This window comes from Neorhizobium turbinariae, assembly GCF_023223505.1.
Lineage (GTDB): Bacteria > Pseudomonadota > Alphaproteobacteria > Rhizobiales > Rhizobiaceae > Neorhizobium > Neorhizobium turbinariae.
This window is the reverse complement of the sequence record NZ_JALPRY010000008.1, coordinates 56126-113796: the sequence shown is the minus strand read 5'-3', so window position 1 is coordinate 113796 and position 57671 is coordinate 56126. Positions and strand designations below refer to the sequence as shown.

The following is a 57671-nucleotide window of genomic DNA, read 5'->3' as shown; positions in this document are numbered from 1 at the left end:
CTGATGGCCGTATTCGCAATAGCTGACCGGCGGTTAGCTTTTCGCGGGCCTCTCCAGACGAATGACGTTCACAGGCTCAGCAATCGCTGCCTTTGCAGCGCCTAGCGCGCTCGCCAGGTCTTCGATCTTGAACGGTTTGCCCACGACCGGACGTGCGATCTCCGCGCCAGCTTCCAGCTTATCGCTATAGCCCGTCATCAACACGATCGGCAGCCGACGGTGTCGTCTGCTCGCCTCGTCCGCCAACTCGATACCGGACATGCCGGGCATCATGATATCGCTGACCAAGGCCTCGATGCCCGGCTGGTGCTCCAGAATATCGAGCGCCTCCCGCCCGCTGGAGGCGGTAATAACATTAGCGCCAAGCTCCTCGAGCGCCAGGCGCACGGATTCCAGCGAGGAGGGGGTATCGTCAACGACGAGGATCGTCTGCGGTAAATCAAGAGACTGCCGGGTGTCGTCAGTCGACATCCGTTGCTCGTTCGACTTAGGGAGAAGCAAGGTAAACGCACTGCCATGGCCAACGACGCTGGTGACCTTCACCGCGCCGCCGCTGCCCTGCGCAAAACTATGAACCTGGGTGAGCCCCAGACCCGTGCCGTTGTTGTTCTTGGTCGAGAAGAACGGTTCAAACACGCGGCCGAGATCGTCTGGTGCGATGCCGCGCCCCGTGTCGGAGACGGTGAGCGCGACAAACGATCCGTGAAGCGTCGGCACTTCCGCCTTGCCGTCCAGCACGTTGCGCGCCGAAATGGTGACGTGGCCGCCGGACCCCAGCGCATCGCGGGCGTTGGTCAGCAGGTTGATCAGTGTAATCTCCAGACCCGCCGGATCCACATGGATTGGCCAGATATCGTCCGGCAACTTGATGTCCATCACCACAGTATCATTAACCGCCTGTCTCAACAGAGGCGCGAGTTCGGCGAGTTTCAGGTCCAACTCAACCGTGGTTGCGCCTTGGTTGGACCGGCGCGAAAATGAAAGAAGTCGCTGGGTAATCGCCTTGCCGCGCGTTACGCCTTCGCTCATGTGCGACAGCATCTGGTTGACGCGTTGCTCGTCATGGCGTCGCCGCTTGATGCCCTCGACGCCCGATTGGAACACCATCAGCAGGTTGTTGAAGTCGTGCGCCGCCTGGCCCGTCAGCTTGCCCAGCGCATCCATCCGCTGCCAGTTTGCCATACTTTCGCGTTCTCGGTTTCGAGCGCGAACCTCGCGCTGGAATAGGAAGGCGGCAGAACCGAACAGCAAAATCGTGCAGAGGCTCGCCAAAGTGATCAGGATGGTGGCGTTGCGAGCGAGACGTTCATACTCGGCAAGGGGGAGGCCGATCCGCACGCGCCAGGGAATGGTATCGAGCCGAACCTCTGCCATCTGCAGCATTGCGCCCGATGTTGTGGTCGCGGACCCGAAGGAGCCGCCGCTGAAGGTCGCGAATTCCGTCGCGGGTTCGCCGGCAAGCGCTGGTGATCCCGTGGAGGCCACCAGCCGATCCTGTCCGTCGACCACATATGCCGTCCAAGTTTCTGGCAAGCCGCTGGAGTAGAGAAGGTTAGTCACGACGGTCGGGCGCATCACAACCGAAAGGATCGCGCGCGTCTTGTCCTTGCGGATCACCGGAACGCGGATCGGGAAGGCGGCCTGATCGCGCGGGCCCATCGCCACGTTGCCGATCACAGGCGCGGCAGTGCGAACGGCCGTTTCGTGGCTTTCCATCTCGACAACGCGCTTGCTGCCCTGCACCGGCGGCACCGCGAGCACGACCGTACCCTCAAGATCCGAGACTCTGATCTGCTCCCATTCCGGCACGCGCTCGCGAAGACGCCGCGCCAGCTCGGAAAATGCGGAGCGGACGATCGGCGGATCAAGGCGCGGGGATTCTGCGACGATCGCCAGCAATTGCATCTGGCTGTTTAGTTCGCGCTGCAGGACACCGGCCAAGGTTGCCGCTCTCCCGCGTACTGAATCATCAAGGTTCTTCTGCTGTTCGCGAATAAAGAACCACCCCATAACGGCAGCCAGGATGATGACCGGAATGAGCGATGCAGTGACGAGGAGGAGCGCAGGGCGCGTTCTGTTCAAAAGGCCCTCCGAGGCCGTGAATCTCCGTGTTAGAATAAGACTCGAGCGGAAAGTTACAATGGGACGACCGGCGACTTGCGCAATGGCTGGGACTTACGCGTTTTCGGGAAAAGCCTGCGCATCCCACCGGTGAGTTCGTGTACGGGTGCAAACGAAGATGCGGGAGCCACCCAGGCGTGAGCAGCTCCCGCTGTGTCCCGATTGGCGGCGGGACGAGGCGGCCTTGTATGAGCTGAAGCTTGTGCGGCCAAGGATGAGCATTCGCTAATCAACCGCATCGGGGAAATGAGACCGGTCCGTGTCACTGGTACGACGGTTCGAAGACCTTCATGTTTCTTGGCGCCAATCCGGCACGGCCCTCGCAGCGGCACGAGGCAAACTCGATGGCGCTGATGAGATCCAGGTCTCTGACAGGCTTGGAGATCACCCCGAGCGTGCCTTCTATGCCATTTGCCACCGATTCCGGATTAGCGGTCATGAAGATCACGCAGCAGCCTTTTGCTGCCAAATCTCGACCAATCAGTGGTCCGGTCGGTCCATCGAGAAGATTGACATCCACGAAGGCGATATCGGCTTCCTCATCCAGTCGTTCGACATCCCTGCGGCTGGCGGCGATGCCTGAGACATGATGCCCGAGTTCGAGAACAGCGTCCTCGATCGCCATTGCGATCAGAAACTGGTCTTCCACGATCAGGATGCGCTTGTTCATCCGGTTCCCCTTCGTCCGGCACCCTAACGGGGCGGCCGGCGAATCGTTCCGAACAAATAGATGAACGTTCTAAACTGGTCGTGCGGGAAGGTCGCGACGCCGAAGCCTGTATCGGACCTGACGCTTTGATGTCGCTTAAGATTTTCCCCAGTTGACGGACGGTTCTTTCATTGAAAATGTGGGTGCGAGTGGCGGCAGCAGGGAGGTGTTGCGCGCCAGCTTAATCTCTGGAGGAGGATGAAATGATCAGAAGGACTTTTTTGGGCGCTGCCTGCTTGGCGCTGAGCGGGCTGGCGGCAATGCCGGCTGTTGCCCAGGAGGCCGTCAAGGTGGGTCTGATCCTGCCGATGACCGGGCCCTTTGCGTCAACCGGACGCCAGGTTGAAGCCGGTATCAAGGCGTATATGGCGCTGAATGGTGATACCGTTGCCGGCAAGAAGATCGAGGTCGTGCTACGCGATGACGCTGGCGTTGCGGACCAGACGCGCCGTATCGCCCAGGAGCTCGTCGTCAATGATGGCGTGAAGATGCTGATGGGCTTCGGCCTGACGCCACTTGCCATGTCCGTTGCACCCGTCCTCAATCAGGCGAAGATCCCGGCCATCATCACCTCGGCCACGACCTCGGCGATCATGGCGCAGTCGCAGTACTACGTGCGAACCTCCATGGCTGGACCCCAATCGGCAGTCCCGGTCGCAACCTGGGCCGTGCAGAACAACATGAAGAAGGTCGTGACGCTGGTCTCCGACTATGGCCCGGGCATCGACATCGAGCAGGGTTTCACCAACCAGTTCGAGAAGGAAGGCGGTACGATCGTCGAGGCGATACGCGTTCCGCTCGCCAACCCTGACTTCGCCCCGTTCCTCCAGCGCGTCCGCGACGCAAAGCCGGACGCCGTGTTCGCCTTCGTCCCATCGGGCGTCGGTTCGCTGTTCATGAAGCAGTTCATCGATCGTGGCCTTGCCGAAGCCGGCATCAAGCTGATTGGCACAGGCGACATCACCGACGACGACCTGCTGAATGGCATCGGTCCGGCCGCCAAGGGCGTCATCACCGGGCATTTCTATTCGGCGCTGCACGACAGCCCGGAGAACAAGGCATTTGTCGCCGAAGTACGGAAAGCCAACAACAACATGCGGCCGAACTTTATGGCCGTCGGCGGCTATGACGCGATCAGCCTTGCCTACGAAGCGCTGAAGAAGACCAATGGTGACACTGACGGCACCAAGCTTGTCGAAGCGATGAAGGGCATGTCGTGGACGAGTCCGCGCGGGCCGATTACCATCGATCCGGCGACACGCGACATCGTGCAGGACATCTACATGCGCGAAGTGAAGGAAGTCGACGGCGAACTCTATAACGTCGAGTTTGCTACCTTCCCGAAGATCAAGGACCCGAACGCGAAGTAGCGTTTCGCCGTCGGATGCGGCAGCCTCAGTCTGCCGCATCCCTCTAAACGAACCTTGTCTGCTGACCTCCGCTGCCAAGCTGCAGCCACACGTCCATTCTTCTGCCTTTGACTTTTCAGCCGCGAGCCGATAGGACCGCGACACGATCGTGCTGCGTGTGTTGCAGCGCTGGCGCGTCTGCGCACTGAAACTCCGGAAGACAAGAAGATGACAGAATATGACAACGCCGTGCCGGCGATTGCCAAGGCATTGGCGAAGCGCGGTTACGAGACGCTGACGCCCGTACAGCAATCCATGCTCGACCCTGCGCTCGTTGATGCCGATGCGCTGGTTTCGGCGCAGACGGGGTCAGGTAAGACTGTCGCCTTCGGCATCGCCATGGCGCCGACGCTATTGAAGGGCGCTGAACGTTTCTCGCAGGCCGGAAGCCCGCTTGGCCTGGTCATCGCGCCGACGCGCGAGCTCGCCATGCAGGTCAAGCGCGAGCTCGACTGGCTTTACGAGATGACCGGCGCGACGATCACGAGCTGTGTCGGCGGCATGGATATACGGACCGAACGCCGTGCACTTGAACGCGGCGCGCACATCGTGGTCGGCACGCCTGGCCGCCTGTGCGACCATATTCGGCGTGGCGCGCTGGATATCTCCTCACTTCAGGTGGCGGTACTCGACGAAGCGGATGAGATGCTTGATCTCGGCTTTCGCGAAGACCTCGAGTTTATTCTTGAGTCCGCGCCAGCGGAACGCCGCACGTTGATGTTCTCGGCAACCGTTCCCGCGGCGATTGCCAAGCTCGCCAAGAGCTACCAGCGCAACGCCGTCCGAATAGCAACGGCTGCCGAAGAAAAGCAGCATGTCGATATTGAATACCGGGCGCTGATGGTCGCCCCTTCGGATCGCGAGAATGCGATCATCAACGTACTTCGCTACTATGACGCCACGAACGCCATCGTCTTCTGTTCGACGCGCGCTGCGGTCAATCATCTGACTGCACGTTTCCATAACCGGAACTTCGACGTTGTCGCCCTTTCCGGCGAACTGACGCAGAATGAACGTACGCACGCCCTGCAGGCGATGCGCGATGGCCGCGCGCGCGTTTGTATCGCAACCGATGTCGCAGCGCGCGGGATTGATCTCCCTGGCCTCGACCTCGTCATCCATGCCGACCTACCGACCAACTCGGAGACACTGCTTCATCGGAGCGGACGCACGGGACGTGCTGGTCGCAAGGGCATCAGCGCCTTGATCGTTCCGATAAACGCTCGCCGCAAGGCCGAGCGCCTGCTAGGTGGCGCCGGCATCACGCCGACCTGGGCACGTCCACCCTCTGCCGACGAAGTCGCGGCGCGCGACGACGAGCGGCTGTTGTCGGACTCAATTTTTGATGATGCACCGCGCGAAGACGAGCAGGAACTGATCGAAAAGCTTGTTTCGAGCCACGGCGCAGAGAAGCTCGCCGCAGCCTTCATCGCACTCTACCGCTCGAAATATTCAGCGCCGGAAGAAATCGCGGAAGTCTCGCTTGAAGCGCGAAAGCCTCGCGATGCTGGCGATCCGGCTTCGCGGCCGTTGACGCCGCGTGGTGATTTCGGCCCAGCCGTGTGGTTCTCCCTGTCAGTTGGCCGCAAGCAGCGCGCCGAGCCGCGGTGGCTCATTCCCACCCTTTGCCGCGCTGGTGGGTTCACCAAGAACGAGATCGGCGCGATCAAGATGCAGCCTGACGAGACCTTCGTCGAGATTGCAGCTGCCCAGGCGGATGCGTTTCTGAAGAAGCTCGGCAAGGACGGCATGATGGAACGGGGTATCAAGGCAACCCGTCTCGCCGGCGCACCGGATTTCAACAGCTTCACCCGTGGCGAGGATGGACCGGTTCGCGACGGCCCCCGCATGGACAAGCCGTGGAAGGATAGGCCGCGCAAGGACAAACCGTGGAAGGACACCCCGCGGCGCGACCAGGAACAGAAGGAGCGCCCGGCCAAGGCAAGAGCCGCCGGATCCGGACCGCGTGACGAACGCCGTATGGACGACGAAGTCTGGGGCCCGGCGCCGAAATCGAAGAGCTTCGCGGGCCGGAAGCCCTCAGCCGGCAAATCATCTGATGCACGGGGACCAAAGCCGTTCGACAAGGGCAAGCCTAAGGCCAAGAGCGGCGGGAACGACCGCCGCAAGTGATCTCATTGCGTCGGCGTCATCGATCCTCGGTGCCGTAGAACCTACGGACGTCCGCGGCGAATGAACGTCTAGAGTCTGCCTTTGTGTAGAACATGTGGCCGCCGCGGTAGACCTTGAGATCCACCCGCCCTTTCGACAACTCGGGGGGCAGGTGGTCCAGCACGTAGCGGCTGGCGCCATAGGGCGTCAGCGCATCGCTATATCCATGCGCGATCATCAGCTTGAAGGACGGGATCACCGAGAGCAGGTCGCGGATGTCGGTCGAGGCGCTGGCGAGCGCCCGGCTATCACCGCCACGGCTGCCATTCCACTCCCAACGACGGTTGATGTCCTCGTTGAGCAGCGAGTAGGTCATCTCGCTGGCAAAGCCGAGTTCATTGCGCGCATAGCTGTTAAAGGCTGCACCGTAAGCGCGCGTGTAACCTTCCAGGATGGGATCGTCATTGCGGGTGTACGGATCTTCGGGATAGGCGTCCGGAACCGCATAGGCTGCGTCATAGGGGCTGACGACCTTGCCCGCGCCCGCCATTTGCTTTGCGTAGATATCGCCGACAAAGCCTCTTGCCCGCTCCACGGCCTCGCGCGGAATGCCTGTCCAGGTCGAGACGCGCTCATAGAAAGCGTCCGCGTCTGGTCCGTGAGGCGGCGCGCCGGCGAGGGCCACCAGATAATCCGTCATTGCGAAGCGCTCAGCCTCAGAAAGCTTCTCGGCTGTAAAATCCTGCCTCCGTTCCAGTTCGGCCGCCGCGAGCGACGGGAACTGCAGTGCGGCGGAGAGCGGATCGTCTGAGTTTGCTAGGAACTTGCCCTCGATCAACGGTGACAACATGATGATGCCGGCTGGCAGGATGCCTTGCGTGTTCTTCAGCGCCAGCGCCACCTTCGCCGCCCTAAAGCCCCCGTAGCTTTCGCCCAGCAGATATTTTGGCGACTGCAGCCGATTGTTCTTCTGCACGTAAAGCGAAATGACCTTGGCGAGACTCTCTGCGTCCTGACGCACGCCGTAGAAGCCTTTCGCAGCGTCATCATTTGCAGCGCGGCTCCAGCCCGTCCCGACAGGATCGATCAGCACCAGATCGGTGAAAGCGAGCCAGGACTGCGGGTTGTCTTGCAGGACCGGTCTCGTGCCATCGTCGCCACTCGTACCAAACTCCAGGATCTTCGGCCCGACGAGGCCAAGGTGAAGGTAAGCTGATGCCGCTCCGGGACCGCCATTAAAGGCGAAAGTCAGCGGCCGGTCCGCGCCGCCGTTCTTGGCGGAATAAGCGGCGTAGAAGACCTTGGCGGTCCGCTTACCGTCCTGTCCGAAGAGATCGAGCCTGCCCGCCGTCGCCGTATAGGGGACATCGCCGGCCGGCGACTTGAAGACATGCTCGGTGGTTGAATCCGTTGGAATGAGGCTGAAGATGCCGCTCGCCTCGCTCTGTTCGGTTCGCGGCCCGCGCTCCCGTTCGCCGGACTCTTGAGCCACGACAGAGCCAAACAAGTTTGTGACGATGATGAAAGAGGTGATGATCGTTCGGCGCAGCACGCAGTTTCTCCAGTTCATTGCCGGTCTATCTAGCGCACCGATGTGAAGTGGGAACGCACGATCTCTCACGGTCGCTTGAAGCACCACTCGACGCAATATGTAGCAATGCAGGAAATCCGTCGCGAAACGAGACGAGGCCCACCATCTGCGAACGAGCCGCAGCGTGAGCCTCTAACCACCATCATGGTGGCTAGGCCAAGCTAAGGACCTATCCTGTTGTCTCGTCAAGGGTGAATGAGCCGCCATCAAATACATTAGCGTTTGGCATTGCGGCAGTGCAGATCTTTGCGAGCGAGAACAGTCGACTACAACCCTGAAACTATCGCAAGCGGTGGACGTTGTCCTGCCAGATTGACGACCTCTGGAGGCTCATCTTGGACATCATTCGCATTCTTCTTGCCTTCCTCCTGCCGCCTCTTGGCGTCTTCCTGCAGGTGGGCCTCGGGCTGCACTTCTGGCTGAACATCCTCCTCACGCTCTTCGGCTGGCTGCCCGGCATCGTGCACGCCTTGTGGGTGATCCTGAAGAAATAGCGGCACGTCAGTGAGGCTCCCAAAAACTGAACCACAAGAATTTATGCCCATTGATTTCGTGGCATTTTTGCCTCTGAGCCGAGTGGTAGCTCTGAAAAGCTATTGTGATGGTTGTGACTGCGCTAGTCTCAGGTCTGCGAATGAGTCGCATACGGGCGCGAATGATTAGCGGGGGGCTAGTTTGGACGGACGGACACATTCCACTCACGACGAGCTTGAACATTGGGCGGTGACGCGCGCCCATCATATCGTCGTACATCAAGGCATGAGCCTGATCCGGGCAGCACAATGCCTGGATCATAAACGCACAAACGCCAAGACCTACGCGTTGCGGCAGGCGATCGCTGATTGCCTCGTTGAAGCCCTGCAGCATCAGCCCCCGGCCATCGCTGCCACGTCGGAGCCTGCCATCACCGAAAGTTGAAGCGACCGCGGCCGCGGCCAGTCGCGCATCCCTTCGCCTGTGTTAGAGTTTGCTACCGAACGCAGTGGATGGGTTGCTCATGCTTAATACACTCGCGATGCTCCTCAGCTTGACTGCAGCGCCATTGCCCATGGTTGCACAACAAGCTAGCGGTGAAGTGGACGTCGAACTCGTCCTGGCAGTCGATACCTCCCGTTCCATGGATTATGAAGAAGCGCGCATCCAGAGGCAGGGTTATCTCGACGCGCTGCGGCATAAAGAGTTCATCGAGGCGGTCAGAGGTGGCCTCGTCGGGCGCATCGCGATCAGCTATTTCGAATGGGCAGGCGACATCGTACCGGGATCGGTCGTCGACTGGACGGTGATCGAAACGGAGCAGGACGCAGCGGCCTTCGCTGCAAGGCTGGAGGCGCGGCCGATCGATACGCAACGCCGCACATCAATCTCCGCCGCAATCGCACAAGGCGCAACCATGATCGTGTCGAGCCCCTACAGGGGCATGCGCCAGGTGATCGACGTGTCGGGCGACGGCCCGAACAACGCCGGCAATCCCGTGGTCCCCGCGCGTGACAAGGCCGTTGAAGCAGGCATCGTCATCAATGGTCTGGCGCTGATGCTGCGCCCGTCCGGAGCAACAGGTGGGCTGGACAAGTACTACGCCGACTGCGTGACAGGCGGCCCGGGATCATTCGTGCTCCCGGTGCACAAGATCGAGGACTTCGCCACTGCGGTGCGGCGCAAACTGGTGCTGGAGATCAGCGGAGTCAGCCCAACCCCGCTCATCCGGAAGGTCGCAAACCAGCCGACCTCGGATTGCATGATTGGCGAAAAACAGTGGCAAGACCTATTCGATCGATAGGGAACAACTATACGCTTGGGAACATTTTGGCCAGTTGGGAGTTGGCCTCCGCTTATGGGCGGAGACCATCTTGGGGACTGCAGCCAAATTCGGACAAAGGACGGATGATCCTCGTCAATTCATAGTTGGACTGGCACGCGGCGCAGCTGGAGCGCTGCTGTTTGGTGTTCCCATGTTGATGACGATGGAACTCTGGCAGATGGGCTTCTACATCGATAGAAGCCGGCTTCTGCTTCTTCTGCTCGTCAACATTCCGCTTCTCATCCTTCTCGCCCGGCGGATCGGCTTCGAGAAAACCACCGGCTGGCTCCAGGCACTGCGTGATGCCGTGACCGCCTACGCGCTGGCGATCTTCATCAGCGCAGCCGTCCTGCTTCTTTTTGCCGATCTCAGACCTGAGCTGTCTCTATCAGCCGTGGTGGGGAAGGTTGCCATTCAGGCTGTTCCGGCCAGTATCGGAGCGTTGCTCGGCCGCGCCCAACTGCAAGGCGGGGGCGATAGCGGCAGCGATGATGAGGAGGAGGACGAGGGAGGCGAGGCCGACTCCGGAACGTTGTCGTCCAGCTACAGTCATGAACTGTTCCTCATGGCGGTCGGCGCACTGTTCCTCAACCTCAACGTCGCGCCGACGGAAGAGATCATCCTGATCGCCTACAAGATGTCGGGTTTCCACGCGCTCGCTTGCGTGGTGGTCTCGATCCTCATCATGCATGGCTTTGTTTATGCCGTAGCGTTCAAGGGTTCACACGAGCTGCCGCCGGATACGCCGTGGTGGCACGCGCTGATCCGCTTCACGCTTCCTGGCTATGTCGTCGCGATGGTGATCAGCCTCTATGTCCTGTGGACCTTTGGGAGGCTCGATGACACCGCCATGATGCAGGTGCTGATGGCGACGATCGTGTTGTCATTCCCCGGCGCGATCGGCGCCGCGGCTGCCCGTCTTATTCTGTAGCGAGTTGTTCATGTCCAAGAGACCCGAACCAAATATCGAAACGCAAGAACCACACTGGATCGAATGGGCGACCGGGGTGGTTTCCGCTCTTCTTGTACTGGGACTGATCGGCTCGGTCGGGTATGACGCGGTTACCAAGGAACAGGCGCCGCCGGATTTCACGATCGAGGCCAAGCCGGCGGAGCGGACGAGCGCCGGCTATCGCATCCGCTTCGACATTACCAACACCTCGACGAAAACCGCAGCTGCCGTCAATGTACGCGGAGAGGCGAGGAATGCAGACGGGACCGTGGAAGGTGCCGAGACGACTTTCGATTATGTGCCAGCTGGCTCGAGCGCGTCGGGTGCACTCATCTTCTCGCAAGATCCCACGGGCCTGGAGGTCCACATACGGGCGGCCGGCTACAGCGACCCGTGATGCGTCTAACGGGAAGGTCGCGAAACCAGGGCTCCGCGACCTCGCGCTTCTTATCGGGTTAGTCCCCAGATGTAGCCAATCAGTGCTGCAATGCCCACGGCTGCCAGCGGGCGCTTTCGAACCCGGTCCCGAACATCATCCAGCACGACCTCCGCTTCAGACTGCGCCACCCGCACGGAAGCATAACCGATTTCCGCAGCGCTTTCGCGGAGGCGGGCGACTTCGCGGCGAAGAGCCTGCACTTCCTCGGATGCTTCGGTGGCTGAGCCTTCATAAGAACTAGTATCACCAGAGGCGGCCAACGCTTCGGCGACACGTGGGCTTTCATCAATGTTCGATTCTGCAGGGCCTGCGCCCGTCGGAATGGAAGTGCGTGTGGTTGAAACCGGGTCGGATGCGGGGAAGGTGTCCTTCAAGCCCTTGTCGAGCTCGGCATCCGCCGGCAGGCGGTTTTGCGCGGCCTGTTCCTGTTCAAGTGCTACAACTGCGGGGCTTTTCTGCGGCGCCATGTGTTATCCTCCAGATCTGGCTTAGAAACACATGAGCAACCCCGAGGTTCCGCTTGGAACACGATGCAGTCGTGGAAGGCGAGCGCCCACTGAAGACGCTCGCCCACAAGCATTAGGCGGCAGTGCGCTTCCCATCTTTATCAAAGAGATGGAAGCGGCTTGGATCGGCCGTCAGTGTCATCTTCTCGCCGATCTGGATGCCGGAGCGCCCGGCAACGCGAAAGACGATCGGGCTGCCATCCGCGATGTTCGCATGGACGTAGCTTTCGGCCCCCACCAGTTCGACGGCGACAACCTGAACCTCTGCGGCAAGCTGTCCCGCCATATCTCCCGAGGCGACGATAAGGTCTTCTGGGCGGATGCCGATCGTCACGGCCTGCTGCGGCAGGCCTGCTCCTGCCGGAATATTCCAGCCGGAGCCATTGCCAAGCTTCATCAGGTTCATGGACGGCGAACCAATGAAGGTAGCAACGAAGGTGGTTGCCGGCTTTTCGTAAAGTTCAATGGGCGTTCCGACCTGCTCGATCCGCCCCGCGTTCAGCACGACAAGCCTATCCGCCAGCGTCATCGCTTCCATCTGGTCGTGCGTGACGTAAATCGAGGTCGTTGCAAGCGAACGCTGCAGGCGGCGAATTTCCACCCGCATCTGGACGCGCAGCTTCGCGTCGAGGTTCGACAAAGGTTCGTCGAACAGGAAGGCTGCGGGCTTGCGCACGATCGCACGTCCCATCGCGACGCGCTGACGCTGGCCGCCCGAGAGTTGGCGCGGCTTGCGCTCAAGGAAAGGCTCGATCTCCAGCGCACGTGCGGCTTCCGTGATGCGTCGGTCGATCTCGTCCTTCGACGTGTTGCGGTTCTTCAAGCCGTAAGCAAGGTTCTGCCGCACTGTCATATGCGGGTACAGGGCGTAGTTCTGGAACACCATCGCAATGTCACGCTCAGCGGGTTCCAAGTCGTTGACGCGCTTGCCCGCGATCGTTACCTCGCCAGACGAGATGCTCTCCAGTCCGGCAACCATGCGCAGCAGCGTCGACTTCCCGCAGCCCGATGGGCCGACGAGAACGATCATTTCGCCATCTTCGATGTCCAGCGAGACGCCTTTGATCGCCTCGACGCCGCCGGCATAGACTTTGCGGACATCCTTGAGTTCGATAGTTGCCATTACTTTTCAGTCTCCACTAATCCTTTGACGAACCAGCGCTGCATCAACACCACCACGATGACGGGGGGGATGATCGCCAGGATCGCAGTCACCATGACGTAATTCCAGGGGGTCGACGCGTCTGCAAAGTCGACCATGCGGCGCAAGCCGATGATGATCGTGTTCATCTCTGCCCTGTCGGTCACGAGCAGCGGCCAAAGATACTGTGTCCAGCCATAGATGAAGAGGATCACGAACAGCGCCGCGATATTGGTGGTCGAGAGCGGCAGCAGGATATCCCGCATGAAGCGGAATGGTCCTGCATTGTCGATCCGGGCGGCCTCGACCATTTCACCAGGAATGGTGAGGAAGAACTGCCGAAACAGGAAGGTCGCCGTTGCCGAAGCCATTAGCGGCAGCGTCAAACCGGCATAGGTGTTCAGGAGACCAAGATCCACGATGACCTTGTAGGTCGGCAGGATGCGCACCTCGACCGGCAGCATCAGCGTCACGAAGATCATCCAGAAGAAGATCATGCGGAACGGGAAGCGGAAGAAGACGATCGCAAAGGCGGACAGGAAGGAGATGATGATCTTGCCAATCGCAATCGCCATGGCGACGACGAAGCTGTTGAACAGCAGGCGCTCGAGGCTGACGCCGACAACGCGCTCGACGCCGCCGGAGATCGACTCCTTGTAGTTCTCCATCATATGGCCGCCCGGCACCAACGCCAGCGGTGGGCGGATGATATCCGTCGACGTCGCCGTGGAGGCGATGAAGGTATAGTAGATCGGGAAGGCGACGATGATGATGCCGATGATCAGCATCATATGTGCCGTGAAGGTCGCCAGTGGCCGGTTTTCAATCATTGTTCCACCTCAACCGTAATGAACGCGCCGCTCGACAAAGCGGAACTGGAAGGCGGTCAGGGCGATGACGATCACCATCAGCACGACGGACTGGGCAGCCGAGGAGCCGAGGTTCAGGTTCACGAAACCGTCGTTATAGACCTTGTAGACAAGCGTTTCCGTCGCCTTGGCCGGGCCGCCGCCTGTCACGGCGTGAATGATGCCGAAAGTGTCGAAGAAGGCGTAGACGGTGTTGACGACGAGCAGGAAGAAGGTCGTGGGCGCCAAAAGCGGGAAAACGATCGTCCAGAAACGCCGCATGCCACGCGCGCCATCAATTGCCGCTGCCTCGAGCAGTGACTTCGGAATGGCCTGCAAGCCGGCGACGAAGAAGAGGAAATTGTAGCTGATCTGCTTCCAGGCTGCGGCAACAACCACAAGGGTCATGGCCTGATCACCGTTCAGAAGCGGATCCCATGCGATGCCATTGCGCCTCAGGAGATAGGCAAGGGTGCCCATGGCCGGGTTGAACATGAAGAGCCAGAGCATGCCGGCGACCGCGGGCGCGACAGCATAGGGGATAATCATCATGGTGCGGTAGAAGCCCTTGCCGCGAACAACAAGGTCTGCCGCGGTGGCCAGCAGCAAGGCCACGCCCATGGAAAGCAACGCAGTCGCGAGGCTGAAGACAACCGTCACCTGAAGCGAATGCAGATAGTTTTGATCTGCGAATATGGCGGAGAAGTTCGCCAGTCCCACAAAGGCGCTCTGCAGACCGAAAGGATCTTCCCGCATCGTCGACTGATATAGGGCCTGGCTTGCGGGCCAGAAGAAAAACACGACGGTCAGGATGATTTGCGGGGCAACGAGAAAATAGGGAAGTATTTTGTTGGGAAAGACGACTGTTTGCACGGGCAGGCTCCGTTGGAATGCGGGTGGATCACCCGCGCCAGAGACGCGGGTGATCCAAGGCGATTACCTTCCGATCGCCTGCTGGATGGCAGCGTTGCCTCGTTCGACAGCCTTGTCCAAGGCGGCCTTCGCGTCCTGCTTGCCAGCAAGCATGGCTTCGAATTCCTCGTTCAAGATGTCGCGCACCTGTGGCAGGTTGACCAGACGTACACCCTTGGAATTTTCCGTCGGTGCCTTGCCCATCATCTGCGAGATCGGAGTCTCGCGGCCCGGGTTCTTTTCATAGAAGCCGGACTTCTTGGTTTCCTCGTAGGCAGCGAGCGTGACCGGGAGATAACCCGACACCTGGTGCAGGCGAGCCTGGATCTCGGTCTGCGAGAGGAAGTTGAAGAACTCAGCGGTGCCCTTGTATTCGGCATCGCTCTTGCCAGCAAAAACCCAGAGGCTGGCGCCGCCCGGGGTGGTGTTCTGCGGACGGCCTTCGCCTTCGTAATAAGGAAGCTGGCCGATACCGTAGTTCATGCCGCTCTTGACGATGTCCCCGAGACCGCCGGAGGATTCCGTCAGGATAGCGCATTCGCCGGAGGTGAAAAGCTGCTTGGCTTCCGACGTGCGGCCGCCGTAGCGGAACGTGCCGTCCTTGGCGAGGGCAGCGATCGACTCGAAGTGCTTCACGAAGATATCGGAGTTGAAGGCGAGCTTCACATCCGTGCCGGCCAGACCGTTCTCGTTGCTACCGTAGGACACGTTGTTCCAGGCGGCAAAGTTTTCGGTCTGGATCCAGGTGAGCCAGGTGGAGGTCATGCCACACTGTGCAGCACCGCTGGTCTTGATCTTCTTGGCTGCTTCAAAAACTTCCGGCCAGGTCTTCGGCGGGTTTTCTGCATCAAGGCCAGCCTTCTGGAAGACGTCCTTGTTGTAGTACATGATCGGCGAAGACGAGTTGTACGGGAAGGACAGCATGGTGCCATCCGGCTTCGAATAATAAGCAACGATGCCCGGCAGGTACTGTGACTTGTCGAACTTGAAGCCGCCCTGTGTCAGGACGTCTGCAACCGGAACGATGGCGCCTTCAGCGCCCATCATGACGCCGGTGCCCACGTCGAAGACCTGGATGATCGTCGGCGGCTGCTTTGCACGGAATGCAGCAATGCCGGCGTTCAGCGTTTCAGGATAGCTGCCCTTGAAGACCGGAACGATCTTGTAGTCCTTGTGAGCTTCGTTGAACTCCTTGGCAAGCTGCTCGACCACTTCGTTGTTGGCGCCGGTCATAGCGTGCCACCACTGGATTTCGGTCACAGCCATGGCGCTGGACGCCATCAGCAGGGACGTGGCGGCAGTGATTGCCGAGGCTAAGGCTATTTTCATGGACGTTTTCCTCCCTTTTCCATGATGACAGAGGTATTCAAAATCCCTCTGTAGCGGTCGCGCGTTTCGACGAACGTCACGACCGAATGCGAATTATGCGGCTGCAACGTCCTTCGACGTGAGCCCTGCAATACGTTTGATGTCCTCCACCGCGCCGGGTCCGGCTGCGAGCACGGGCGCTCCCTTGGTCAGCCGCTCCCCTTCAACCGGGAATGGCAGGTGCCATCCTCCGGCCTCCTGTACGATGCAGTATCCGCCGAGGCAATCCCAAGCGTGCATATAAGGTTCGTAATACCCAACAAGGCGACCGGCTGCGACGTAAGCGAGCATTAGCGCTCCCGAACCAAGCCGCAGGAAGTTTCCGCCGCTCTCCATAAGATCGGAAATAATTTTGCCAACAACCTCCGGAGAGACGTGGTGATTGGCTCCTATCCCGGTTGGCGTGTTGCGAATCGTCTTGTGGGCGGCAATCGAAAGAGCGACCCCGTTGAGGCGCGCGCCTTGCCCTTCGGCGGCCGAATAAAGCTCATCCGCACAAGGAACATGGATGACGCCGACAACCGGCTTCTGCTCATGCAGTACCGCAATCGACACACACCAGTTCGGCATCCCATTGACGAACGGGCTTGTCCCGTCGATCGGATCGACCACCCAGGTGTAACCGGAACTTCCCGCCGCAAGACCGTATTCCTCACCAAGGAAACCATCTTCCGGAAATGCGCTCAGCACGCGCTCGCGAATGATATTCTCCACGTCCCGATCCGCGATCGAAACGACGTCCTGAGGGTCCGCCTTTGTCTCAATAACGAGCGATTCACGTTTCTGGAAATAATCGAAGGCGACCGCGCCTGCTTCGCGTGCGGTCTTCTCTGCCAGAGCATGCCGCTCCAGAATCTGCGTGGACGTTGATGAGGTCATGTCAGTTCTTCCTGATGGGGCGTTCAGTCAAGGATCAACGCGATGCCGCGTGTCTTGAGACCAATGGAAACGCGTGTTCCCGGCGATAGCGGCCGATCCACCATGGGATCGACGACAAAAAGCGTCCCGCCGCTTGTTTCCGCTTCGTACTCGATGTGGTCGCCGAGATAGGCCGCGTGGCTGATGCGGCCCGCGAAGGCTGCATCATCAGCGGGTTCAAGGGTGATGGCGCTCGGCCGCACTGCAAGCTTGCCGCGACCTGCCCGTGCACCGCGCGCGGGCACAACATGCTGGAGTCCTTCAATAGAGACGGTCGCCTGAGCGCCCGAAACATCGATGATTTCGCAGGGCAGGACATTTGCCTCGCCGATGAAGTCCGCGATGAAGGAGGAAGCCGGCGCCTCGTACAGATCCCGTGGGCTCCCTTCCTGGGCGATCTCACCGTCTTTCATCACCACGATCTTGTCAGACACGGCGAGCGCCTCGTCCTGGTCGTGCGTCACATAGACCGCAGTGAACTGCAGCCGTTGCTGCAAGTCGCGGATCTCGGTGCGCACACGCCGGCGCAGCCGCGCGTCGAGGTTGGAGAGCGGTTCGTCGAGAAGCAGGACCTGCGGTTCGAGCACAAGGGCGCGGGCAACGGCGACACGCTGCTGCTGGCCACCTGAAAGCTCAGCCGGAAGGCGGTTGCCAAGACCAGCAAGGCCAACAAGTTCCAGCCCATGCTCTGCCTTCTGCCGCGCCTCCTTCTTGTTCATACCCGACGACTGCAGGCCGTAGGCGACGTTTTCCAGCGAGTTCATGTGCGGAAACAGCGCGTAGGACTGAAACACCATCGAGACATCGCGCTCGTTCGCCGGCAGCATAGTGACATCTTTGCCGCCAATGATGATGCGCCCTGCTGTTGGGTGTTCTAGACCGGCCAGCATCCGCAAAGTCGTCGTCTTGCCACAGCCGGATGGCCCGAGCAGCGTCACGAGCGTGCCCGGATCGACCGTCAGCGTCAGGTCATGGATCGCCGTGAACGCCCCGAAGGTCTTGCGCACGTTCTGGAATACGACGGAGCCCGAACTGGGATTCATGCGGTCTTCTCCTGTGAAAACGCGGGCACTTCAGGTTTCGCGAGGCCGGCAACACGGTTCTCGCGGCGCAGCCTTCGTTCGCCGACAAGCAACTGGAAGGCCAGGATGACGACGACCATCACCACGATCAGCATTGAAGAATAGGCGATCGCTACGCCGTATTCGCCGTTCTCGACGAGGCCGACGATGTAGGAGGTGGCCATGTTGTATTCCGCGCTGACGAGGAAGATTACCGCGCTGATGGAAGTAATTGCCCGGACGAACGAATAAACGAGGGCCGCGGTAATGGCCGGTCGCAACAGCGGAAGGATCACCTTGGTAATGGTGCGGAAGCTGTTTGCGCGAAGCGTGATGGACGCTTCGTCGAGGCTCTTGTCGAGCTGGCTCATGGCAGCAACGCCGCCGCGAACGCCCACCGGCATGTTCCGGAACACGAAGCAGGCGATGAGGATCAAGGCCGTGCCGGTCATTTCCAGCGGCGGCAGATTGAAGGCCATGATGTAGCTGATGCCGATAACCGTGCCGGGGATGGCAAAGCTCATCATCAGCGCGAACTCAAACAGATTCCGGCCCACGAACTTCTGGCGCACGATGACATAAGCAGTCGCCAGACCGACGATTGCGGTGAGAGGTGCCGAGATCAGCGCAATCTCCATCGTCGTCCAGAAGGAGTTCCAGGCGACACCCGTCCAGGCAATCGAGCCGTCGCGGATGGTAACGGAGAACGCCTTGGCGTAGTGGGTCAGCGTCAGTGTATTGTCGAGGCCCCAGGTTTTGACGAAGCCGCCGAAGATGATCATGCCGTAGACCACGAGCGTGAAGATCATCCACGGAATAACGACCATGTGCACGGCGATCGAGAGCGGGCGTGGCAGCGAGATGTGCTGGCCGCTGTCACCCTTGCCGGTGACGGTCGCGAAGTTCTTGCCGGCAAGCCACAGCCGCTGCACGAGGAAGGCCGAAAGCGTGAAGCAGAGCAGGATCATGGCGAGGACCGCGGCGCGCGCCGGGTCGTTCTGCGAGCCAACGACTGCGAAGAAGATTTCCGTCGACAGCACTCCGTGGCTGCCGCCAAGCACCAGCGGGTTGCCGAAGTCCGCCATGCTTTCGATGAAGCCGATCAGGAACGCGTTGGCGATACCGGGCTTCATAAGAGGAAGCGACACCCGCCAGAAGGTGCGCCAGCGGTTTGCATGCAGCGTCTGCGATGCTTCTTCCATCGAGGGGCTGACGCCTTCAACGACGCCGATCAGAACGAGGAAGGAGATCGGCGTAAATGACAGCACCTGCGCGATCCAGATGCCGGTCAGGCCATACAGCCAGCGGCTGGGCTCGACGCCAAAGAGAGAGGAAAGGCCTTGGGTGACCACACCCGCACGACCGAACAACAACGTCAGGGCAAGGCCGATCACAAAGGGCGGGGTGATGATCGGCAAGACGGTAAGGAGGCGCAAGCCCTTCTTGAACGGGAAGCGGGTGCGCGTGGCAACAAGTGCGAAAGCCAGCCCCAGCGCCGTTGACCCAGCGGCTGTCATGATGGCAAGAAAGAAGGTTCTCCAGGCGACACCGCAGCGCTGCCCGCCGACCACGCAGTCAAGGCTCCAGATCGAGGGATCGGTGATGCTGCGTGTGAAGCCGTCGAAGTTCACCGAGCCGTCGAAGTCCTGGAAGGCGCCGACGAACATGCTGCCGATCGGGTAGAAGACAAAGATCGCGACCAGGAAGATCAGCAGCGCGATGATCGACACGACGAAAGCATCACCGCGCATTACGCCTTGCTCGGCAAGGCCAAAGGAAAAGATGAGGATGAAGGCGAATGCCGTGACGACCGCGCCGGCGCCCATGGAAGGCTGCCCGTTCGCAAGTTGGCCGAACAGGGTCTCGCTGATTGTCCAGGTCCAGCCGGTCGCGCCGATCGCCAATCCCTGAAGGGCAAGCAGGAAGATCCCGATTCCCCCCGCCCAAGCGAGCAGGCGTCCACGCCGCATCGGTTCAGTGACAAACCGTGCAGCAAATGCCCCGGCAAGCGCCGCGAATACCGCAAGGAGCCACCAGCGGCCATGCAGGAAAAGCTGCAGAATACCGGGCGCAGTCGCATCCGTTTGCGGGAAGTCCCCCAGCCACGAGAAGGAGTAGAAACCTCGTTCGATCCGGTACCATGGCAGCAGGATCGCAGCTGCCACGGCTATCGCCAGCACGAGGTTCAGTCTTCGGTTGCGATTGTTCATGGTGTTCGGGGCTTTCGGGCGCAGAAACGATCAGTACCGCGCCACCACCGAATGGCGGCGCGGTACCCATGAAACAACGTTAGTTGGCGTTTGCGCCGATCTCCCGGTCCCAACGCTCCAGCAGCCTCTTGCGGGTTGCGGGATCACCGTAGGTGGCGAAGTCGTAGTCAATCAGCTTGATCTCTTCAAACTTCGGAGCTTCCTTCGGAACCTCGGCCTTGGAGTTCGACGGGAGCTGGAACGACTTGGCGTCCTTCATGTGCGACTGAACCTCTGCCTTCAGAGCCCAGTCGTACCATTTCTTGGCATTCTCCAGGTTACGGGCGCCCTTGACGATCGACATGGAGCCGATTTCGTAACCGGTGCCCTCGCACGGTGCGACAGACTTGACGGGGAAGCCTTCAACCACCTGCGAAACAGCATCGTGCATGAAGACGACACCCACAGCCGTTTCGCCGCGCGCTGCTGCCTTCACCGGTGCCGAACCAGACTTGGTGTACTGGGAAATGTTGTCGTTGAGCTTCTTCAGATATTCGTAGGCCTTTTCCTCGCCCATGATCTGAACAAGCGTTGCAAGCGCCGTGTAGGCCGTGCCCGAAGAATTCGGGTTTGCCATCTGGATTTCGCCCTTCAGCGATGGATCCAAGAGGTCAGCCCAGCACTTCGGCTCCTTGAAGTTCTTCTGCTTGAAGATGTCGGTGTTGTAGCCCCAGCCAAGCGCGCCGGCATAAACGCCGACCGTCTTGAAGCCGGAGGCTTCCGCCTGCTTCTGCGCCCAATCCTGAAGTTCCGGAAGCATGGGCGACTTGTATTCCAAAGTCAGGTTTTCGGATGCTGCCTGCAGATGCGGGTCGCCCGTGCCGCCCCACCAGACGTCAGTCTTCGGGTTGCGAGCTTCGGCGCGGATCTTCGCGTAGGTTTCACCAGAAGAAAGTCGCACCATGTTGACCTGGATGCTGGTTTCCTTCTGGAACATCTGCTGAAGCATCTCGCAGATGACGACGTCGGCAGAGCAAATAAGATTGAGTTCCTCGGCTGCGCGGGATGCCGGTGCATTCATCACCAAACCCGACGCAAACGCAGTTGCTGCCATGAGTGCAAGACGCATGTGTTCTCCTCCCTGTTGTTGGTGACGCCTCCACATCACCCGCTTTGCAAGCGTGTGCAATCGTTCCATGTGATGGCTCTGGTTGTCAACATGATTCAATCGACCGTTGTTAACGGCCGCGGTTAATCTCTGTGTTGCACTCGCTTGCAAAAGGCGGCATGAACAGGCGGGGAGGTGGCGATGAGCCGCAAGATCTACGTCAGCGCGAAGGAAGTTGCGGAGCGAGCCGGTGTCTCGAGATCGGCTGTTTCAAGGACTTTTACGCCGGGTGCCAGCGTTTCCGCGGAGACGCGGCGGCGCGTGACGGAGGCTGCCCACGAGCTCGGATACCATGTCAATCATCTCGCCCGCGGCTTGATGCGCAACGAGAGCGGCATCGTCTGCCTCATCGTGTCAGAGATGGATACGCCGTATCGCGCCAGCCTGGTGCGGGCGCTCACCCGTCGGCTGCAGAGCCAGTCGAAAGTCGCGATGCTGATCAACACCGATCGTTCCGACAGCAGCGTCGACCAGGCCCTGAAGCAAGCCATCAGCTACCGTGCCGATGCCTCGATCATCCTCTCCGGCATGCCGGATCGCTCAATAACAGACCTCTGCCTGCGCAGCGGCCAGCGCCTGGTGTTGATCAACCGCGATGAGGATCGGGATGGCGCCCTGATGATCAATCTCGATGATCAAGAGGCTGCACGTCGCGCCTTGTCGGCCTTTCTGGAGGCTGGCTGCCGCAGCTTTGCCTTTGCCAATTCCGAAGTGATGACGCCGAGCCTGATGGCCCGCGAGGTGGGATTTCAAGCCGCTGCGCGCGAGCAGGGGCTGGAGGTGACGGTCGAACGCTATGGATCAACGACCTACCAGAGCGGCGTGGTTCTAGCCGAGCGCCTGCTGGAGCGGGAACACACGCCGGACGCCATCTTCTGCGCCAACGACCTGATTGCCTGCGGCGTGATGGATGTCGCGCGCCACCGCTACAAGTTGGCTGTACCGGAAGACCTCTGCGTCATCGGTTTCGACAACATCGAGCAGGCAGCATGGTCATCCTACCAGCTGACGACCTTTGCGCAGCCGGTAGAAGAGATCGCCGTGCGGGCGGTGGAGTGGCTGAGCGACCACGGGCCGGTCGAGATCCACTCGCACCGGCTCGGGACGCAGTTGATCTGGCGCGGCTCCGTCCGCGAGGCGAAATCCTAGTAGGAGACGCGTACCGCTACGCCTTCCTTGGCGGCGCGAAGCGCTGCATCCGCCAAGGCCAAGGCAACCACACCATCCTCGGCAGAGGGTGACGCAGCGGTTCCGCTCGTAACGCAGTCTATGAAGGCAGCGATCTCCGCAGCATAGGCCGCCGTGTAGCGCGTCATGAAGAAATCATGCAGCGGCGGGCGCGTGTAGCCGTCCTTGTTGGCAATCTCGATCGAGACCGGCCGCTGGTTTTCGGCGGCTACGGAACCGAGCGATCCATGCACCTCGATGCGCTGGTCGTAGCCATAGCTCGCGCGCCGCGAGTTGGAGATGATGGCCTGCTTGCCGCTCTTCGTGGTCAGGATCAGGCTTGCGCTGTCATAATCGCCGAGTTCGCCGATTTTCGGGTCGACGAGGTTGGAACCCGAGGCCATGACCGTCTCGATCTCCTCGCCAAGCAGGAAGCGCGCCATGTCGAAGTCGTGGATGGTCATGTCGCGGAAGATGCCGCCCGACACCTTGATATATTCAGCCGGTGGCGGACCCGGATCGCGACTGGTGATCGTCACCATCTCCACCGTGCCAATCTTGCCGTCATCGATCGCCCTGCGCACTGCTTGGAAATGCGGATCAAAACGTCGGTTGAAGCCGAGCATGATCTTGGCGCCGGTCTCGCGGACGACTTCCACGCAAGCCTTGGCACGCGCGACGTCGAGATCGATCGGCTTTTCACAGAAGACGGCCTTGCCGGCTTTGGCGAAGCGCTCGATGAGGTCGGCATGGGTGTTGGTCGGGGTACAGATGATCACGGCGTCGATGTCACCATCAGCTTCGACAGCCTCGATTGTGCTGACCTTGCAGCCGGTGCTGTCGGCAATCGCTTGCGCCGCGTCTGCCATGGCGTCAACAACCGCGACAAGTTTCGCGCGCTTGTCTTCCGCAATCGCGCGCGCATGCACCTTGCCGATCCGGCCTGCGCCAAGAAGCGCCAATCTTACAACCATGATTTCCTCCCTGCCCAAACTGAAGTTTGGAATAGAAATTCCATTCTGCTAGATTGCAGCCTTATCTGTGTCAAGGCGGCGGGAGTAGGGGAATGCAGGAGAGGGCGCCAGACAGCATCGCGCAGTTCGATGAGCGGCTGATGGATGTGGCCGAAAGCCTGCCGAAGCGGCTGAGGCAATGCGCGGAATATGTCGCAGCGAACAAGGACCGCATCGCGATCTCCACGGTAGCCGAACTGGCGGATGGGGCGGGTGTGCAGCCGTCGGCCTTCATGCGCTTTTGCCGCATCCTCGGGTTCTCCGGCTTCTCGGAGATGCAGCGGTTATTCCGGGAATCCTACACCGCCGGCTGGCCGGATTATTCCACCAGGCTGAAGAACCTGCGGGAAAAGGCAGAAGGCAGCCCTGCGGCGCTGCTTGCCGAATTCGTGGATGTCAGTCGCGTTTCGCTGGAGAACCTCCTGAAGACAGTGGACTCGAAGGCGCTGGAGGTAGCGGTGGCGGCGCTTGCGAAGGCGGAGATGATCCACATCATCGGCCTCAGGCGCTCTTATCCAGTGGCAAGTTATATCGCTTACGCGTTCGAGAAGATGAACGTGCCAGCGATGCTGCATTCCGGAGTGGGTGGGCTCGACAACCGCAACGCCCTCCGCCCGAATGATGTGCTGCTTGCGGTGACCTTCTCCCCTTATGCGGCCGAAACCATCGAGATGGTGGAGGCAGTTGGAAGGCGTGGCATCCCGGTCGTTGCCATGACCGATACGATCGTCAGTCCGCTGAGGCGGTTCGATGCGATCACCCTTTCCGTTTCCGAGGTGGATTTCGGCGCCTTCCGCTCCCTATCGGCAACCTTGTGCCTCGCCATCACACTCTCAGTTGCGGTCGGCACGGCGCGATCACGGTGAACGTTTGTGTTGCGAACGTAAAAAATGGAATTTATGATCCATTTGTGAAGCGACTGGGGAGGTTCGGTCGCTTGCATCCGGCGGCATCATCCGCCGCAGGGAGGATATGTTGGCGTCACTTGATCTCATCACCATCGGCCGTTCATCCGTGGATCTCTATGGCGTGCAGGTGGGCGGGCGCCTGGAGGACATGTCTTCCTTCAACAAGTATATCGGCGGCTCCCCCACCAATATCGCGGCCGGCGCGGCGCGGCTTGGGCTTAAATCGGCGTTGATCACCCGGGTCGGCGCAGAACACATGGGTCGTTTCATCCGCGAACAGCTTGTGCGCGAGGGTGTCGACGTTCGCGGCGTCAAGACTGATCCTGAGCGTCTGACGGCGCTCGTGCTGCTCGGGATCCGCGACCAGCACCAATTCCCGTTGATCTTCTATCGCGAGAACTGTGCTGACATGGCGCTTTGCGAGGATGATATCGATCCCGCCTATATCGCAGAAGCGCGATGCGTTTGCGCCACTGGCACTCATCTGTCGCATCCAAAAACCGAAGCGGCCGTGATGAAGGCACTGCGGCTTGCCCGCGAAAACGGTGCTCGCACTGCGTTAGACATCGACTACCGTCCCAATCTCTGGGGGCTTGCGGGGCACGAGGCGGGTGAAAGCCGCTTCATCGAGTCCGGCAAGGTAACCGCCAAGCTGCAATCGACGCTGCATCTGTTCGACCTCATCGTTGGCACGGAGGAAGAATTTCATATTGCGGGCGGCACGACCGATACGCTCGAAGCGTTGAACGCCGTGCGCAAGATTTCCGGGGCGACGTTGGTCTGCAAGCGTGGACCAATGGGTGCGGTGGTCTTCGAAGGCGAAATCCCGGACAGCCTCGACAAGGGCCAGACCGGCCAGGGCTTCCCGATCGAGGTCTTCAATGTGCTGGGCGCCGGCGACGGATTTATGGCTGGCCTCCTGAAGGGCTGGCTGACGGGCGAAGACTGGCCAACGGCTCTGAAGTATGCAAACGCCTGTGGTGCCTTCGCCGTATCGCGGCATGGCTGCACCCCGGCCTATCCGAGTTGGGAGGAACTGCAGTATTTCTTCCGCACCGGCATCCGCGACAAGGCACTCCGCAAGGATGCAGCGCTTGAACAGGTGCACTGGTCGACCAATCGGACGGGTGATTGGCCGGAGCTGCGGGTCTTCGCCTTCGACCACCGCATGCAGTTGGAAGCCATCGCCGACGAGGCAGGACAGACCTCGGAGCGGATCGATGCCTTCAAGTCGCTATGCCTGAAGGCTGCCCTCGATGTTGCCGATGGCAAGCAGGGTTTCGGCATTCTCTGCGACGGTCGACTTGGGCGCGAGACGCTCTACAAGGCGACCGGCACGGGCCTGTGGATCGGCCGGCCGACCGAGTGGCCAGGTTCACGGCCGCTGACGCTGGAACCGGAACTCGGGGTCGATCTCGGTGGCATTACCGAATGGCCGGTGGACAATGTCGCCAAGGTCCTGTGTTTCTATCATCCGGAAGACCCGCCCGAGATGCGGGAGCAACAGGAAGAGGTTGTGCAGCGGTTGTTCGCCGCCACCCGCCGCAATCGGCTGGAAATGCTGCTGGAGGTGATCCCGTCCAAGGTAGGGCCGACCGATGACCGCACGGTTGCGGACATCATCGAGCGTTTCTACCAGATCGGCGTCTATCCGGACTGGTGGAAGCTGGAGCCGATGAAAAGCGAGGCTGCCTGGGCGAACGCCTGTGCGGCGATCGCAAAACATGATCCGAATACCCGTGGGATCGTCGTACTTGGGCTCGATGCGCCGATGTCGGAGCTTGAGGAAAGTTTTGCCACCGCGGCCCGTTTTGATCTCGTGAAGGGCTTTGCCGTTGGCCGGACGATCTTCGGCGATGCAGCGCGGCAATGGTTTGCCGGCATGATCAGCGACGACCAGGCGGTGGACGAGATGGCACGCAAGTATCGCGAGCTCTGTAGGGTCTGGGACAAGGCGCGGGCGGCGGCAAAGAGCGGAGGAAACGGCTGATGAAGACGGTAAGACTGACCGCCGCGCAGGCGATGGTGCGTTACCTGGCGAACCAGATGACGGAGGAGGGCGTGCCATACTTCGCAGGCGTTTGGGCCATCTTCGGGCATGGCAACGTCGCCGGCATGGGCGAGGCATTGGCCGGCATCCGCGACCAGCTGCCGACCTATCGCGGCCAGAATGAACAGTCGATGGCGCATGCCGCGATCGCCTATGCAAAGCAGTTGCGTCGCAAGCGAGCCATGGCCGTCACCTCGTCGATCGGGCCAGGCGCGGTTAACATGGTGACGGCGGCGGCGCTGGCACACGTGAACCGCCTGCCGGTTCTTCTCATTCCGGGCGATGTCTTTTCCAATCGTGGGCCGGACCCGGTGCTGCAGCAGATCGAGGATTTTGGAGATGGACTTGCGACCGTCAACGATTGCTTCCGCCCCGTCAGCCGTTACTTCGACCGTATCAGCCGCCCGGAACATCTCCTTACCGCTTTGCCTCGCGCCATCCGGACGCTCATGGATCCGGCTGATTGCGGGCCGGTGACGCTTGCCTTCTGCCAGGACACGCAGGCGGAAGCCTTTGACTACCCCGAAAGCTTCTTCGAGCCGAAGACCTGGTACTGGCGCCGGCCCCGGCCAGACGAGAATGAACTGAAACGGGCGGTTGAGGCGATCCTTGCGGCGAAGAATCCGGTCATCGTCGCCGGCGGTGGCGTGCATTTTTCCGATGCGACGGAGACCCTCACAGCCTTCGCCACCAAGCACAACATACCGGTGGTCGAAACGCAGGCTGGAAAGTCGGCGCTGCCCTGGGATCATGAAACAAACTTCGGACCCGTCGGCGTGACGGGTGCTGCCAGCGCCAACGCAATCTGCGAGAACGCTGATCTGGTGATCGGCGTCGGCACCCGCTTCCAGGATTTCACCACAGGCTCCTGGGCGCTTTTCAAGAACCCGGACCGCCGTATCCTGTCGCTCAACGTCCAGCCTTATGACAGCACAAAACACGATGCTATCCCGCTCGTGTCCGATGCCAAGGTCGGGCTGGAACTGATCAGCGCGGCCCTCGGCGACCACCGATTCCCCGCCATCGATCAGGCGCTGAAACAGGATTGGTTCGCCAAGGCGGATGCGGTGACCGCTGCACCGGCGGACGGCAACCTGCTGCCGACAGACATGCAGGTGATCGGCGCCGTCCAGCGCGCGTCTCGCGACAGCACGGTCGTCATGTGTGCCGCGGGCACGATGCCAGGCGAGTTGCATCAACTGTGGAAGGCCGGAAAGCCGCTCTCCTACCATATGGAATATGGCTTCTCCTGCATGGGATACGAGATTGCCGGCGGGCTTGGCATCAAGATGGCCGAACCCGATCGCGACGTGATCGTGATGGTCGGCGACGGCTCCTACATGATGATGAACTCGGAACTCGCGACCGCGGTTGCGATGGGCATCAAGATCACCGTCGTGATCACCGACAATCGCGGCTACGGCTGCATCAACCGGTTGCAGATGGCGACCGGCGGTGCCGAGTTCAACAATCTCTATGAGCACACCAACCAGGCAAATCCGATGCAGATCGACTTTGCTGCGCACGCCGCCGCCATGGGTGCGGACGCCCTCAAGGTATCGACGATCGCGGATCTTGAGGCCGCGCTGAATGGCGCCCGCGAGGCGAAGGTGCCAACGGTGATCGTTATTGATACCGATCCATATCCAACCCCGGAAGGTGGCGGGCACTGGTGGGATGTCGCCGTGCCGGAAGTCTCGACCCGCGCTGAAGTTGCTCAAGCGCGCGCCGCCTACGAAGCCGCCCTTAAGGAAAGACGTTGACATGATCCTCTACGGCACCAATCCCATTGCCTGGTCGAATGACGACGACCGAACGCTCGGCGCGCATATCAGTCTTGACCAATGCCTCGATGAAACCGCGAAGATCGGCTTCGACGGCATCGAGAAGGGCCATAAGTTTCCACAGGAGCCGAATGCGCTGAAGGCCGTGCTGGAGCCACGCGGGCTACGTTATGTGTCCGGCTGGCACTCGCTGAACCTGCTCGTGAACTCTATCGAGGACGAGAAGGCGGCGATGCAGCCGGCACTCGATCTCCTGAAGGCGATGGGGTCCAAAGTCATCATCGTCTGCGAGACATCCAACGCCATCCATGGCGATGACGGCAAGGCCGTCAACGATCGGCCGAGGCTGACGGACGCTGACTGGAAGACGTTTGGCGTTGGCGTCGAGGCGCTGGCCGAGTTTGCGGCAGGGCACGGCATCAGCCTCGTCTACCATCACCACATGGGCACGATTGTCGAAAGCGAGGACGAGATCGATCGGCTGATGGAGAACACCGGCCCGCACACCAAGCTGCTGCTCGATACTGGCCATACCCTGTTCGGTGGCGGCGACCCGGAACGGGTGGCGAAGAAGCACATGGCGCGCGTGGGACATATCCACGCGAAAAACGTCCGGCCGGAGATTGCCGCGCAGGTGCGCAACGAAGGGCTTTCCTTCCTGGAAGGCGTGCGGCGCGGCGTGTTCACTGTTCCAGGTGACAAGGAAGGCGGCGTAAGTTTCCCGCCGGTACTGAAGATTGCCGCCGAGCATGGTTATGACGGTTGGCTGGTGATCGAGGCGGAGCAGGATCCGGAGGTCCGCAACCCGTTCGACTACCAGAGCATGGGCTTGGCTTCACTGAAAGCGATGGCACTCGCGGCCGGACTCGACAAGGGAAGGGGACACGCATGACAAACCTGCTTCGCAAGCCGAACGGCACGTCCGGAAAGGTGCATGACATCAGGCCGAAGGATGCCGGCTGGGGTTATGTCGGGTTCGGTCTCTATCGTCTCAAAGCTGGCGAGAGCGCCACGGAACCAACGGGCGAGACTGAGGTCATCCTCGTGCTGGTCGAGGGCAAGGCGGACGTTTCCGGAGGCGGCAAGACCTTTGGCGAGCTTGGCGACCGGATGAACGTGTTCGAGCGCAAGCCGCCGCATTGTGTCTACATCCCCGCCGGTTCCAATTGGAACGCGACCGCCACGACAGACTGCATCCTTGCCGTCTGCACCGCACCTGCCAAGCCGGGGCGCGAGGCGGCGTTGATCGGACCGGACGGCCTGTCGCTCAATACGCGCGGCAAGGACGCGAACACCCGCTACATCTACCCGATCGCCATGGAAGAGCGAGATGTGGCCGACAGCCTTCTGGTGACGGAAGTTTTCACGCCGGCGGGCAACTGGTCTTCTTATCCGCCGCATCGGCATGACGAAGACAACTTTCCGGACATGACCTATCTGGAGGAGACCTATTACCACCGGCTCAACCCGGCGCAGGGCTTCGGTTTCCAGCGTGTCTTCACGGAAGACGGCTCGCTGGATCAGACCATGGCGGTTGCAGACCACGATCTGGTTCTGGTGCCGAAAGGACATCATCCCTGCGGCGCACCCTACGGCTACGAAATGTATTACCTGAACGTGATGGCAGGGCCGATGCGCAAGTGGCGATTCAAGAACCATCCGGACCATGACTGGATTTTCGAGCGCGACAATCCTTGAACCAGTTGCTCCGATTGCGGTTTGAAGCGACGAAACACCTAGGGTCGGGGCCTAGTCGGTCGCGGCCTTTTTCGTTGCGGGACGAGATTGCCGGACGGACATCTCACAACCTGTTGCTGCAGGGAGGTCTTGAGACTGTCAACGCGAACACCAGATATTAGACGATTCCAAAATACTTAAATCCAAAATGTCAGTTGCTGGCCGTAGTCAGCAACAACAAGAAAGGAGCAATCATGGGATTCGCGGCCAAGGCGTTCGAGGACATGGACCTCGACGAACGCCACCTCATGTTCGACACTGTTGCGACTGCGCTTGAGCAGGCGGCGAGTGACGCCGAGGATGAGGGTGACGTGACCGCCGGGCAGAACACCATGGCTGTTGCCGGGACGCTGCGGGGCCTGTCGATGAACCTTGCCGATTGCGATGTCCACGCAGCGGAACTCCTGCTTGAGCAGGGCGTCATGCTTCTCCACGAACTGTCCTCCCGACACGCAGGCCCAGAACATCTTCAGTAGCATTGGACGCTACAGCTTCATCCCTTTCGCTAAGAGGCTACCGATGCCATAGCCGGTAACCTAGACCGTCACGAAAGGCCGCGGGCAGGGGGACTGGCATGCTCAAGCGATGCAGGATCTGAGCAGGGATCCGATTTGGGCTAAATGGAACCATATCCATGACATTCGGGTTGATTGTCCGGTTGCTGCCAGCAAGCAGCTTGATCGCTAAGCGCATCGGAGAATCCCATGACCGAACGAGATCTCAATCAGGACGGTGGCAGAGCCAATCCCTCCAGCTACCCAGCCTATCACGAAAATCGAACATCCTTAAATCAGGGCACTCCTTCCTCCAATCTGGGCGCCTCGTCGCAGTCGGCTGACGCTTCGGGCGGCGCGATGAAACAGCGCCTTGCGGAAGATTTGCAGTCGGTCAAGGAAACGGCGAAGAGCCAGCTCGACGAAGCGACACATGCTGCCGAACAGATGGCGGTGGAGCATAAGAATGTCATCGCCAACAAGCTGAGCGGCATAGCCAGCGCGGTCGAAAAGGTCGCAAATGAGCTCGAGCAGGGAGACCAGCGGGACATCGGCCGGATCGCCCGCAGCATCGGCTCAAGCGTCCGTGGCTTTTCAGACGACATCAAGGATCGTGATCTCAGCCAGGTCGCACGCATCGCCGAAGACTTTGGTCGCAAGCAGCCGCTCGCATTCCTCGGTCTTGCCGCCATGGCGGGTCTTGCCGCGAGCCGCTTCCTGAAGGCATCGGCAGACACGGCCACGACTTCGTCTACGGAGCCGATGGCGTCGCAGGCTGTTTATCCCCCGTCCACAACCACAACCCCGCTCGGCATGCAGCCCTCTTCCAGCCCAAGCTTCAACCAAACCTCGGAGGATCACTTCAATGGCTAGTTCACTCGACAACCGGCCACTTTCGGAACTCGTATCCGGATTGGTGGCGGACATTTCCAGTCTGTTCCGCAAGGAGATCAACCTCGCCAAGACCGAAGCGTCCGAGAAGATGTCGCATGCGTTGACCGGCGTTGAGGCATTTGCCGCCGGTCTCGTGATCGCGATCGGCGCAGTCGGTGTTCTGCTGGCCGCCCTCGTGAAGGGCCTGACGGCATTCCTGGTCGCCCAGGGGATGACCGAGCCGAACGCGGACGCGCTTTCGTCCGTAATCGTCGGCGTTGTCGTGGCCATCATCGCCTGGGTCATGATCTCGCGCGGTCTCTCCGCCCTGCGTGGCGAGAACCTGAAGCTCGATCGCACCTCCGCTTCGCTGCGGCGTGATGCGCAACTCATCAAGGAGAGAACGTGATGGCCTACAGCAGTGAGAACACGAATTCCGCCGCGATCGAACGTGACATCGAAGCCGATCGCCGCCGGATCGAAGAAAAGATCGACGCCATCCAGCAGCGCATGTCGCCGGGCCAGATGGTCGATGAGGTGCTCGCTTACACGAAATCCTCCGGCGGCGGGGAATATCTCGCCAACCTCGGGACTGCGTTCAAGAACAATCCGATCCCGCTTGCCATGATGGGCGTAAGCCTCGCATGGCTGATGGCTGGGCCGAAGACGAACATCGCCTCCTACGCTCGGGAAGATGATTATTCTTCCTACGATACCGACGATGACTACGTTGAATATCCGCTCGCGACCATCGAAGGCGAAGTTCGCCGCACAGGCCCGGTTCAGTCTGACGGCACCAGCCGCTACAGCCATTTCGTCGATGGCGCCGGCAAGCGCTTCAAGGCACTGACTGACAGCACCGGACGGCGCGCGGGCCACTTCATGGACGAAAGCGGGCAGACCTTCCGCGGCTTCGTCAATGCGTCCGGCGAGCAGGTGAGCAGCATCCGTGACGAAGCAGGCAAGCTGCTGGACCAGGCATCGGGCTGGGCGTCGCATACCTGGCGGCAGATGACGGCCTCAACGGGCAAGATCGGCTCAGCTTTTGCTGATGCTGGCCGCAGCACCATGGATGCCGGATCCGTAATGAATGACAGCATCGTCAAGCACTTCAAGGATCAGCCTCTGATCGGCGGCGCCCTTGCGTTTGCCGTTGGTGCTGCAATCGGCGCGGCGCTGCCAACGACCCGGCAGGAAAACGAGGCCATCGGCGAAGCAGCCGATAGCGTCAAATCCAAGCTCTCGGCTGAAGCTTCCAACGCTGTCGACAAGGCGCAGCATGTCGCCTCGGACGTTTATGCCGCAGCGGCTTCCGTTGCGAGCGAAGTGCATGACGTCGCGCGCGACCGCATTGTTGAGGAGGCAAGCAGCCTCAAGGGCAGTGAAAACCGCGGGCAGTCGACCTCTACCAACGTGCCGCATTGATTTGACAGAGGCTGATGTCCTCCCAAGGCGACATCAGCCTCTTCTCTTGCGTATTAAGCCAAGCCTCCACTCGTGCCGCCACCTGCTTGGCGTGCTATAGCTCCCCCAGCATTAAATACTCGAAGAACCTCAGATGCTCGATGTCATCATCGTCGGCGCAGGCTTTGCAGGACTCTCTGCCGCCCTGGATCTGGCCAATGCGGGGCTGAAGATCTGTCTGCTGGAGGCGCAAGACCGTGTCGGGGGGAAGGTCGAAAGTGCCGTCCTCTCCGGTGGCCAACGCATCGATACAGGCGGCCAGTTCTTTTCCCGCGACATGATAAATCTGATGAACCTGATCCAGGGGACGGGAAGAGAGGTCGCGACAACCCATTACACTGGGAATACAGCCTACCAACCAGCGATCTCAGCCGAAGCGGGCGAGGCACAATGGAAAGGCGTGAGCGCCTTGCGTCGCCGCATGGCCGGCACGGACACAGCGAATCCTGAACTTGCCGGACTGTCCGTCTCGGATTGGGTTGCCCGGCAACATGACATGCCGCCGGAGGCCACGGAAGGTTTTCTGCGAATGGTGAAGGGGCTGTGGTGCAAGGATCCGGCGGAGGTGCAGTTCCTTTACCTTGCCGACAACGACCGACGCATCACCGGCAGCCACTCCGAGATGGAGATGTTCCTGCCCGGCACAGTGCACGCTCTCGCGGAAGAGATGGCCGCACGGCTGGGAACCGATCTGAAGTTCAACACCCCCGTACGCCGAATAATCTACGAGGCAGACAGGGTCTCGGTTGAAGCTGAAGGTTCGCGCCTGCAGGCAAAGCGGCTCGTGCTGGCTCTGCCGCCGACGGTTGCGGGCAGGCTTGAATATTCGCCACCACTGCTGCCGTCATTGCAGAAGGCCTTGGCAGCCTGGTCTCCCGGCGAGGCCATCAAAATCCGGGTCACCTTCGATCGGCCGTTCTGGCGAGACCACGGCTTGAGCGGTGAGATCATGTGGTCGATGCCGCAGGGTCTTTACGCCTGCGACGCAAGCGACAACAGGCATGCAGGTCTCGCCGTCTTCATCGGCGGGCCAGAAGCAAAACAGTGGCACCGTCGCCCGAAGCGAGAGCTCAAGGCCTTTATCAGTTCGCAGCTTCGCGAGATTTTTGGGACTGCGGCAACGGACATCCGCGACATCCACATCCGTGACTGGGTCGATGACCGATGGAGTGGCGGTGCTTATAGCGACGTGATCGTCATACCGGATGCAACGGACGCCGAGGATATCCTGCGTCGCGGACATAAACCGATATATTTTGCTTCCTCGGAACTTGCCCTGTCATTTCCCGGCTACATGGAAGGCGCGATGGTCGCGGGAAGAACGGTTGCTAAGGATGTCCTGGGGGACCTGCCTGCGTCAGACTATCACACCCGCGCAGCATTTCGTTGACCCTCTTGGGGATCCGTCATTCAATCGTGAAGAAGATTGGCTGGTAAAATTTGCCGAGTTAGGGCAAGACCGCGGCACAACAGACTTCGTGATGAAATGATGAGATGCTGGCCGTCATGGCTGGCTGGGATGTTTGAACGATGAGTGGAACGGAGACGGCACAAAAAGGCGCGATCGGAGCGACCGAGGCTGACATCCGCAAGGCGGAAGCCGTAAACGAACTCCTGGTGCGTCCGATCGGGGTGCTTCCACAGCGTCCCGGCGATCCAGTTCGCCCTTTCGCCATCGGCCTCTTTGACGAGATCCGCGGCCTCCTGAAGCCGGGCGCTGGCGTTACCGTTCTGCGGCGCGCTGTCAGCGCCTTCGTGCATGGCAAGCGATACTACATGGCAAGCGCACAGCCAGGCGCGATGCGGCATGATATCGATGGCAATCCGGTGGAGCCGCTTTCGGATGAAGACCGCTCGGTGGCGCAGCGCCGCCTGATCTCGCTCAAGAGTGCCAAGGGAGAAAAGCAAAAACCTGCCCCTGCACCCGTGCCGGCGCCTCCTCCACCGCCTGCTCTCAGCAAGGCCGAGCTTATCCGCGCAAGTCTTCTAAGTCGTCGCAGGGAAACCACAAGCGCTCCTCGCTAAGCGCTGGCCAGCCGAGGTTCGGCGCCGGAGTTCAGCCGCGCCTTCTCCCGGCGTCGCCAGGCGCCTGGCGTTTCTCCCGTATGTTTGGAAAAGAAGCGGGAGAAATAGGCGGGGTCTTCGAAACCGAGCCGCATTGCGATCTCACGCGTCGTCGCCATCGAGAAGGTGAGCTCGCGCTTTGACTGGTCGAGCAGTTTCGCGGTGATGAGATCATGCGGCGTCTGTCCCGTCGCACTGCGCACAAGACGATTGAGATGCGTCAGCGAAACGCCAAGCTGACCTGCGTAGAACGATAGCGGCCGGTGCTCCCTGTGGTGCTGCTGGATGAGCGTGTTGAGCAAGGCCAGTCTTTCATCGCGACCGTCAGCCGGCGCAGAGGCGTCACCTACCGCAGTGCGCGCCGCCAGCCGCACCGCAAGCGCCACATAATCCCGCAGCAGTTCGTCGTCGCCGCTGTCACCGCGCCAGTTTTCCTTCGCAATCCGCTGCAGCGTATCCATCAGGTAGGCGTGGTCCGGTTCCTCGGGCTCGAGTGTCGCGGCATGTGGCGCCGAAAGCCATTGCGCGAAACGACCGCGCTCTCGCGTCATTTCTCCCAGTTGCGAACGCTCGATGGTGATGACCAGACCTTCGATATCCTTGGAAAATCGGAAACCGTGGCTGACGCCCGGCGGAAGCGTGAGAATCGTCGGCGGCAGAAGCACGCGCGTTTCATCACCCACGATCGCATCGCAAGATCCGGCAGCAATATACAAGATCTGGAACAAGCGTTCGTGCCGGTGCAGGCGGATTTCCCACCGGTGACGGCTGCTGCGAGACTTGATGGTCTCGCAATGGATCCAGAAACGTGGCTCCTCATCAAGTTTCTCTCCATAGAGGTGGAAGCTTGGAATAGTCGCCATGAGATCAAGAACGCCCTAAGTTTAGAAAGTGCAATTTTCCGTGCCAAATGTCCATTGTGACCGCTTCCTAAGTCAAGCACATTTCACCAGCTTAACGCTCAGGGAGGTCTGCGTTGCGTACAAAGGTCGCCATCATTGGCTCAGGTCCGTCAGGGCTCCTGCTTGGCCAACTCCTCACCAAGGCTGGCATCGACAACGTCATCCTCGACCGTGTGAGCAAGGACTACATTCTCGGACGCGTGCGGGCGGGCGTGCTGGAGGAGGGGACGGTCGGTCTTCTCGACAAGGCGGGTTGCGGCGCACGCATGCATGAGGAAGGCCTGCCACATGACGGCTTTTCGCTCGCCTTCGATGGACGCGACCACCGGATCGACCTCCTTGGACTGACCGGCGGCAAACGCGTCATGGTCTATGGCCAGACTGAGGTGACGCGGGATCTGATGGAGCAGCGGGAGCGGGATGGCAGCGTGACCATCTACGAAGCGTCTGATGTCGAGCCGCATGATTTCGACACGACGACGCCTTATGTCACCTACCGCACGGACGGGATCTCTCATCGCATCGACTGCGACTTCATTGCCGGCTGCGACGGTTTCCATGGCCCAAGCCGCAAGGCGGTTCCGGAGCGTGCCATCCGGGTTTTCGAGAAGGTCTATCCGTTCGGGTGGCTCGGGATCCTCGCAGAGGTTGCTCCGGTCAATCACGAACTCATCTATGCGAACCATCCGAGTGGTTTTGCGCTGTGTTCAATGCGGTCGCCGACGCGCAGCCGCTATTATGTCCAATGTACCCTTGAGGAGAAGATCGAGGACTGGAGCGACGACCGCTTCTGGGATGAGCTGCGCCGGCGGCTTCCGGCTCACCATGCCGAAGCCCTCGTCACCGCGCCTTCCTTCGAAAAATCGATCGCGCCGCTACGCTCGTTCGTGGCCGAACCGATGCGCTTCGGCACCATGTTCCTTGTTGGTGATGCTGCCCACATCGTCCCTCCCACGGGCGCAAAGGGGCTGAACCTGGCCGCAAGCGACGTGTACTACCTCTTTGAGGGCTTGCAGCAGTTTTATGGCGAACGCTCGTCCGCAGGCATCGACGCCTATTCCGGAAAGGCGCTCGCGCGTGTCTGGAAGGCGGTGCGGTTCTCCTGGTGGATGACCACCATGATGCACCGCTTCCCCGATACTGACGAGTTTGACCAGAAGATCCAGGAAGCCGAACTGGATTACCTGACGCATTCCCGCGCAGCCTCGACCGCGCTCGCCGAGAACTACGTCGGCTTACCCTACTGACGCCAGGCTTGGCTGAGACGGCTCAGCGACCAGATGCGACTGGGCGGATTGGCGGATGACGTCGGCGATCTGCTGAAGCTGGATGGCCAAGGGGGCGGAGTTGCGCCAGACAATCCCGATACGGCGCGATGGCTGGGGCGGCGGAAACCGCGCAATGGACACCAGCGCCGAGCGCGTTTCCACGGGAACTGCCATTTCCGGGATCAGCGTGACGCCGATGCCGGCGCCGACCATCTGTACCAGCGTCGAAAGCGAACTGCCTTCCATGATCTCCTTCGGTCGCATTGGCCCGGCCTTGCAGAAGGAAAGTGCCTGGTCGCGGAAACAATGGCCTTCCTCAAGCAGGAGCAGTCGCATCTCACGTAGCGCCTCGCGCTCCGGCACGGGCTTTGCCTCGTCCTCGCGTCGCCGCACCAACACGAACTGTTCTTCGAGCAGCGTCATCTCCTTGAGCGCTGGCTCGGATACGGGCAGAGCGACGATCGCCATGTCCAACCCACCCTGAATGACCTCTTGAACGAGCTTCGTCGTCAGCGTCTCGCGGACGTCGATCTCGATGCCGCTGAAGGTGCGGTTCAGGTCATTGATGATGACCGGCAGCAGGTAAGGCGCCACGGTCGGAATCACGCCGATGCGCAGGCGCTTCAGGAAGTGGTTTCGCGAGGTGCGGGCAAAGTCCCCGAGTTCATCGACGGCCCGCAGGATGTCGCGAACGCGCAAGGCAAACAGCTTGCCAAATTCTGTGAGTTTCACCTCCCTTGCGTTTCGTTCGAACAGTGCGCTGCCTAGCTCCTGCTCCAGTTCCTTGATCTGCATGGAAAGCGCTGGCTGTGAGATGGCGCAGGCTTCCGCAGCAATCCGAAACCTGCCGTCGCGAGCAAGCGCCTCAAAATACCGAAGTTGCTTCAGGGTCACGTTCTTCATAAGCTGATCTTATCGCAGCAATCAGCAAATCCTACTTAAATTTATCGTGGAGCTGGGCTAAGAGACCTCCGGGGAAGCGGGGACGGTTGCTACGTCTCCCTCGCTTGCACCGGACGGGAACCATGCGCGATCGGTCGATCAGCGCGGGTCAAGGGAAACTAGGAGAACAGTCATGGATGCTCAGTCCAAGGAAAACGCTGGCAAATGCCCGGTTGCACACACGCCGCGCGGCAGAACGAACAAGGAGTGGTGGCCGAGCCAGCTGGACGTGCAGATTCTCCACGCCAATTCTGGCCTCGGTGATCCGCTTGGGCAGTCCTTCAATTATGCTGAAGAGTTCAAGAAGCTCGACCTCGAGGCCGTAAAGAACGATCTTCGCGCCCTCATGACGGATTCGCAGGACTGGTGGCCGGCCGACTTCGGTCATTACGGTGGCCTCTTCATCCGCATGGCATGGCACAGCGCAGGCACCTATCGCATCACCGATGGCCGTGGCGGCGCAGGTGGCGGACAGCAGCGTTTCGCGCCGCTCAACAGCTGGCCGGACAACGCCAACCTCGACAAGGCCCGTCGCCTGATCTGGCCGATCAAGCAGAAGTACGGCAACAAGATCTCCTGGGCGGACCTGATGATCCTGACGGGCAACGTCGCCCTCGAATCGATGGGCTTCAAGACCTTCGGTTTTGCCGGTGGCCGCGCCGACACCTGGGAGCCGGAAGAACTGTTCTGGGGTCCGGAAGGCAGCTGGCTGGGCGACGAGCGCTACAGCGGCGAGCGCCAGCTGTCCGAACCGCTTGGCGCCGTGCAGATGGGCCTCATCTACGTCAATCCGGAAGGTCCGAACGGCAACCCTGATCCGGTCGCAGCAGCGCGCGATATCCGCGAAACCTTCCGCCGCATGGCCATGAATGACGAAGAAACCGTGGCGCTGATCGCCGGCGGCCATACCTTCGGCAAGACCCATGGCGCAGGCGATCCGTCCTTCATCGGTGCTGAGCCGGAAGGTGGCGCCCTGGAGGAGCAGGGCCTCGGCTGGAAGAGCAAGTTCGGTACCGGCCACGGCGCCGACGCCATTACCGGAGGTCCGGAGGTTATCTGGTCGCAGACGCCGACCCAGTGGAGCAACTACTTCTTCGAAAACCTGTTCAACTTCGAATGGGAACTCGAAAAGAGCCCGGCCGGCGCCTACCAGTGGCGTGCAAAGGGTGCCGAGGCTTCCGTGCCGGATCCGTTCGATCCGTCCAAGAAGCGCGTTCCCACCATGCTGACGACCGACCTGTCGCTGCGCTTCGATCCCGCTTACGAAAAGATCTCGCGCCGCTTCCTCGAAAACCCGGCTCAGTTCGCGGATGCCTTCGCTCGCGCCTGGTTCAAGCTGACCCACCGCGACATGGGTCCGAAGGTTCGGTACCTCGGCCCGGAAGTACCAGCAGAAGATCTGATCTGGCAGGACGTCATTCCGGCCGTCGACCACGACCTCGTGGATGACAAGGACCTGGCGGTTCTCGCAGAAAAGATCCTGGCAAGCGGCCTTTCCGTTCAGGAACTCGTCTCGACCGCCTGGGCTTCTGCCTCGACCTTCCGTGGCTCCGACAAGCGCGGCGGCGCGAACGGCGCCCGCATCCGCCTTGCTCCGCAGAAGGATTGGGAAGCAAACCAGCCGGCACAGCTTGCCAAGGTGCTGGCGGTTCTGGAAGGCATCCAGAAGGAGTTCAACGCCTCCCAGACCGGCAACAAGAAGATCTCGCTTGCCGACATGATCGTGCTCGGTGGTGCAGTCGGCATCGAGAAGGCAGCAAAGGCCGCCGGCCACGTGGTCGTCGTACCTTTCACGCCTGGCCGCATGGATGCTTCGCAGGAACAGACGGACGTTGATTCCTTCGCTCCGCTCGAGCCCCGTGCTGACGGTTTCCGCAACTACGTCAACACGTCGAAGCACCAGTTCATGCAGCAGGAAGAGGCGCTCGTCGACCGCGCCCAGCTTCTTCGGCTGACGGCGCCGGAAATGACGGTTCTCCTTGGTGGTCTGCGGGTGCTGAAGGCTGGCCAGCCGGAGCATGGCGTGTTCACCGACAAGCCGGAAACCCTGACCAACGACTTCTTCGTCAACCTGCTCGACATGAGCACGGAATGGGCGCCGGTCGAAGGCAAGGATGGCGTCTATGAGGGCCATGACCGCAAGACGAAGGCACCGAAGTGGACCGCAACGCGCGTCGACTTGATCTTCGGTTCGCATTCGCAGCTGCGCGCCATCGCCGAAGTGTATGCGCAATCAGATTCCAAGCAGAAGTTCATCAACGACTTCGTTGCGGCCTGGAACAAGGTGATGAACGCAGATCGCTTCGATCTGCGTGCCTAAGACATGACAATGCCGGGCGCCGTTCCATGCGGCGCTCGGCCACCCCTGCCGAAAACTCGTTGATCTTGCTCGGGTCCGGTGCTTGAAATCCGCCAGCGCGAAAACCATCTGTCGCGCGATTTCCAGCATGATGGGGTGACAATGACCACGATGACGCAAGAACACGCCGCGGAACAACACAGTTTCGAGGCTGACGTCAGCCGACTTCTGCACATGATGGTGCACTCGGTTTACTCCGACAAGGACGTCTTCCTCCGCGAGCTTATTTCCAACGCGGCCGATGCCTGCGAAAAACTCCGTTACGAAGCCATTTCACAGCCGGGACTTGCAGCGGATGGTGCACCGTCGCGCATCCTGATCTCACTGGACGAAGACAAGCGGACGCTGACGGTCGAAGACAACGGCATCGGCATGAGCCGTGAGGAATTGGTCGATGCTCTCGGCACAATCGCCCGTTCGGGAACGCGCGCCTTCATGGAGCGGCTCGAAGCCGCAAAGGCCAATGACAAGGCCGAACTCATCGGCCAGTTCGGTGTCGGTTTCTACTCTTCCTTCATGGTGGCCGATCGCGTCGACGTGGTCTCGCGCCCTGCCGGCCAGGACCAAGCCTGGAAGTGGTCGTCCGATGGCAAGGGAAACTACACTATCTCGCCGGTCGACCCCGCAGATGCACCGGCGCGCGGCACGCGGGTGACCCTCCAGCTGATGGAAGACGCGAAGTCCTACACCGGTAAGTGGGCGGTCGAGCGGATCATCCGCGAGCAGTCTGGCCATGTCCCGGTTCCGATCGAACTCGTGGAGAAGGCTGGCGCCGAACCCGCGAAGGTTACCGATGGCGTTGCACTCTGGACGAAGTCTCGGAGCGACATCACCAAGGAGGAATATAACGACTTCTACCGTGGCGTTTCGGGACAGTATGACGAGCCGCTCCTGAACGTGCACTTCCGCGCGGAAGGCCGCCACGAATATACAGCGCTAGCCTTCGTGCCGGGCTCGCTGCCGTTCGACCTCTTTGACGTCGAGCGTCACGGCCGCATGAAGCTTTACGTCAAGCGTGTCTTCATCACCGATGACGCCGATCTCCTGCCGCGCTACCTGCGCTTCATGCGCGGTATCGTCGACACCGCAGACCTGCCGCTCAACATTTCCCGAGAGATGATCCAGGAAAGCCCGATCCTCGCCGCCATCCGCAAGGGGGTGACGAGCCGCATCCTGACGGCGCTGGAAAAGCAGGCGGAAGGCGACACCGAAAACTTCGAAAAGATCTGGGAGTTGTTCGGCGCGATCCTCAAGGAGGGTATCTACGACGACTTCGAGCGCCGCACGCAACTGCTGAAGCTCGCCCGCTTCAAGACCACGGCGTCTGGCGAAGGGCACCGGAGCCTCGCGGACTACGTCAAGGACATGAAGGAAGGTCAGTCGGCCATCTACTACATTGCCGGAACCAGCCTTGAGCAGCTCAATGCTTCTCCGCAGTTGGAAGGCTTCCGAGCCCGCGGCATCGAGGTTCTCCTGCTTACCGATCCGGTTGACAGCTTCTGGGCTCCAAACGTCCAGGATTTTGAAGGCAAGAGCTTCAAGTCGATCACCCAGGGTCTGAGCGATCTTGATAAGGTCGCTGGTGGTGAGAACAAGGAAGACCGCACTGCCAAGCCGTCTGACGAGGTGAACGCCTTTGTTGAATTCGCCCGCGAGACGCTGAAGGAAGAAGTTGCCGAAGTCCGTGTCTCTTCACGCCTCACCGAAAGTGCGGTCTGCCTCGTCGCCTCCGAGCAGGGTCCCGACCGCCAGCTGGAGAAGATCCTCCAAGGGGCAGGCCGTCTCTCGACCGCGTCGAAGCCGGTGCTTGAGATCAACCCGCAGAGCAAACTGATCGCGGGCCTTGCCTCCATCTCCGAGACGTCTGCAAAGGAGGATGCGGTTTGGCTTCTGCTGGATGAAGCCCGCATTCTGGACGGTGACAAACCCGCGCATCCGCGTGCCTTCGCCGACAGGCTTTCGCGCCTGTTTGAAGCAGCCTTCCCTGCGAAGGCCTGACCTTAGCCAGGCGATACCGCGTCGTCACAACGCGGTATCGCCTCCTTCGAGGCCGTATGCCGAACCTGTTTGTGTTGCCATCGACATAAACATGATGTTATCGCTCATCTTATACGGAGCATCGCCGATTTGAGACACCTGACCCGTAGGGGCGAGGCGCAAGCCGAGGGCATTCTCAGGACGCCCGGCGCGAGATGGATGTGTGACATTGAACTTCTGGCACTCGATGGTCTGGCATACGGAGGGCATCCGGCCCGTCGCCCCGGCACGGTGGCGACAGATGGATGGTATGGTCGGCGTGTATTGGGAGGCCGAAAGCCAGGCCGGCGCCAAGGGGTATTACCTCGCCGACGACCCGCGCATCATGATCTTCCGGAACGACGTGTCGTCACGCATCCGCTTGTCCAACACCGGCGGCGACATGCAACCGCACTACCGCCCGATGATGAAGGCGCTGTATGTCCCGGCGGGTGTGCCGATGTGGACAAGCAGCGAGAAGGGGCATCGCTTCGGGCATCTTAACCTGCATCTGCACAAGGACCGATTGGTCAAATATCTGGCCCCCTCGATCGGACGGTCCGCGGCTCTGGCAGCCATCAATCGTCCGGTCGAACTTCAACAGGCGGATGCGGTCGAGACACTCGCTGGCTTGGTGATCGATGAACTCGCAACTCCATCAAGGCACAATGCTTATGTCGAGAGCCTCGTCGGGAGCATCGTCACCGGGTTGCTTGACCTTACCGGCGATCAACACGATCAAGCGAACGGCCGGCTGACCCAGGCGCAAATGAACAAGCTGAACGCCTATGTCGACGCGCGCTGTGGCCAACGGGTGTCGGTCGCCGAAATGGCGGCCGCGGTTGGGTTGTCGGAAAGCTGGTTCTCCTGTGTCTTCAAGCAGACCGTGGGGAAGACACCCCTGCAATGGCAGCTGGGCAAGCGGATCGAGCTTGCGAAGACGATGTTGCGGGAGACAGACTTGAGTCTCGCAGAGATCGCGAACCAGCTTGGGTTTTCGGACCAGGCGCACCTGACGAAGGTTTTCCGCAACACCGCCGGCGAAACACCGGCGGCGTGGCGACGCAAGAAAACGTTGTCCTAGAAAAAGCTCGTCCAGCCGAGACGAGACGAGCTTTTCGCGATTACCAGGTCTGGCGCAGCGTTGCGTAGATGGCCCGACCCGGGTTGTAGTACACGCCACCGCTGTCCTGGCTGGCTATATGCTTTTCGTCGAACAGATTGCTGGCGTTCAACTGGAGCGTCGTGTTCTCCGCCACCTTGTAGGTGAAGGCAGCGTCGAAAACCACGGCACTTTCCGACGATCCGGCGTTGGTGAGGTTCAGGAAGTACGAGTCGAGGAAACGTGCACCGAGGCTGAAGGTCATGTCGCCGCGGTTCCCGTCGCCCTCAAGCGTATATGTGCCCCAGATCGACGCCGTGTGCTCCGGAACACGCATCAAACGGTTGCCATCGCTGTCACCACCTGGCTCGTCAATCCTGGAGTCGATGTAGCTGTAGGCCGCGATAATGTTGAAGTTGTCGGCGATCTCCGCCTTGGCTTCGAGCTCCACACCACGATGCCGCACCTTGTTCACTGTTGCCGGCAGGTAGGTGACGCTGTCGTAGACGGTGATGTTGCCCTTGGTCAGGCCGTAGACCGAAGCGGTGAAGAGGGCAGGGAAGGCATCCGGACGATACTTGATGCCGATCTCATACTGCTTGCCGGTGGTCGGATCGGTACCGATGCCGGGAGGTGCCGCGGATTCCGCGTAGCTCGCGAAGGCAGCCAGTTCTTCGGTGATCTTGTAGCTCACGCCGAGACGCTTGGTGAACTCGCTATGGTCACCTGAGGAAGAAGCGCCTGTGAGCAGGTTGGTCTGGCTGAGGTCGAACCAGTCATTGCGCAAGCCGAGGCTGACGGTCAGTCTGTCGGCAAAGGTCATGTCCTGCTGGAGATAAATCGCTTTGGTGACCTGCTCATTGCCCGTTCCGGATGTTGGTGCCGTGGATACCGGACCGCCTGAATAGACCGGGTTGGTCCAGTTGATTGGCGGAGCGCCCGGAATGTAGAGGCCGTAGTTCCTGGACTCGAAGTCGTTGTAGTCGGCGCCGATCAAGGTGCGGCTGTCGACGTTTTCGAAACTCGTCTCGTAGATCAGGTTGGCGTCGATGACGAACTGCTCTGCCGAGGTGTCGCTGCCGAAGAAGTAGCGATCGGCGAGATTGGAGCCGTCGGTGCGGGTGTTCGACAGGTAAGCGCTGCCAAAGGCGTTGTCTGCCTTGCTGTAGCGGGCATTGGACGCAAAGCTCAGCCCATTGCCGAAGTCGTGGTCGAACATCAGGCTGTAGACGTTGCGGTTCGTGTCGAGGAAGTAGTAGTCCGGCTCGCCGAAGAACTTGTCCCGATCGAAGTTAGTGCCGAGCGGCTGGCCGCCATTTCCCGGCACACCCTGCCGCTCCAGGTGGTCGAACACGAAGGAGAGGCTCGTCATGTCGGTCGGGCGCCACGTCAGGCCACCCATGATGAACTTTTCATCGTTCTGGGAATAATCGTATTCCGCTTCTGCGCCCTGCAGCTTGCCGGTCAGGCGGTAGGAGAGCGAGCCATCTTCCGTGATGTTGTCGCCGAAGTCGAGGCCGACCTCCTTGTGGTAGAAGGAGCCGCCAGTGATATAGGCTTCGCCGAAGCGCTCGCGCTTCGGTAGCTTGGTGACGTAGTTGACGGAGCCGCCCGGCTCTGCTGCGCCAAAGCCCGATGAACTCGTTCCTTTGAGAACTTCGATGCGCTCATATGCATAGGGTTCCTCGCGAACACCGCCGAAGGTGCGGCCAACAGCCAGGCCATCACGATAGGTATAGGGTGTGAATCCGCGGATATCGAAATAGTCGTAGCGGTCGTCCCCACCGTAGAAGTCGGTGACGACGCCGGCGGTGTATTGAACAACCTGCTCGACGGTTTCTGCGCCACGTTCCTCGATTTCCTTCGAGGTAATGACCGAGACGGAGGCCGGCGCAACAAGGATGTCCGTCGGCATCTTGCCGACACCCGTCGTCTGGGTAGCGACAATCGACTTCGAGTCATTGCTGGTGTCGAGTACAGTGCTCGTGCCATTGCCCTCGATGACGATCGGGGCAAGCGTCGGGCCGTCGGTCACGCTGTTGATGTCCTGTGCCGATGCCAGCGCCGGTGCAACAAGAGCAAGCGCCGTACACCCGAGAAAGGCGATCTTTCGATGCGCATCGCGGCCGGGCTTTAGGTGACGGTGTACTCTGTTCGTGTCCATGACGCGTTCCAAACGGTTAAGGCGCTGCTTGCAGCGAGATCAACAAAATCTGTGGGAAGTGAACCTCAGATGCCCCCTGAGCCCAAAGCGCCCGCTGCATCATGTCGTGTTTTATCCCCGTTGCGGCTCTTAACTTGAGGAACGCGGTCTAGTATTGTATTTTTTCTTTGGCCTTGTAGGATTCCGCGGAAATGTCACCGCCTCTGGGCGCGCCCAACTGCATTATCGTTGACGTGCGGGAGTGAACCTGAAAGTGAAAGTCCACTTAATGTCCGGCGGAGTTTGAAATGCTGCGGTTGCTTGTTGTGTGGATCCGACTGCTTGTCGCATGCGGCGCGGCGCTCTGGGCAACAGGCGCGTGGTCGGCATCAGAAGGCGCCTTCCCGGTCACTATAAAGCACGCTCTCGGCACCACAATCATCGAGAAAAAGCCGGAACGTGTCGTCACCGTTGCATGGGCAAACCATGAAGTCCCGCTGGCGCTCGGCGTCGTGCCGGTCGGCTTTGCCCGCGCCAATTTCGGTGATGATGACGGGGATGGCCTGCTGCCGTGGGTCGCCGATAAACTGGCAGAGCTTAAGGCGGATAAGCCCATCCTGTTCGATGAAGGGGACGGAATCGACTTCGAGGCGGTTGCCGCGGCCCAACCCGACGTGATCCTCGCCGCCTATTCAGCGCTCAGCCAGGCTGACTACGATACGCTGAGCCAGATCGCGCCGGTCGTTGCCTACCCGGAGGCGCCCTGGTCAACGGACTGGCGCCAGATGATCCGCTTCAACAGCCTCGGCCTCGGCATGGCCGCGGAAGGCGAGGCCTTGATTGCGAAGATCGAGGCACAGATTGCCGAAACACTCGCGGGACATCCGGAGCTGTGGGACAAAACGGCGATGTTCATCACCCATCTCAACGCTACCGACCTCAGCACCGTCAGCTTCTACACGACCAACGACACACGCGTGAAATTCTTCCGGGACCTGGGCCTGAAGTCGCCGAAGAGCGTGTCGAAGGCATCGCTGCCGGGCAAATATTCCGGATCGGTCAGCGCCGAACGTGTCGATGATTTCGATGACGTCGGTATTCTCGTCACCTATGGCGACGCCAAGCTTCTCGAAGCCCTGGCAAAGAACCCACTGATGGCAAAGATGCCGGCTGTCGCCAAAGGCGCGCTGGTGACCCTGGGACGCAACCCAGTGGGCACGGCCGCCAATCCTACCCCGCTTTCGATCTCCTGGGTGCTGAAGGACTATGTCGCTCTCCTCAGCGAGGCGGCGAAGAAATCTCCATAATGCTGACGCAGAGACGGCCACCCCAGAGAAGCGTGCTTGCAAGCACCAATGCCACGCGCAGCGTGTGGCTGGTGGGACTGTTTGTGCTTCTTCTGCTGCTCTGCGCGCTATCTGTGACCGTCGGAACGCGAGACGTCGATTGGGGCGATATCCTTGCCGGCGTACAAGGCAAGGTCGACAGCATTGGTCAAGCTGCCGTCAATGTTCGTATCCCGCGCACCGTTCTAGCAGTGCTCGCCGGTGGCGGGTTGGCCCTCGCCGGCGCTATCATGCAGGGCGTCACGCGCAACCCGCTGGCCGACCCCGGCATCCTCGGCGTCAACATGGGTGCCTCGCTTGCGGTGGTCATCAGCGTCGCATGGTTCGACATCTCCTCAGCAGAGGCTTTCATCTGGGTCGCTGTTGCCGGTGCAGGAAGCGCGGCAGTGTTTGTCTACACCATCGGCTCGCTCGGGCGCGGCGGCGCGACGCCACTGAAACTGGCGTTGGCCGGCGCCGCAACGTCGGTCGCCTTCGCCTCCATGGTCATTGCCGTCGTCCTTCCGCGCAACGACATCGCCGGCGGCATTCAGTCCTGGCAGATCGGCGGGGTAGGTGGCGCGACCTTCGAGCGCATCCTGCCGGTGCTGCCCTTCCTGGCTGCCGGTTTCATCATCAGCCTCCTGTCGGCGCGTAAGCTGAACTCCCTGGCGTTGGGGGATGACCTCGCGGCGGGTCTTGGAGAACGTGTGGCGCTGACCCGCGCAGTAGCAGCCTTTGGCGCCGTTCTTCTGTGTGGCGCGACGACAGCCGTGTGTGGCCCGATTGGCTTCCTCGGACTTGTCGTCCCACATCTTTGCAGGCTGCTCATCGGGGTCGACTATCGCTGGCTTCTGCCGTTCTCTGCCTTGGGTGGCGCATGCCTTCTCCTGGTGGCGGATGTCCTTGGGCGCCTGATCGCGCGGCCTGCCGAACTGGATGTCGGCATCGTCACTGCCTTCTTCGGCGCACCCTTCTTCATCTGGGCCGTCCGGCGGCAGAGGGTGCGCGAGTTATGACTGGAACCGCTCTCGCCTCCATCAACCCGATCAAACAAAACCGTCGCCGCCGCGCTCGCAGGCACGGCTCGGTGATCCTTACGCTCCTCGTTCTGGTGCTTGCGATCTTCGTCCTCGCCTTGTCGCTAGGCCAGAGCTTCACGCCGCCTGGGGATGTCCTGCGCGTACTGCTGGGCGAGAGTGTCCCCGGTGCGAGCTTCACCGTCGGGCAGTTGAGGCTGCCGCGTGCCCTGCTGTCCATCCTCGTGGGTCTCAGTTTCGGCATGGGGGGCGTCGCCTTCCAGATCATGCTGCGCAACCCGCTGGCGAGCCCCGACATCATCGGCATCAGCTCTGGCGCCAGTGCGGCCGCCGTATTTTCGATCGTCCTGCTGTCCTTGAGCGGCCTCGTTGTTTCTGTCGTCGCCGTTCTTGCCGGGCTTGGCGTCGCTCTCTGCGTCTACGGTCTTTCATCCCGGCAGGGTGTGGCGGGCACGCGGCTGATCCTTGTGGGCATCGGCGTTTCCGCAATGCTGGATAGTTTTGTCGCCTATGTGCTGTCGCAGGCGCCATCCTGGACGCTGCAGGAAGCGATGCGGTGGCTAACGGGGAGCGTGAACGGTGCACAGCTTTCGCAGGTGCTTCCGCTTGTGGTGATGCTTGCCCTGTGTGGCGGCTTACTTCTGTCCCGCGCTAAAGATCTCGAGGCGCTTCGCTTGGGGGACGACACCGCGGCGGCGCTTGGCGTGAAGGTCATAGAGACACGGATCATCGTTGTCATGGCTGCGGTGGGCATGATCGCCACGGCAACCGCGGTCACCGGACCAATCGCCTTTGTCGCCTTCCTCTCCGGACCTATTGCTGCGCGCATCGTGCGAAACAGCGGCTCGCTGCTGATCCCGTCTGCTCTGGTCGGCGCGATCCTGGTCCTGGCGGGAGACTACGTCGGACAGTTCGTCCTGCCGAGCCGCTATCCCGTCGGCGTCGTCACCGGCGCACTTGGAGCACCGTACCTGATCTACCTCATCGTTCGGGTCAATCGCAGTGGAGGCTCCCTGTGAACGTGAAGCCCAGCCACTCGCTCAGCGTCCAGAACGTTTCTGCCGGATACGGTGATGTCGAGGTTTTGCATGACCTCGATCTCGTTATTCCGTCGGGCAAGATCACCGTCATCGTCGGTGCCAATGCCTGTGGCAAGTCCACGCTCCTGCGCGCGATGTCCAGGCTTCTTGCACCGGCCAAGGGCCAGGTTCTGCTGGACGGCAAGGCCATCCATCGCACGCCGCCCAAGGAGCTTGCGCGAACGCTCGGCCTGCTGCCGCAATCGCCGATCGCTCCGGAAGGGATTACCGTGGCCGACCTCGTCAGCCGTGGGCGGCATCCGCACCAGGGTCTCTTCTCCCGCTGGACTCGCGAAGACGACGCGGCGGTGGAAGCAGCCCTTGTCACTACCCAGACCATGGATCTCGCGGAACGGCCGGTTGACGAGCTTTCCGGCGGACAGCGCCAGCGGGTCTGGATCGCCATGGCGCTCGCGCAACAGACGGACATCCTTCTGCTGGACGAACCGACGACCTTCCTCGACATCAGCCATCAAGTCGAAGTGCTGGACCTGCTCACGGACCTGAACCACCAGCGCGGGACGACGGTGGTGATGGTCCTGCACGACCTCAACCTCGCCGCCCGATATGCGGATCATCTCATCGCCATGGCCGATGGTCGCGTCCATGTCACCGGCGCCCCGGATGACGTGCTTACTGAACAGAACGTGCGCCAAGTTTTCGGTCTCGACAATCGCATCGTAACCGACCCCACATCCGGCCGGCCGATGATGTTGCCGATCGGACGGCACAGAATGACCAGAGATCAACACCTGAAGGAGGACCGCGCATGAATGCAGGTCAGCAATACAAGCTTTCCGGCGTGGCACGGCCACACGACGCGCTCCATATGCTCGATGAAATCTGCGAGCACTTCGTGGAGCATGCCGATGTCGAAAGGGAAGGGCACCAGGCGCTCCTGAAGAGCAAGCTCGGTACGGCGAGCATCCGGATCGAGGATAGGAGACTGTTGATCGACCTCGCATGCCCGTCCGAGACGGCTTTGCAGATGAGCCGCAACAGCATTGCCGAGCATCTCTTCTACTTTGCAGGTGACGAACCGCTGGAGCTCGATTGGGCGAAGGCGACGGCTCTTACCTCGCTGCCGAATATCAACGAACTCACCGTCATTTCCGCCGAAGACGTCACGCCGCACATGCGGCGCGTCCGCTTCTCCTGCGACAACATCGAAGCGTTTGCAGGCGGCGACATGCATGTTCGCCTGCTCGTGCCGCCGAAGGGCAGGACGCCGGTCTGGCCGGGTTATCGTGAAGACGGTCGCGTGGCCTGGCCCGAAGGCGAGGATGAACTTCTCGTGCGCGTCTACACGATACGTGGCCTCGATAAGGAGCAGAAGGAGCTCTGGATCGACTTCCTGCAGCATCCGACACCCGGCGTCCCGACACCGGGTGGGGATTTCGCCCGCGATGCCGAGCCGGGGCAGGTCGTAGCGCTTCTCGGACCTGGCGGTGGCGGCGTGCCCGACGCAAAGACCCTGCTCATGGCTGGTGACGAAAGCTCGCTTCCAGCGATCGCGAGGATACTTGAAGAGCTGCCGGCCGACACGAAGGTTGAAGCGATCATCGAAGTCGCGGATGAGCGCGAGCAACAGCAACTTAAGACGGCTGCGTCAGTGAACGTACGCTGGCTGCACCGCAAGAGCTATCCGGCAGGAAGCGCCCAGGTTCTCCTGGAAGAGGCGAAGGCCGCCGTTGCCGCCGCATCGGAAGACACGTTCGTGTGGTTTGCCTGCGAAAAGGAAGACGTCCGCGCCATGCGCACGTTCCTGAAGAACCGCGCCCACGATCGCAAGAAACGGTACGTCGCCTGGTACTGGGAACGCGCAGAGGACTAAGATCAGTTCGCCGTCGGTGCCTTGCCGGCGGCGTTCGACTTGCGCAGGTTGAACAGGTTGCCGGCCAGGATCAGGGCGGCACCCACAGCCGTCACGCCGTCGATGGCTTCGGAATAAAGAAGAAACCCGAGCAGGGCGGACAGCGGCACCCGAAGATAATCCATCGGCATCACAACCGTCGCATCGGCGTATGAAAGCGCCCGCGCCATGCAGAAATGCGCGAAGGTGCCGGCAAAGGCGATCACGAAGATCCACGGCCAGATGGCGAGCGACGGCCAGACCCAGACGTTCAGCGCGGGAATAAGCCCGATAACCGACTGGATGATGAGCATCCAGAAGATGATTTTGGTCGCGCTGTCAGAGCGGGTGAGCATTTTCGTGGTGATGAACGAGATCGCAAAAACGAAGGCCGCGCCCAAGACGATGAGGTGACCTGGATTCAGCGGTGCCGCCCCGGGTCTGACGATCAGCGTGACGCCAACGAGGCCGAACAGGATCGCTGCCATCTTGCCCGCCGTTAGCCTCTCCCCGAGAAACAGCGCCGCCATGATGGCCGTCCAGATAGGAGCGGTAAACTCGATCGCGATGACCTGCGCCATCGGGATCATCGTCAGACCGATCAGCCAGGCAAACTGACCGACGTAATGCGCCGTGTTGCGCCCGATATGGGTAAGCAGGATGCCGCTGCGCATCTGCCTGATCCCGCCTTCGCGATGGACGAGCGGCAGCAACATGAAGAAAGCGATGACCGAACGCATCTCCATGACCTGGAAAACGCTGAGCTCGGCGGTGATCGCACGACCGGAGACGGCCATGAGCAGCAGCAGGGCGATGCCTGCCATCATCCAGGCTGCGGCTTTCAATGTTAGATGCTGTTGTTCCACGTCAAGTCGTTCCAGGCGACACGCCGGCAATTGCTAGGCTGCGCGAAAGGGATGGGGTCTGCAACCGGACATAGTTCGTCGACCGATCGGAGTGAATAGTCTTCAACCTTATAAGGAGATTTGACAGGGCTACGCCACCGCGCATGCTAGATTTGGCCATCAAATCCCCTAGCTTTCTATGTTTCTCCCGGCGGGATCGGCGAAGAAGGATGGATGGAGATGGCGATGGATGATCAGCGAGGATCAAGGCAGCTTGCCGCCGAGTCGCGGATGGCCCTTTTCGACTTCGCTTTCGATCATGCTCCTATCGGCATCGCCCTCATTGATCTGGACGGCTGCGTCATCCGTGGCAATGCCGCTTTTTCGCGCATGGTCGGCATCCCGCTTTCGGAACTGGAGGGCATCTCCTTCAGGGACTTCACACATCCGGAGGATCTGGCGGCTGACCTTGCGCTGTTTGCCGAGGTACTTGCGGCGAAACGCGATGGGTATTCGATCGAGAAGCGCTACGTGCAACGCGGCGGCTCCATCCTGCACGTGCGAATCCATGTGGCTGCGATGCGGTTGGCAAACGGCAAGGTTGCAAGGTTCATTTCGCAGATCGAAGACATCAGCAAGGACAAGGAAAACGAGCGGGAACTCGCAGAGCGCGCCGCCCAGCTTGAACTTGCCATGCAGGCGATCCGCGGCGGCTTCTGGCACATGGACGTCAAGACGCACAAATTCGAAACATCGGAACGTCTGACGCAGTTCATCGGAGGTCCGGATGCCGCCAAGTTCGACCTCAAGGGCTATACCGAACGCGTCCATCCGGACGACAGCACTGCCGCAGACCTTTCCTCTCTCATCGCCGGTAAGCTCGACCAGTCTGTTGCTCAGTATCGCTTGCGGACGGTCGAAGGGGAGCGCTGGATGCGTTGCGATCGGCGCTTGCTGCGCGATCCCGATGGCGATCCCTGGCGGATCGTGGGTGTAGCGATCGACTTCACCGAGGAGCACGATCGCCTTGAGCGCCTGATGGAAAAATCCGAGACGGACGCTCTGACTGGGGTTCTCAACCGGCGCGGGCTCGAAAGCCGCTACGAGATGCTCGTTTCAAGTGACGGGTTCAGTGTGCTTGCCATCGATCTCGATGGCTTCAAGGCGATAAACGACCGCCATGGCCATCCGGCAGGTGACGCGGTGCTCGTTGAAACAGCAGAACGGTTGCAGGCTTCAGTGCGGGTGAACGATCTCGTCTGTCGCGCTGGCGGGGACGAATTCATCCTGATCGTGGTCGGGGAGCCGGCGGTCGGCGAAGCCGTCGCCAAACGCATCGTCGAGGCGATCAGCGAGCCGTTCCAACTGACGACGGGGACCGTGCGGCTTGGGACAAGCGTCGGCTGCACGTGGTGCCAAACCAAGAAGCCCCTCGACCAACTGACGGCGCATGCGGATGCACTCCTTTATGAGGCCAAGGCGGCCGGCAAGAACATGTGGCGTTTCGCCGTCTGTAGCTGACGCCTTCTCCAATTAAGTTCCGTCGCACATCGTTTCGAACCTCTGGCGGGCTCAACTGTTTGGCATCTGGGCCCGGCGTCCGGGTCGTCAAAACAGGAGCGGACCGAGGTGGGGCAGAACCAAGGCCTGACGGACATGAGCATCGCCGAGATCAAGGACGCGGTTGGCTGCAAGGCGCCCAGGTTGGGCGGAAGCACCGCCTCGCTTGCCTGCGCTCTCATCGGGCTTGGAATGGCCGAGATGGCCGTGGTCATATCCGCCGCCCGAGACAAACAAGACAGTGCCCTTTCTCACGCTGAACAGGAGATCGGACACCTGACGCAGCGGCTGGCTGACGCGGCTGAGCAGGATCGTATCCAGTTCCAGCGTTACATGAGTATCCTGCGGCAAAAGTCGGAGGAGGATGATAAACCGGACAAGCCGCTCGAAGACGCAGGAGCCGATGCCACCCGCCAGCCTCTTGAAGCTGCAGACATCCTGATGGATTGCCTCGAACTACTGGCGGGCGTCGCGGGCCACATCCACCACTTTGTCGCGAGCGACCTCTTCTCGGGCGCAGGAATCGTGAAGGCGGCATTTGCGGGCACTATGATGGCAGCCGACATCAACCTGGCGGAAGACCGGCTTGCCGATCTCAAGCAAAAGACCGAGGCGCAGCGGCGCGATCTCGACCAGCGCTGCCGCAGCGCCTATGCCAAGTTATCACAGGCGGCGCTGGAGCATGGGTTCCGGATGTAGTACGCGGGACGGATCAGCCAGCAGAAACGTGCAGCGCGCCGATATCTCCAAAGATCCGCTGGACGGCTGCAACCTCGTTCGCCGGGACATCCGCAGAAACCTCTATCTCACCCTGGTTTGCGCCGTCGTGCCTCGTTTCGTCCCGAACCGACGGGGCATCGCTGCCATTGGGGGAGGTGCCAGACGTGTTCTCTGCGCCGACCGGCTGGACGAAGATGTCGGCCCGGTCGATCCCGTGATCCTGCGCCAGATGCTCTACCGCGAGCTCTGCTGCGGCACGGGTTTCAAACCTGGCGGTAACGGTCTTGCTGCTGTTGTCTGACATCATCTTCTCCTTGGCGACGAGTGGGTAATTGCCAGCTAGAGCGATGGTTCCGCTAGGTTTTCACCCGCGGTTCAAATTATTCGGAGCGGCCTTGAACCTTCCGGCAAGCTTCCCACATTCGCCGCGATAATGCGGGAGTTCAGTTGAAATGCGTCCGTTCTTCGAAACCACGTTCGGCCCCGCCGAACTGGAAATTCTCGATACCGTGCTTGATGAGTGGAGGCAGGAGCACGATCTGCCGAAGGAGAGCCCGGATGTTGGCTTGGCCGCGGCAGTGATGATCAATCTGTTCCGGGAAGGCAATGACACGGTGCCTGCGCTGCGCAGGGCTGTGTCCGAGCACAAGGCGCTGGCCGATCTCATCTGAAACGAAAAAAGCCTGCCGCGGGAGGAGGTGCGGCAGGCTTTTGATTTGTGAACAGCGACTGGGAGGAGGAGTGCCGCTGTTCTTGTGGGTGTTTCCGGGAGGAGGAGAGAAACACCACGTTCCAACAGCGCGGGAGGAGGTGCGCTGTTCGATGAACAACATGTAGCTGTTGAAGCTGGCTGATGCCAGTGTTGTTGTTGCAGCGCAGCAATGCGCTGCAAGCATAGCGGCAGCTAATATCCGGTCATTTCCAGATATCCGACACCTGAGTGGCTGCCCCCGAACCGGATCGGCCCCTCCCAATACGGCGTTGAGGTCGCCATCCAGCTTTGGTCGTTCAAGGCGTGCGTCGTGATGTCCACCCTCTTGGCGGGGACTTGGATCCTCCATTCAACCGGAACCTGCCGACCGTTCACTTTTGTGGTTCGCAGCGGTTCAAGCGAGACGGACTGCGTGTCGATCATTTCCGTCTCTCCCTCCGCATTGATCCAGTTCGCTGAAATAAATTCGCCTGCTGCATCGCGCAGACGAAACGCCATAAGCTTATCCCCGCTATCAAGGTGGAGCGAGAACCAGTCCCAGCCCTCTTGGTCAGCCGCCAGCGGTTGCGAGGACCACTCCCGATCGAGCCAGCCTTTTCCGGTGATGGCTACCGGTTTCCCGTCGACCACCAGAGACCCTTTGATCTGATAAAATGGCTGCGAGTAATAGTGGCTCGCCTGACCCGCTGCGGATTTGACGGAATAGCCGCGATCACCTTGGGGGACGGGCGGAGCGCTGGTTTCCAGCGTCAGCTGGTAGCTGAATGCATCGCCCGCTGCGAATAGATCGAGACGGGCCAGTTCATCCTCGTCTGGCAGGCTGTTGCTCTTCATCTCCCAGTTATCGATCCAGGCACGGAACGGTGTCGTCTCGACACCGGCCTGCCCTATACCGCCACGCCCCAGCCGCTCGGCCACATAATGGTGGTCCGGTGTGGTAAGCGCTGCATGGCCGATCCAGATTTGCGGATCGCGCCAGCCTTCGGCGTTTCCCGGTGCCAGAGCAGAGCGAAACAGCGTCCACTGAACGCCGAACACACGGCCGTCCTCGGCTTCGAGATTGGCGGTCACATACCACCACTCAATCCTGAAATCGGGATGGGGTCCGTGGTCGGCTGGAAAAGCCATGAGCGTGCCGCGCCGGGGAACGCTGAACCCTTCAGCATCGGAGCCCAGACCAGCAAAGCCTTGCGCAAGAACCACGACCGGAAGGGCAGCGATGAGCAGAAGGAGGGCGAGGGCGCGCTTGGACCAGCTATCGTTCATTCGCGAATATCCTCAGCAGGTCGGCAGGATGCACTGTCGCGAGCCGCTTGACGGGCAACAGGACGGAGAGAAGCGCTGCGCCCAACGCGACGAGACCCAACCACAGCCAGTCCAGTGGGAAGACATGCATGGGCAGCTTCCATCCGAATGCTTCGACATTGATGATCGACAACAGGACCCACGCCAGCACCAACCCGAGCGGAATAGCGGCAACAAACGTCGCCGACCACAGAAGCAGGGTACGCACCACTTCCAGCAGGGCCAGATCGCGTCGCCGCATCCCCATCGCCCAGACCGGAGCCAGTTGCGGGAGACGGCGACCGGACAGGGTCAGGAGGCTCGCAAACATCGCAAACCCTGCTACCGCCAGCGTCAGGACGTTCAAAGCCCCGGTGACGGTGAATGTCTGGTCGAAGACCGTGCGTGATCGCTGCTTCACGGAAGCCTGGTCCAGCACGTTACCATCCGGCAGCCCGAACTCGTCCATCAACTGGCGCTGCACATCTGCGGCTACGGCGGGCGCCACGCGCAGGCCATAACGCAGCTTGGGGATGTCCGGATAGTGCTGCGCCAGAGCGGTTACATCCACGATTACCTGACCGTTCGGATTGCCATAATCGGAATAGACACCGACGACCCTGACTTTCCACCCACCGGGCAGCTCAAGCTCCCGGCCAATGTCGACCTTGCCCTGCCGCCAGAGCTGCTCGTTCACCAATGCACTGTTGCCGCTGGCGATAGCGTCCCAGACATCCTGGTTTCCGCGGATCAAGGGCCAGTGGTCGCGATAGGTCGCGTCGTCGGCCACCCCGTAGATCTCCACCTGCCGCCCAAGCACCTCGCCCTCAGTGCTCCAGATCGGCAGCACGGTAACGTGCCTGCCATCCAGCCATTGCCTCAGCCGCGCGGCCTCGTCTTCATCTCGGGCGGTGACGTAAAGCTCCGCTGCCAGCCGCTGGTCCAGCCAGCCTATGAAGGTGAGGCGGAAGCTCGACACCATGGTGCCGACGCCGATATTGGCAGAAAGGGCGAGAAGCAGCGCCATCAGCGCGAGGGATAGACCTGGCAGCTGAACCCGCGTGTCGGCCCAGAACCATTGGGTCACCGCGCCACCTGCCCAGCTCTCCGCCAGTTTGAGAAAACCGGACATCAACGGAGGAAGCAGAAGGGCCGCACCCAGAAACAGCGCGCCGAGAACCCCAAAGCCCACCACCAGTCCGGTGCCGGCGAAAGCCAGCACCGCCGAGAGCACAAGAAGCAGAAGTCCGCAAACGACCTGAGCACGAAGGACACGTGCCGAGAGCCCGGCCCAGGCTTGCGGTTGAGCTGCGGAGAGAATGGGAAGTTGCTTCACCTGCCACAGGTTCTGGGCGGATGCGCAGGCGGTTCCGGCCAGCGCCATGGCCAGGCCTGCACCCCACCATTCCGGTCGCAGCGCGAGGCTGCCGGAAACGCTGGCGCCATAGAGTCCTTGCAGTGTTGCCGCGACACCGGGCAGAAGCGCGGACGCCAGCAGATATCCGATTGTAACGCCGAGGATGCCCGCGACGAGGCCGAAGACGGTCAATTCAAGCACCAGGAGAACGATCAACGACTGCAGCGAGACGCCGAGCGAACGCAGCGTGCGAAAGGTGCTGCGTCGCTGCTCGAACGACAGCCCGATCGTCGAGTAGACGATGAAAAGCCCCACGACGAAAGCGAGAAACCCGAAGGCCGTCAGATTGAGGTGGAAGCTGTCCGTTAG

General features: G+C 60.7%; 52 protein-coding genes (2 of these 52 running past the window's edge). 32 read left to right on the top strand and 20 right to left on the bottom strand.

Annotated features, from left to right (window positions below):
* Window positions 1–4 carry the 3' end of an NAD(P)/FAD-dependent oxidoreductase gene (locus tag M0654_RS07145; RefSeq protein ID WP_313791071.1) on the top strand. 941 nt of this gene lie to the left of the window's left edge, so the window shows 4 of its 945 coding nt (coding positions 942–945); its start codon lies beyond the left edge, outside the window; it ends in the stop codon at window positions 2–4.
* 29 nt (window positions 5–33) lie between these two features.
* Here the strand turns inward: M0654_RS07145 and M0654_RS07140 are convergent, their stop codons facing one another.
* Window positions 34–2082 (bottom strand): ATP-binding protein, encoded by a 2049-nt coding sequence (locus M0654_RS07140; protein ID WP_248682466.1) that lies wholly within the window; start codon window positions 2080–2082, stop codon window positions 34–36.
* A 301-nt stretch (window positions 2083–2383) separates the two neighbouring features.
* On the bottom strand, window positions 2384–2791 hold the full coding sequence (locus M0654_RS07135) for a response regulator (RefSeq protein ID WP_248682465.1): 408 nt from the start codon (window positions 2789–2791) through the stop codon (window positions 2384–2386).
* Window positions 2792–3033: 242 nt separating this feature from the next.
* Between M0654_RS07135 and M0654_RS07130 the strand changes: the two genes are divergently transcribed.
* Window positions 3034–4200 carry an ABC transporter substrate-binding protein gene (locus M0654_RS07130; protein WP_248682464.1) on the top strand — a complete coding sequence of 389 codons (1167 nt, stop codon included), beginning with the start codon at window positions 3034–3036 and terminating at the stop codon, window positions 4198–4200.
* A gap of 207 nt (window positions 4201–4407) precedes the next feature.
* A complete protein-coding gene (locus M0654_RS07125; protein WP_248682463.1) occupies window positions 4408–6372 on the top strand; it encodes a DEAD/DEAH box helicase in 1965 nt (654 codons plus the stop codon).
* A 16-nt stretch (window positions 6373–6388) separates the two neighbouring features.
* Here the strand turns inward: M0654_RS07125 and M0654_RS07120 are convergent, their stop codons facing one another.
* Window positions 6389–7900, bottom strand: coding sequence for a S10 family peptidase (locus tag M0654_RS07120; RefSeq protein WP_449289661.1), 1512 nt, complete (start codon window positions 7898–7900; stop codon window positions 6389–6391).
* A gap of 377 nt (window positions 7901–8277) precedes the next feature.
* On the opposite strand from M0654_RS07120, the gene M0654_RS07115 reads away from it, so the two are divergent.
* The 5 genes from M0654_RS07115 (at window position 8278) to M0654_RS07095 (ending at window position 11089) form a co-directional block, all read left to right on the top strand.
* Entirely contained in the window at window positions 8278–8436 is a 159-nt protein-coding gene (locus M0654_RS07115; protein WP_118852742.1) for a YqaE/Pmp3 family membrane protein, read from the top strand.
* Window positions 8437–8617: 181 nt separating this feature from the next.
* Complete coding sequence (locus M0654_RS07110; RefSeq protein ID WP_248682462.1) at window positions 8618–8860, top strand: hypothetical protein; 243 nt, start codon at window positions 8618–8620, stop codon at window positions 8858–8860.
* A gap of 79 nt (window positions 8861–8939) precedes the next feature.
* On the top strand, window positions 8940–9719 hold the full coding sequence (locus M0654_RS07105; protein ID WP_248682461.1) for a DUF1194 domain-containing protein: 780 nt from the start codon (window positions 8940–8942) through the stop codon (window positions 9717–9719).
* A 67-nt stretch (window positions 9720–9786) separates the two neighbouring features.
* Entirely contained in the window at window positions 9787–10671 is an 885-nt protein-coding gene (locus M0654_RS07100) for a TIGR02587 family membrane protein (RefSeq protein WP_390919809.1), read from the top strand.
* A gap of 10 nt (window positions 10672–10681) precedes the next feature.
* Window positions 10682–11089 carry a TIGR02588 family protein gene (locus M0654_RS07095; RefSeq protein WP_248682459.1) on the top strand — a complete coding sequence of 136 codons (408 nt, stop codon included), beginning with the start codon at window positions 10682–10684 and terminating at the stop codon, window positions 11087–11089.
* A 50-nt stretch (window positions 11090–11139) separates the two neighbouring features.
* Here the strand turns inward: M0654_RS07095 and M0654_RS07090 are convergent, their stop codons facing one another.
* From M0654_RS07090 to M0654_RS07050, 9 genes are all read right to left on the bottom strand, one after another.
* Complete coding sequence (locus M0654_RS07090; protein ID WP_248682458.1) at window positions 11140–11598, bottom strand: hypothetical protein; 459 nt, start codon at window positions 11596–11598, stop codon at window positions 11140–11142.
* A 112-nt stretch (window positions 11599–11710) separates the two neighbouring features.
* Entirely contained in the window at window positions 11711–12760 is a 1050-nt protein-coding gene (locus tag M0654_RS07085) for a sn-glycerol-3-phosphate import ATP-binding protein UgpC (RefSeq protein WP_248682457.1), read from the bottom strand.
* On the bottom strand, window positions 12760–13608 hold the full coding sequence (gene ugpE / locus M0654_RS07080) for a sn-glycerol-3-phosphate ABC transporter permease UgpE (protein ID WP_118852735.1): 849 nt from the start codon (window positions 13606–13608) through the stop codon (window positions 12760–12762). The genes M0654_RS07085 and ugpE overlap by 1 nt, the downstream gene beginning before the upstream one ends.
* 9 nt (window positions 13609–13617) lie before the next feature.
* Entirely contained in the window at window positions 13618–14499 is an 882-nt protein-coding gene (ugpA, locus tag M0654_RS07075) for a sn-glycerol-3-phosphate ABC transporter permease UgpA (protein ID WP_118852734.1), read from the bottom strand.
* Window positions 14500–14562: 63 nt separating this feature from the next.
* A complete protein-coding gene (gene ugpB, locus M0654_RS07070) occupies window positions 14563–15867 on the bottom strand; it encodes a sn-glycerol-3-phosphate ABC transporter substrate-binding protein UgpB (RefSeq protein ID WP_282571562.1) in 1305 nt (434 codons plus the stop codon).
* A 93-nt stretch (window positions 15868–15960) separates the two neighbouring features.
* Complete coding sequence (locus tag M0654_RS07065) at window positions 15961–16785, bottom strand: inositol monophosphatase family protein (protein WP_248682456.1); 825 nt, start codon at window positions 16783–16785, stop codon at window positions 15961–15963.
* Window positions 16786–16808: 23 nt separating this feature from the next.
* A complete protein-coding gene (locus tag M0654_RS07060; RefSeq protein WP_118852731.1) occupies window positions 16809–17867 on the bottom strand; it encodes an ABC transporter ATP-binding protein in 1059 nt (352 codons plus the stop codon).
* Window positions 17864–20095 (bottom strand): ABC transporter permease, encoded by a 2232-nt coding sequence (locus tag M0654_RS07055; RefSeq protein WP_248682455.1) that lies wholly within the window; start codon window positions 20093–20095, stop codon window positions 17864–17866. Before M0654_RS07055 ends, M0654_RS07060 begins: the two co-directional genes overlap by 4 nt.
* Window positions 20096–20174: 79 nt before the next feature.
* Window positions 20175–21203, bottom strand: a complete 1029-nt coding sequence (locus M0654_RS07050; protein ID WP_248682454.1) for an ABC transporter substrate-binding protein — start codon at window positions 21201–21203, stop codon at window positions 20175–20177.
* A 180-nt stretch (window positions 21204–21383) separates the two neighbouring features.
* Here M0654_RS07050 and M0654_RS07045 point away from each other — a divergent pair, with 180 nt between their 5' ends.
* Entirely contained in the window at window positions 21384–22391 is a 1008-nt protein-coding gene (locus tag M0654_RS07045) for a LacI family DNA-binding transcriptional regulator (protein ID WP_248682453.1), read from the top strand.
* On the opposite strand, the gene iolG is transcribed toward M0654_RS07045, so the two are convergent.
* The gene (iolG, locus tag M0654_RS07040) at window positions 22388–23383 is read right to left on the bottom strand and encodes an inositol 2-dehydrogenase (protein ID WP_248682452.1); all 996 of its coding nucleotides are present in this window, start codon (window positions 23381–23383) and stop codon (window positions 22388–22390) included. The two genes, M0654_RS07045 and iolG, sit on opposite strands and share 4 nt — an antisense overlap.
* Before the next feature lie 92 nt (window positions 23384–23475).
* Here iolG and M0654_RS07035 point away from each other — a divergent pair, with 92 nt between their 5' ends.
* The 11 genes from M0654_RS07035 (at window position 23476) to M0654_RS06985 (ending at window position 34757) form a co-directional block, all read left to right on the top strand.
* A complete protein-coding gene (locus tag M0654_RS07035; RefSeq protein ID WP_248682451.1) occupies window positions 23476–24288 on the top strand; it encodes a MurR/RpiR family transcriptional regulator in 813 nt (270 codons plus the stop codon).
* 106 nt (window positions 24289–24394) lie between these two features.
* The gene (locus tag M0654_RS07030; RefSeq protein WP_248682450.1) at window positions 24395–26320 is read left to right on the top strand and encodes a bifunctional 5-dehydro-2-deoxygluconokinase/5-dehydro-2-deoxyphosphogluconate aldolase; all 1926 of its coding nucleotides are present in this window, start codon (window positions 24395–24397) and stop codon (window positions 26318–26320) included.
* Window positions 26320–28143 (top strand): 3D-(3,5/4)-trihydroxycyclohexane-1,2-dione acylhydrolase (decyclizing), encoded by a 1824-nt coding sequence (gene iolD / locus M0654_RS07025; RefSeq protein ID WP_248682449.1) that lies wholly within the window; start codon window positions 26320–26322, stop codon window positions 28141–28143. The genes M0654_RS07030 and iolD overlap by 1 nt, the downstream gene beginning before the upstream one ends.
* Window position 28144: 1 nt before the next feature.
* On the top strand, window positions 28145–29056 hold the full coding sequence (gene iolE, locus M0654_RS07020) for a myo-inosose-2 dehydratase (protein ID WP_248682448.1): 912 nt from the start codon (window positions 28145–28147) through the stop codon (window positions 29054–29056).
* Window positions 29053–29862 carry a 5-deoxy-glucuronate isomerase gene (gene iolB / locus M0654_RS07015; protein ID WP_248682447.1) on the top strand — a complete coding sequence of 270 codons (810 nt, stop codon included), beginning with the start codon at window positions 29053–29055 and terminating at the stop codon, window positions 29860–29862. The genes iolE and iolB overlap by 4 nt, the downstream gene beginning before the upstream one ends.
* A gap of 233 nt (window positions 29863–30095) precedes the next feature.
* Complete coding sequence (locus M0654_RS07010; protein WP_248682446.1) at window positions 30096–30377, top strand: hypothetical protein; 282 nt, start codon at window positions 30096–30098, stop codon at window positions 30375–30377.
* 378 nt (window positions 30378–30755) lie between these two features.
* Complete coding sequence (locus M0654_RS07005) at window positions 30756–31268, top strand: nutrient deprivation-induced protein (protein WP_248682445.1); 513 nt, start codon at window positions 30756–30758, stop codon at window positions 31266–31268.
* Entirely contained in the window at window positions 31261–31677 is a 417-nt protein-coding gene (locus M0654_RS07000) for a phage holin family protein (protein ID WP_248682444.1), read from the top strand. The genes M0654_RS07005 and M0654_RS07000 overlap by 8 nt, the downstream gene beginning before the upstream one ends.
* On the top strand, window positions 31677–32693 hold the full coding sequence (locus M0654_RS06995; protein WP_248682443.1) for a DUF3618 domain-containing protein: 1017 nt from the start codon (window positions 31677–31679) through the stop codon (window positions 32691–32693). Before M0654_RS07000 ends, M0654_RS06995 begins: the two co-directional genes overlap by 1 nt.
* Window positions 32694–32826: 133 nt before the next feature.
* Window positions 32827–34122 carry a flavin monoamine oxidase family protein gene (locus M0654_RS06990; protein WP_248682442.1) on the top strand — a complete coding sequence of 432 codons (1296 nt, stop codon included), beginning with the start codon at window positions 32827–32829 and terminating at the stop codon, window positions 34120–34122.
* Between the two features lie 140 nt (window positions 34123–34262).
* Complete coding sequence (locus tag M0654_RS06985) at window positions 34263–34757, top strand: ProQ/FINO family protein (RefSeq protein ID WP_248682441.1); 495 nt, start codon at window positions 34263–34265, stop codon at window positions 34755–34757.
* On the opposite strand, the gene M0654_RS06980 is transcribed toward M0654_RS06985, so the two are convergent.
* Window positions 34754–35659, bottom strand: a complete 906-nt coding sequence (locus tag M0654_RS06980) for a helix-turn-helix domain-containing protein (RefSeq protein ID WP_248682440.1) — start codon at window positions 35657–35659, stop codon at window positions 34754–34756. The genes M0654_RS06985 and M0654_RS06980 overlap by 4 nt on opposite strands.
* Before the next feature lie 113 nt (window positions 35660–35772).
* Between M0654_RS06980 and pobA the strand changes: the two genes are divergently transcribed.
* Window positions 35773–36945 (top strand): 4-hydroxybenzoate 3-monooxygenase, encoded by a 1173-nt coding sequence (pobA, locus tag M0654_RS06975; protein WP_248682439.1) that lies wholly within the window; start codon window positions 35773–35775, stop codon window positions 36943–36945.
* On the opposite strand, the gene M0654_RS06970 is transcribed toward pobA, so the two are convergent.
* Complete coding sequence (locus M0654_RS06970) at window positions 36934–37869, bottom strand: hydrogen peroxide-inducible genes activator (RefSeq protein ID WP_118852715.1); 936 nt, start codon at window positions 37867–37869, stop codon at window positions 36934–36936. The two genes, pobA and M0654_RS06970, sit on opposite strands and share 12 nt — an antisense overlap.
* 172 nt (window positions 37870–38041) lie before the next feature.
* Here M0654_RS06970 and katG point away from each other — a divergent pair, with 172 nt between their 5' ends.
* The 3 genes from katG (at window position 38042) to M0654_RS06955 (ending at window position 43367) form a co-directional block, all read left to right on the top strand.
* Window positions 38042–40228, top strand: coding sequence for a catalase/peroxidase HPI (gene katG, locus M0654_RS06965; RefSeq protein ID WP_248682438.1), 2187 nt, complete (start codon window positions 38042–38044; stop codon window positions 40226–40228).
* Window positions 40229–40369: 141 nt separating this feature from the next.
* Window positions 40370–42265, top strand: a complete 1896-nt coding sequence (htpG, locus tag M0654_RS06960; RefSeq protein WP_248682437.1) for a molecular chaperone HtpG — start codon at window positions 40370–40372, stop codon at window positions 42263–42265.
* 208 nt (window positions 42266–42473) lie between these two features.
* Window positions 42474–43367: a helix-turn-helix domain-containing protein gene (locus tag M0654_RS06955; RefSeq protein ID WP_248682655.1), complete on the top strand. Its 894-nt coding sequence runs from the start codon at window positions 42474–42476 to the stop codon at window positions 43365–43367.
* Between the two features lie 40 nt (window positions 43368–43407).
* On the opposite strand, the gene M0654_RS06950 is transcribed toward M0654_RS06955, so the two are convergent.
* Window positions 43408–45549: a TonB-dependent siderophore receptor gene (locus tag M0654_RS06950; protein ID WP_248682436.1), complete on the bottom strand. Its 2142-nt coding sequence runs from the start codon at window positions 45547–45549 to the stop codon at window positions 43408–43410.
* A gap of 287 nt (window positions 45550–45836) precedes the next feature.
* On the opposite strand from M0654_RS06950, the gene M0654_RS06945 reads away from it, so the two are divergent.
* The 5 genes from M0654_RS06945 to M0654_RS06925 are packed head-to-tail and all read left to right on the top strand — an operon-like array spanning window position 45837 to window position 50806.
* Window positions 45837–46835, top strand: coding sequence for an iron-siderophore ABC transporter substrate-binding protein (locus M0654_RS06945; RefSeq protein WP_248682435.1), 999 nt, complete (start codon window positions 45837–45839; stop codon window positions 46833–46835).
* Window positions 46835–47872, top strand: a complete 1038-nt coding sequence (locus tag M0654_RS06940; protein ID WP_248682434.1) for a FecCD family ABC transporter permease — start codon at window positions 46835–46837, stop codon at window positions 47870–47872. The genes M0654_RS06945 and M0654_RS06940 overlap by 1 nt, the downstream gene beginning before the upstream one ends.
* Complete coding sequence (locus M0654_RS06935) at window positions 47869–48912, top strand: FecCD family ABC transporter permease (protein ID WP_248682433.1); 1044 nt, start codon at window positions 47869–47871, stop codon at window positions 48910–48912. Before M0654_RS06940 ends, M0654_RS06935 begins: the two co-directional genes overlap by 4 nt.
* A gap of 2 nt (window positions 48913–48914) precedes the next feature.
* Window positions 48915–49745 (top strand): ABC transporter ATP-binding protein, encoded by an 831-nt coding sequence (locus M0654_RS06930; protein ID WP_248682654.1) that lies wholly within the window; start codon window positions 48915–48917, stop codon window positions 49743–49745.
* Window positions 49742–50806: a DUF2218 domain-containing protein gene (locus tag M0654_RS06925; RefSeq protein ID WP_248682432.1), complete on the top strand. Its 1065-nt coding sequence runs from the start codon at window positions 49742–49744 to the stop codon at window positions 50804–50806. Before M0654_RS06930 ends, M0654_RS06925 begins: the two co-directional genes overlap by 4 nt.
* Window positions 50807–50808: 2 nt before the next feature.
* Here M0654_RS06925 and M0654_RS06920 read toward each other — a convergent pair whose 3' ends face one another.
* The gene (locus tag M0654_RS06920; protein WP_248682653.1) at window positions 50809–51651 is read right to left on the bottom strand and encodes a DMT family transporter; all 843 of its coding nucleotides are present in this window, start codon (window positions 51649–51651) and stop codon (window positions 50809–50811) included.
* Between the two features lie 264 nt (window positions 51652–51915).
* On the opposite strand from M0654_RS06920, the gene M0654_RS22730 reads away from it, so the two are divergent.
* Window positions 51916–53190: a diguanylate cyclase gene (locus M0654_RS22730; RefSeq protein ID WP_282571561.1), complete on the top strand. Its 1275-nt coding sequence runs from the start codon at window positions 51916–51918 to the stop codon at window positions 53188–53190.
* Between the two features lie 135 nt (window positions 53191–53325).
* Window positions 53326–53928 (top strand): cyclodeaminase/cyclohydrolase family protein, encoded by a 603-nt coding sequence (locus M0654_RS06905; protein ID WP_248682651.1) that lies wholly within the window; start codon window positions 53326–53328, stop codon window positions 53926–53928.
* 13 nt (window positions 53929–53941) lie between these two features.
* On the opposite strand, the gene M0654_RS06900 is transcribed toward M0654_RS06905, so the two are convergent.
* Window positions 53942–54253, bottom strand: coding sequence for a hypothetical protein (locus M0654_RS06900; RefSeq protein WP_248682431.1), 312 nt, complete (start codon window positions 54251–54253; stop codon window positions 53942–53944).
* A gap of 148 nt (window positions 54254–54401) precedes the next feature.
* Here M0654_RS06900 and M0654_RS06895 point away from each other — a divergent pair, with 148 nt between their 5' ends.
* Window positions 54402–54620 (top strand): hypothetical protein, encoded by a 219-nt coding sequence (locus M0654_RS06895; protein ID WP_118852703.1) that lies wholly within the window; start codon window positions 54402–54404, stop codon window positions 54618–54620.
* A gap of 233 nt (window positions 54621–54853) precedes the next feature.
* Here M0654_RS06895 and M0654_RS06890 read toward each other — a convergent pair whose 3' ends face one another.
* Window positions 54854–55927, bottom strand: a complete 1074-nt coding sequence (locus M0654_RS06890; RefSeq protein ID WP_248682430.1) for a lipocalin-like domain-containing protein — start codon at window positions 55925–55927, stop codon at window positions 54854–54856.
* A protein-coding gene (locus tag M0654_RS06885) for an ABC transporter permease (protein ID WP_248682429.1) crosses the window boundary here: on the bottom strand, window positions 55917–57671 show its 3' portion. 654 nt of this gene lie beyond the right edge of the window; only the last 1755 of its 2409 coding nucleotides appear in the window; its start codon lies off the right edge, out of view; its stop codon occupies window positions 55917–55919. Before M0654_RS06885 ends, M0654_RS06890 begins: the two co-directional genes overlap by 11 nt.

What these genes read in the sequence shown, in the direction of transcription:
- M0654_RS07135 (WP_248682465.1), bottom strand. Translation starts at nt 2,791, where the DNA reads ATGAACAAGCGCATCCTGATCGTGGAAGACCAGTTTCTGATCGCAATG.
- M0654_RS07130 (WP_248682464.1), top strand. Translation starts at nt 3,034, where the DNA reads ATGATCAGAAGGACTTTTTTGGGCGCTGCCTGCTTGGCGCTGAGCGGG.
- M0654_RS07125 (WP_248682463.1), top strand. Translation starts at nt 4,408, where the DNA reads ATGACAGAATATGACAACGCCGTGCCGGCGATTGCCAAGGCATTGGCG.
- M0654_RS07105 (WP_248682461.1), top strand. Translation starts at nt 8,940, where the DNA reads ATGCTTAATACACTCGCGATGCTCCTCAGCTTGACTGCAGCGCCATTG.
- M0654_RS07095 (WP_248682459.1), top strand. Translation starts at nt 10,682, where the DNA reads ATGTCCAAGAGACCCGAACCAAATATCGAAACGCAAGAACCACACTGG.
- M0654_RS07090 (WP_248682458.1), bottom strand. Translation starts at nt 11,598, where the DNA reads ATGGCGCCGCAGAAAAGCCCCGCAGTTGTAGCACTTGAACAGGAACAG.
- M0654_RS07085 (WP_248682457.1), bottom strand. Translation starts at nt 12,760, where the DNA reads ATGGCAACTATCGAACTCAAGGATGTCCGCAAAGTCTATGCCGGCGGC.
- ugpE (WP_118852735.1), bottom strand. Translation starts at nt 13,608, where the DNA reads ATGATTGAAAACCGGCCACTGGCGACCTTCACGGCACATATGATGCTG.
- ugpB (WP_282571562.1), bottom strand. Translation starts at nt 15,867, where the DNA reads ATGAAAATAGCCTTAGCCTCGGCAATCACTGCCGCCACGTCCCTGCTG.
- M0654_RS07065 (WP_248682456.1), bottom strand. Translation starts at nt 16,785, where the DNA reads ATGACCTCATCAACGTCCACGCAGATTCTGGAGCGGCATGCTCTGGCA.
- M0654_RS07060 (WP_118852731.1), bottom strand. Translation starts at nt 17,867, where the DNA reads ATGAATCCCAGTTCGGGCTCCGTCGTATTCCAGAACGTGCGCAAGACC.
- M0654_RS07055 (WP_248682455.1), bottom strand. Translation starts at nt 20,095, where the DNA reads ATGAACAATCGCAACCGAAGACTGAACCTCGTGCTGGCGATAGCCGTG.
- M0654_RS07050 (WP_248682454.1), bottom strand. Translation starts at nt 21,203, where the DNA reads ATGCGTCTTGCACTCATGGCAGCAACTGCGTTTGCGTCGGGTTTGGTG.
- M0654_RS07045 (WP_248682453.1), top strand. Translation starts at nt 21,384, where the DNA reads ATGAGCCGCAAGATCTACGTCAGCGCGAAGGAAGTTGCGGAGCGAGCC.
- iolG (WP_248682452.1), bottom strand. Translation starts at nt 23,383, where the DNA reads ATGGTTGTAAGATTGGCGCTTCTTGGCGCAGGCCGGATCGGCAAGGTG.
- M0654_RS07035 (WP_248682451.1), top strand. Translation starts at nt 23,476, where the DNA reads ATGCAGGAGAGGGCGCCAGACAGCATCGCGCAGTTCGATGAGCGGCTG.
- M0654_RS07030 (WP_248682450.1), top strand. Translation starts at nt 24,395, where the DNA reads ATGTTGGCGTCACTTGATCTCATCACCATCGGCCGTTCATCCGTGGAT.
- iolD (WP_248682449.1), top strand. Translation starts at nt 26,320, where the DNA reads ATGAAGACGGTAAGACTGACCGCCGCGCAGGCGATGGTGCGTTACCTG.
- iolE (WP_248682448.1), top strand. Translation starts at nt 28,145, where the DNA reads ATGATCCTCTACGGCACCAATCCCATTGCCTGGTCGAATGACGACGAC.
- iolB (WP_248682447.1), top strand. Translation starts at nt 29,053, where the DNA reads ATGACAAACCTGCTTCGCAAGCCGAACGGCACGTCCGGAAAGGTGCAT.
- M0654_RS07010 (WP_248682446.1), top strand. Translation starts at nt 30,096, where the DNA reads ATGGGATTCGCGGCCAAGGCGTTCGAGGACATGGACCTCGACGAACGC.
- M0654_RS07005 (WP_248682445.1), top strand. Translation starts at nt 30,756, where the DNA reads ATGAAACAGCGCCTTGCGGAAGATTTGCAGTCGGTCAAGGAAACGGCG.
- M0654_RS07000 (WP_248682444.1), top strand. Translation starts at nt 31,261, where the DNA reads ATGGCTAGTTCACTCGACAACCGGCCACTTTCGGAACTCGTATCCGGA.
- M0654_RS06995 (WP_248682443.1), top strand. Translation starts at nt 31,677, where the DNA reads ATGGCCTACAGCAGTGAGAACACGAATTCCGCCGCGATCGAACGTGAC.
- M0654_RS06990 (WP_248682442.1), top strand. Translation starts at nt 32,827, where the DNA reads ATGCTCGATGTCATCATCGTCGGCGCAGGCTTTGCAGGACTCTCTGCC.
- M0654_RS06985 (WP_248682441.1), top strand. Translation starts at nt 34,263, where the DNA reads ATGAGTGGAACGGAGACGGCACAAAAAGGCGCGATCGGAGCGACCGAG.
- M0654_RS06980 (WP_248682440.1), bottom strand. Translation starts at nt 35,659, where the DNA reads ATGGCGACTATTCCAAGCTTCCACCTCTATGGAGAGAAACTTGATGAG.
- M0654_RS06970 (WP_118852715.1), bottom strand. Translation starts at nt 37,869, where the DNA reads ATGAAGAACGTGACCCTGAAGCAACTTCGGTATTTTGAGGCGCTTGCT.
- katG (WP_248682438.1), top strand. Translation starts at nt 38,042, where the DNA reads ATGGATGCTCAGTCCAAGGAAAACGCTGGCAAATGCCCGGTTGCACAC.
- htpG (WP_248682437.1), top strand. Translation starts at nt 40,370, where the DNA reads ATGACCACGATGACGCAAGAACACGCCGCGGAACAACACAGTTTCGAG.
- M0654_RS06950 (WP_248682436.1), bottom strand. Translation starts at nt 45,549, where the DNA reads ATGGACACGAACAGAGTACACCGTCACCTAAAGCCCGGCCGCGATGCG.
- M0654_RS06945 (WP_248682435.1), top strand. Translation starts at nt 45,837, where the DNA reads ATGCTGCGGTTGCTTGTTGTGTGGATCCGACTGCTTGTCGCATGCGGC.
- M0654_RS06940 (WP_248682434.1), top strand. Translation starts at nt 46,835, where the DNA reads ATGCTGACGCAGAGACGGCCACCCCAGAGAAGCGTGCTTGCAAGCACC.
- M0654_RS06935 (WP_248682433.1), top strand. Translation starts at nt 47,869, where the DNA reads ATGACTGGAACCGCTCTCGCCTCCATCAACCCGATCAAACAAAACCGT.
- M0654_RS06925 (WP_248682432.1), top strand. Translation starts at nt 49,742, where the DNA reads ATGAATGCAGGTCAGCAATACAAGCTTTCCGGCGTGGCACGGCCACAC.
- M0654_RS06920 (WP_248682653.1), bottom strand. Translation starts at nt 51,651, where the DNA reads ATGATGGCAGGCATCGCCCTGCTGCTGCTCATGGCCGTCTCCGGTCGT.
- M0654_RS22730 (WP_282571561.1), top strand. Translation starts at nt 51,916, where the DNA reads ATGGATGATCAGCGAGGATCAAGGCAGCTTGCCGCCGAGTCGCGGATG.
- M0654_RS06905 (WP_248682651.1), top strand. Translation starts at nt 53,326, where the DNA reads ATGAGCATCGCCGAGATCAAGGACGCGGTTGGCTGCAAGGCGCCCAGG.
- M0654_RS06900 (WP_248682431.1), bottom strand. Translation starts at nt 54,253, where the DNA reads ATGTCAGACAACAGCAGCAAGACCGTTACCGCCAGGTTTGAAACCCGT.
- M0654_RS06895 (WP_118852703.1), top strand. Translation starts at nt 54,402, where the DNA reads ATGCGTCCGTTCTTCGAAACCACGTTCGGCCCCGCCGAACTGGAAATT.
- M0654_RS06890 (WP_248682430.1), bottom strand. Translation starts at nt 55,927, where the DNA reads ATGAACGATAGCTGGTCCAAGCGCGCCCTCGCCCTCCTTCTGCTCATC.